At 69.4% G+C, this 43,103-nt stretch carries 37 protein-coding genes and 12 pseudogenes; 29 read left to right on the forward strand and 20 right to left on the reverse strand.

Annotated features, from left to right (window positions below):
- From AB0E67_RS32110 to AB0E67_RS32120, 3 genes and pseudogenes are all read left to right on the forward strand, one after another.
- Positions 1–408: pseudogene (locus AB0E67_RS32110) on the forward strand (dihydrodipicolinate synthase family protein); the annotation flags it as partial.
- Positions 392–1,420, forward strand: coding sequence for a hydroxyacid dehydrogenase (locus tag AB0E67_RS32115; RefSeq protein WP_362033436.1), 1,029 nt, complete (start codon positions 392–394; stop codon positions 1,418–1,420). The pseudogene AB0E67_RS32110 and the gene AB0E67_RS32115, both read left to right, overlap by 17 nt.
- A 313-nt stretch (positions 1,421–1,733) precedes the next feature.
- Positions 1,734–1,832, forward strand: a pseudogene (locus AB0E67_RS32120) (histidinol phosphatase); the annotation flags it as partial.
- Here the strand turns inward: AB0E67_RS32120 and AB0E67_RS32125 are convergent.
- Both AB0E67_RS32125 and AB0E67_RS32130 read right to left on the reverse strand, forming a co-directional pair.
- Positions 1,827–2,215: pseudogene (locus AB0E67_RS32125) on the reverse strand (IS5 family transposase); the annotation flags it as partial. The pseudogenes AB0E67_RS32120 and AB0E67_RS32125 overlap by 6 nt on opposite strands.
- Before the next feature lie 489 nt (positions 2,216–2,704).
- On the reverse strand, positions 2,705–3,352 hold the full coding sequence (locus AB0E67_RS32130) for a TetR/AcrR family transcriptional regulator (protein WP_362033439.1): 648 nt from the start codon (positions 3,350–3,352) through the stop codon (positions 2,705–2,707).
- 285 nt (positions 3,353–3,637) lie between these two features.
- Here AB0E67_RS32130 and AB0E67_RS32135 point away from each other — a divergent pair, with 285 nt between their 5' ends.
- From AB0E67_RS32135 to AB0E67_RS32160, 6 genes and pseudogenes are all read left to right on the forward strand, one after another.
- Positions 3,638–5,035: an MFS transporter gene (locus AB0E67_RS32135; RefSeq protein WP_362033441.1), complete on the forward strand. Its 1,398-nt coding sequence runs from the start codon at positions 3,638–3,640 to the stop codon at positions 5,033–5,035.
- Positions 5,032–6,252 (forward strand): FAD-dependent monooxygenase, encoded by a 1,221-nt coding sequence (locus AB0E67_RS32140; RefSeq protein ID WP_362033444.1) that lies wholly within the window; start codon positions 5,032–5,034, stop codon positions 6,250–6,252. Before AB0E67_RS32135 ends, AB0E67_RS32140 begins: the two co-directional genes overlap by 4 nt.
- A 434-nt stretch (positions 6,253–6,686) precedes the next feature.
- On the forward strand, positions 6,687–7,022 hold the full coding sequence (locus AB0E67_RS32145; protein WP_362033447.1) for a hypothetical protein: 336 nt from the start codon (positions 6,687–6,689) through the stop codon (positions 7,020–7,022).
- Between the two features lie 236 nt (positions 7,023–7,258).
- On the forward strand, positions 7,259–8,575 hold the full coding sequence (locus AB0E67_RS32150) for an amidohydrolase (protein WP_362033450.1): 1,317 nt from the start codon (positions 7,259–7,261) through the stop codon (positions 8,573–8,575).
- 312 nt (positions 8,576–8,887) lie between these two features.
- Positions 8,888–9,385: a hypothetical protein gene (locus tag AB0E67_RS32155; protein WP_362033452.1), complete on the forward strand. Its 498-nt coding sequence runs from the start codon at positions 8,888–8,890 to the stop codon at positions 9,383–9,385.
- Between the two features lie 351 nt (positions 9,386–9,736).
- Positions 9,737–9,877 (forward strand): annotated as a pseudogene (locus AB0E67_RS32160) (DUF1524 domain-containing protein); the annotation flags it as partial.
- A 54-nt stretch (positions 9,878–9,931) separates the two neighbouring features.
- On the opposite strand, the gene AB0E67_RS32165 reads toward AB0E67_RS32160, so the two are convergent.
- The 11 genes and pseudogenes from AB0E67_RS32165 to AB0E67_RS32215 form a co-directional block, all read right to left on the reverse strand.
- A complete protein-coding gene (locus AB0E67_RS32165; RefSeq protein WP_362033454.1) occupies positions 9,932–10,738 on the reverse strand; it encodes a hypothetical protein in 807 nt (268 codons plus the stop codon).
- A 95-nt stretch (positions 10,739–10,833) separates the two neighbouring features.
- Positions 10,834–11,202: a hypothetical protein gene (locus AB0E67_RS32170; protein ID WP_362033457.1), complete on the reverse strand. Its 369-nt coding sequence runs from the start codon at positions 11,200–11,202 to the stop codon at positions 10,834–10,836.
- Positions 11,199–11,618: a hypothetical protein gene (locus AB0E67_RS32175; RefSeq protein ID WP_362033460.1), complete on the reverse strand. Its 420-nt coding sequence runs from the start codon at positions 11,616–11,618 to the stop codon at positions 11,199–11,201. The genes AB0E67_RS32170 and AB0E67_RS32175 overlap by 4 nt, the downstream gene beginning before the upstream one ends.
- Before the next feature lie 41 nt (positions 11,619–11,659).
- Positions 11,660–12,520: a DUF3592 domain-containing protein gene (locus AB0E67_RS32180; protein ID WP_362033463.1), complete on the reverse strand. Its 861-nt coding sequence runs from the start codon at positions 12,518–12,520 to the stop codon at positions 11,660–11,662.
- A gap of 44 nt (positions 12,521–12,564) precedes the next feature.
- Entirely contained in the window at positions 12,565–13,662 is a 1,098-nt protein-coding gene (locus AB0E67_RS32185) for a hypothetical protein (protein WP_362033466.1), read from the reverse strand.
- A 205-nt stretch (positions 13,663–13,867) separates the two neighbouring features.
- Positions 13,868–14,412: pseudogene (locus AB0E67_RS32190) on the reverse strand (carbohydrate ABC transporter permease); the annotation flags it as partial.
- A gap of 224 nt (positions 14,413–14,636) precedes the next feature.
- A complete protein-coding gene (locus tag AB0E67_RS32195; protein WP_362033533.1) occupies positions 14,637–14,969 on the reverse strand; it encodes a hypothetical protein in 333 nt (110 codons plus the stop codon).
- Positions 14,970–15,044: 75 nt separating this feature from the next.
- Positions 15,045–15,131: pseudogene (locus AB0E67_RS32200) on the reverse strand (IS5/IS1182 family transposase); the annotation flags it as partial.
- Between the two features lie 89 nt (positions 15,132–15,220).
- Positions 15,221–15,487, reverse strand: a complete 267-nt coding sequence (locus tag AB0E67_RS32205; RefSeq protein ID WP_362033469.1) for a hypothetical protein — start codon at positions 15,485–15,487, stop codon at positions 15,221–15,223.
- The gene (locus AB0E67_RS32210) at positions 15,484–15,939 is read right to left on the reverse strand and encodes a hypothetical protein (RefSeq protein ID WP_362033471.1); all 456 of its coding nucleotides are present in this window, start codon (positions 15,937–15,939) and stop codon (positions 15,484–15,486) included. The genes AB0E67_RS32205 and AB0E67_RS32210 overlap by 4 nt, the downstream gene beginning before the upstream one ends.
- A gap of 38 nt (positions 15,940–15,977) precedes the next feature.
- Positions 15,978–16,379, reverse strand: a complete 402-nt coding sequence (locus tag AB0E67_RS32215) for a MarR family transcriptional regulator (RefSeq protein WP_362033474.1) — start codon at positions 16,377–16,379, stop codon at positions 15,978–15,980.
- Positions 16,380–16,487: 108 nt separating this feature from the next.
- Here AB0E67_RS32215 and AB0E67_RS32220 point away from each other — a divergent pair.
- A pseudogene (locus tag AB0E67_RS32220) lies at positions 16,488–16,934 on the forward strand (Tn3 family transposase); the annotation flags it as partial.
- A gap of 48 nt (positions 16,935–16,982) precedes the next feature.
- Here the strand turns inward: AB0E67_RS32220 and AB0E67_RS32225 are convergent.
- Positions 16,983–17,195 (reverse strand): annotated as a pseudogene (locus AB0E67_RS32225) (IS630 family transposase); the annotation flags it as partial.
- A 268-nt stretch (positions 17,196–17,463) separates the two neighbouring features.
- On the opposite strand from AB0E67_RS32225, the gene AB0E67_RS32230 reads away from it, so the two are divergent.
- On the forward strand, positions 17,464–17,688 hold the full coding sequence (locus AB0E67_RS32230) for a hypothetical protein (RefSeq protein ID WP_362033536.1): 225 nt from the start codon (positions 17,464–17,466) through the stop codon (positions 17,686–17,688).
- Here the strand turns inward: AB0E67_RS32230 and AB0E67_RS32235 are convergent.
- Positions 17,612–17,995, reverse strand: a pseudogene (locus tag AB0E67_RS32235) (AAC(3) family N-acetyltransferase); the annotation flags it as partial. The gene AB0E67_RS32230 and the pseudogene AB0E67_RS32235 overlap by 77 nt on opposite strands.
- Positions 17,996–18,166: 171 nt before the next feature.
- Here AB0E67_RS32235 and AB0E67_RS32240 point away from each other — a divergent pair.
- On the forward strand, positions 18,167–18,913 hold the full coding sequence (locus AB0E67_RS32240) for an IclR family transcriptional regulator C-terminal domain-containing protein (RefSeq protein WP_362033477.1): 747 nt from the start codon (positions 18,167–18,169) through the stop codon (positions 18,911–18,913).
- On the opposite strand, the gene AB0E67_RS32245 is transcribed toward AB0E67_RS32240, so the two are convergent.
- A complete protein-coding gene (locus AB0E67_RS32245; protein WP_362033480.1) occupies positions 18,864–19,649 on the reverse strand; it encodes an IclR family transcriptional regulator C-terminal domain-containing protein in 786 nt (261 codons plus the stop codon). The genes AB0E67_RS32240 and AB0E67_RS32245 overlap by 50 nt on opposite strands.
- A 176-nt stretch (positions 19,650–19,825) precedes the next feature.
- Between AB0E67_RS32245 and AB0E67_RS32250 the strand changes: the two genes are divergently transcribed.
- The 5 genes and pseudogenes from AB0E67_RS32250 to AB0E67_RS32270 all read left to right on the forward strand — a co-directional run.
- Positions 19,826–21,382, forward strand: coding sequence for an APC family permease (locus AB0E67_RS32250; protein ID WP_362033483.1), 1,557 nt, complete (start codon positions 19,826–19,828; stop codon positions 21,380–21,382).
- On the forward strand, positions 21,369–22,883 hold the full coding sequence (locus tag AB0E67_RS32255) for a GMC family oxidoreductase N-terminal domain-containing protein (protein WP_362033486.1): 1,515 nt from the start codon (positions 21,369–21,371) through the stop codon (positions 22,881–22,883). The genes AB0E67_RS32250 and AB0E67_RS32255 overlap by 14 nt, the downstream gene beginning before the upstream one ends.
- Complete coding sequence (locus AB0E67_RS32260) at positions 22,880–24,238, forward strand: aldehyde dehydrogenase family protein (protein ID WP_362033488.1); 1,359 nt, start codon at positions 22,880–22,882, stop codon at positions 24,236–24,238. The genes AB0E67_RS32255 and AB0E67_RS32260 overlap by 4 nt, the downstream gene beginning before the upstream one ends.
- A 46-nt stretch (positions 24,239–24,284) precedes the next feature.
- Positions 24,285–24,352 (forward strand): annotated as a pseudogene (locus AB0E67_RS32265) (site-specific integrase); the annotation flags it as partial.
- Positions 24,353–24,355: 3 nt separating this feature from the next.
- Positions 24,356–24,599, forward strand: a pseudogene (locus AB0E67_RS32270) (hypothetical protein); the annotation flags it as partial.
- A gap of 291 nt (positions 24,600–24,890) precedes the next feature.
- On the opposite strand, the gene AB0E67_RS32275 reads toward AB0E67_RS32270, so the two are convergent.
- Both AB0E67_RS32275 and AB0E67_RS32280 read right to left on the reverse strand, forming a co-directional pair.
- Positions 24,891–26,075: a Cmx/CmrA family chloramphenicol efflux MFS transporter gene (locus tag AB0E67_RS32275; protein ID WP_362033528.1), complete on the reverse strand. Its 1,185-nt coding sequence runs from the start codon at positions 26,073–26,075 to the stop codon at positions 24,891–24,893.
- A gap of 1,289 nt (positions 26,076–27,364) precedes the next feature.
- Positions 27,365–27,955, reverse strand: a complete 591-nt coding sequence (locus AB0E67_RS32280) for a TetR family transcriptional regulator (protein ID WP_362033491.1) — start codon at positions 27,953–27,955, stop codon at positions 27,365–27,367.
- A 495-nt stretch (positions 27,956–28,450) separates the two neighbouring features.
- Here AB0E67_RS32280 and AB0E67_RS32285 point away from each other — a divergent pair, with 495 nt between their 5' ends.
- The 11 genes and pseudogenes from AB0E67_RS32285 (at position 28,451) to AB0E67_RS32335 (ending at position 39,604) form a co-directional block, all read left to right on the forward strand.
- Positions 28,451–29,050 carry a hypothetical protein gene (locus AB0E67_RS32285; RefSeq protein WP_362033494.1) on the forward strand — a complete coding sequence of 200 codons (600 nt, stop codon included), beginning with the start codon at positions 28,451–28,453 and terminating at the stop codon, positions 29,048–29,050.
- Entirely contained in the window at positions 29,043–30,422 is a 1,380-nt protein-coding gene (locus tag AB0E67_RS32290) for a glutamine synthetase family protein (protein ID WP_362033497.1), read from the forward strand. Before AB0E67_RS32285 ends, AB0E67_RS32290 begins: the two co-directional genes overlap by 8 nt.
- A gap of 35 nt (positions 30,423–30,457) precedes the next feature.
- A complete protein-coding gene (locus AB0E67_RS32295) occupies positions 30,458–31,531 on the forward strand; it encodes a Zn-dependent alcohol dehydrogenase (protein ID WP_362033500.1) in 1,074 nt (357 codons plus the stop codon).
- A complete protein-coding gene (locus tag AB0E67_RS32300) occupies positions 31,509–32,270 on the forward strand; it encodes a gamma-glutamyl-gamma-aminobutyrate hydrolase family protein (RefSeq protein ID WP_362033503.1) in 762 nt (253 codons plus the stop codon). The genes AB0E67_RS32295 and AB0E67_RS32300 overlap by 23 nt, the downstream gene beginning before the upstream one ends.
- A complete protein-coding gene (locus AB0E67_RS32305; RefSeq protein WP_362033505.1) occupies positions 32,257–33,744 on the forward strand; it encodes an amidase family protein in 1,488 nt (495 codons plus the stop codon). The genes AB0E67_RS32300 and AB0E67_RS32305 overlap by 14 nt, the downstream gene beginning before the upstream one ends.
- The gene (locus AB0E67_RS32310; RefSeq protein ID WP_362033507.1) at positions 33,741–35,225 is read left to right on the forward strand and encodes an aldehyde dehydrogenase family protein; all 1,485 of its coding nucleotides are present in this window, start codon (positions 33,741–33,743) and stop codon (positions 35,223–35,225) included. Before AB0E67_RS32305 ends, AB0E67_RS32310 begins: the two co-directional genes overlap by 4 nt.
- A 13-nt stretch (positions 35,226–35,238) precedes the next feature.
- A complete protein-coding gene (locus AB0E67_RS32315; RefSeq protein ID WP_362033510.1) occupies positions 35,239–36,720 on the forward strand; it encodes an NAD(P)/FAD-dependent oxidoreductase in 1,482 nt (493 codons plus the stop codon).
- A 5-nt stretch (positions 36,721–36,725) separates the two neighbouring features.
- Positions 36,726–37,595, forward strand: a complete 870-nt coding sequence (locus AB0E67_RS32320) for an NAD(P)-binding domain-containing protein (protein WP_362033513.1) — start codon at positions 36,726–36,728, stop codon at positions 37,593–37,595.
- Positions 37,596–37,607: 12 nt separating this feature from the next.
- Complete coding sequence (locus tag AB0E67_RS32325) at positions 37,608–38,498, forward strand: phytanoyl-CoA dioxygenase family protein (RefSeq protein WP_362033516.1); 891 nt, start codon at positions 37,608–37,610, stop codon at positions 38,496–38,498.
- 338 nt (positions 38,499–38,836) lie between these two features.
- Positions 38,837–38,989, forward strand: a pseudogene (locus tag AB0E67_RS32330) (IS701 family transposase); the annotation flags it as partial.
- 135 nt (positions 38,990–39,124) lie between these two features.
- On the forward strand, positions 39,125–39,604 hold the full coding sequence (locus AB0E67_RS32335) for an LPXTG cell wall anchor domain-containing protein (protein ID WP_362033531.1): 480 nt from the start codon (positions 39,125–39,127) through the stop codon (positions 39,602–39,604).
- A 722-nt stretch (positions 39,605–40,326) separates the two neighbouring features.
- Here the strand turns inward: AB0E67_RS32335 and AB0E67_RS32340 are convergent.
- Positions 40,327–40,803, reverse strand: a complete 477-nt coding sequence (locus tag AB0E67_RS32340) for a GNAT family N-acetyltransferase (protein ID WP_362033519.1) — start codon at positions 40,801–40,803, stop codon at positions 40,327–40,329.
- Between the two features lie 90 nt (positions 40,804–40,893).
- Between AB0E67_RS32340 and AB0E67_RS32345 the strand changes: the two genes are divergently transcribed.
- Positions 40,894–41,496 carry a hypothetical protein gene (locus tag AB0E67_RS32345; protein WP_362033522.1) on the forward strand — a complete coding sequence of 201 codons (603 nt, stop codon included), beginning with the start codon at positions 40,894–40,896 and terminating at the stop codon, positions 41,494–41,496.
- Between the two features lie 605 nt (positions 41,497–42,101).
- Here the strand turns inward: AB0E67_RS32345 and AB0E67_RS32350 are convergent.
- Positions 42,102–42,641 (reverse strand): hypothetical protein, encoded by a 540-nt coding sequence (locus AB0E67_RS32350; RefSeq protein WP_362033525.1) that lies wholly within the window; start codon positions 42,639–42,641, stop codon positions 42,102–42,104.
- Between the last annotated feature and the right edge of the window lie 462 nt (positions 42,642–43,103).

The following is a 43,103-nucleotide window of genomic DNA, read 5'->3' on the forward strand; positions in this document are numbered from 1 at the left end:
GACCTGCTCACCCCGTACGAGACGGCCGGCGGCACCCGGCGCTGGTTCGCCGGCGGGCTGCTCGGCCAGTGGGCCGTTTGGACCGGCTCCGCCGTCACCCTTCTCGATCAGGTCCGGCGGGCACGCGCCGGTGACCACGACGCCATGGTCGGCTGCCTCGCCCGCCGTCCGGAGCTCACCGACGCCAACAGCGCTGTGTTCGACGTGCGCGGCGGATTCCGCGGCTGTATCGCGGGTGTCCATGAAGTGCTGCGCCGCCAGGGTCTGTTGGAGGGCATCTGGTGTCTCGATCCGAAGGAGGTCTTGTCTCCCGGCCAGGCCGAGGAGATCAGCCGGGTGGCCACGGCCTACCCCTGGCTCACCGACGACGACTTCGTCGCGGAGCACGTCGATGACTGGCTCTCCTGACCCGGGGGCGGCCCGCCTGCCGCGGGTCGTCGTCGCCGTACCCCCGCACCTTCGTGCGCAGTTCTTCGCCCCCGCGGTGTGGCAGAGCCTCTGCGCCGCGGCGCAGCCGGTCGTCCTCGACGAGCACACCGACCGGGACGCACTCGGTGCGGCGCTGCCCGGTGCTCGTGCCCTGATCACCGCTTGGGGAACGCCACGCCTCAGCGAGGAACTCCTCGACGTCGCCGACCGACTGGCGATCGTCGCCCACACCGGATCGGCGGTCGCCCCGTACGTCACCGAGGAAGTCTTCCGGCGTGGGATCCTCGTCACCCAGGCCGGTGACGCTATGGCACGCCCGGTCGCCGAGGTGGCCCTGGCGTTCACCCTCGCCCTGCTGCACCGCATCCACCGCTTCGACCACGCGCTGCGCGGCGGAGCCGACTGGGACGAGGCCGGCCAGGCCCCGCCGCGGCATGAGATCCAGGGCTGTGCGATCGGCGTCATCGGAGCGTCCCGCACCGGCCGTGCGTACATCGAGCTGGTGAGGGCACTGGGGGCACAGGTCGCGGTCACCGACCCGTATCTGACAGCCGAGGACGCACAGCGGCTCGCGGTACGGGTGGTGCCGCTGGACGAACTGCTCCGTGGCAGCCGGATCGTCGCCGTGCACGCCCCTGCCACCGCCGAGACCCGGCGCATGCTGGGTGCGCGCGAACTGGAGCTGATGCCCGACGGCGCCGGACTGGTCAACACCGCCCGTTCCTGGCTCGTCGACGAGGACGCGCTTCTGGTGCAGGTGTCGGCGGGCCGGCTGGACGCTGCGATCGATGTCTTCGACACCGAACCACTGCCGGTCCGCCACCCGTTCCGGAAACTGCCGAACGTTCTGCTGACCCCTCATCAGGCGGCGGGCACCGCCGAGTGCCGTCAGCGGCTCGGCGCAAGTGCCGTGGAGGAGGTGCTGCGGTTCCTGCGCGGCGATCCACCCTTGCACTTCGTGGGGCCGGACGCACTGGCTCGCGTCCTTTGATCACTCGATCGCAACCACACCGGGCCCCAGAGGCCGACCAGTTGTTCCTCGGGGCCGAAGGCATCTCTGTTGCCTTCGGGGTCGAGGAATTCCTGGAGGCCGTAGACGCCGCGTGGCGGGAGCCGGAACAGGCGGGACCGGGTCGCCTCCGCGCGGCTCGGGCGGCCCGGCCTACCAGCCGCCCATGGCCCCCTCGGGCGAGACCTCGATCAGGCGCAGCTCCAGGCCGTCCCCGCTGCCCTCAACCACCTCTGCTGTGATTGCGCGTTGGCGTGACAGGACTTTGGGGGAGAGAGCCTTGTCGAGTTTGAGCTTCCCGCCGGCCCGGGCGGTCGGACGCGGGGCGGCCTGGTACCGCGGGGACTGCCATGTCCACTCCGTCCACTCGGACGGGGAACTCACCCCTGCGCAGACGACGGAGGCAGATGAGGCATGCAGGCCAGTTCGAGCAGGCCCTGGTGGAGGTCGGTGCGTCGTTCGTAGCGGATCCGGAGCCGTTTGAACTGGCGCAGCCAGGCGAAGCCCCGGTCCACTACCCAACGGCCCTTGCCGAGCCCTGAGCCGTGGGCCACGCCGCGTCGGGTGATCACCGGCTTGATGCCGCGCTGCCACAGCAGGCGGCGGTACTTGTCGAAGTCGTAGCCCCGGTCGGCGCACAGGTGCCGCGGCTTGCGGAGAGGTCGTCCTCCGCAGCCCCCGGATCGGCGGGACCGCGTCGAGCAGCGGCAGCGGCTGGGTGACGTCGTGGCGGTTGCCACCGGTGAGCGTGACGGCGAGCGGGGTTCCGTGCCGGTCGAACTCCTGGACGGGACCGGTACAACGCGACCGCGTCAGCCTTGAACTCGGCGGGGTAGTGCTTCATCCCCACAGGGACTCCGTTCTCCTGGGTCATCAAGATCCAAGTCTCTCCGGCGTCCAAAATCCGGGGTCAAGGCCGTAGTCGCACGGCACCCGTAGCTGATCCGCCCTGGTCTCCTTCACGTATCGCACGCATGCCTGGATACCGCGCGGCCAGAACGTGTTCTCCGGCTCGATGATCCGCAGCTTCACCAACCGTGCCGACAACGCCGGGTCCCGGGGCGTGCTGAACTTCAGCAACTCCCGTGCGGGCGCACTCGGCCCGCGTCCACCCACCGGCTCCACCCGCGCGCCTTCACCCTCACCTTTCGCTTCGCCTTGGCCTTTCTCGCCTTCTTCGGGCGCCCAATGGCCGCTGCGGAAGCGGAGGAGAAGAGGGAGGAAACATGGGCTGACGGCGCACTGTTCTTTCGTGCCGCCGCAGCCCTACGTGGTTCGGTATGCCCGGAGAAAGGTCCGCACTCCCTCGACGACGAGTGGCCGGACGCGGGTGTCCTCCGCGGCATTCGCGGAACCGAGCCTGTCCAGCGCGACGCCGAAGGTCAGTGCGATGAACTGGTCGGCCGCGAGTCGGGGGTCGGGGACGTCGAGCAGCCCGGCGGCGGCGAAGGCGGCGAACCGCTCTGCAAGTGCCTCGTCGGGGGTGTCGGCCATGGAGTTGTAGCCCCGGTGCGGCAGATGGCCGGATTCCGCCCGGACCAGTCGTTGCAGCGTTGCGTACTCCGCCGAGTCGAGCATGTCGGTCGAGATGCGCATCGAGAACGTGACCAGGGCGTCCTCGAGGTCGGCGGCCTCGGTGAGCCCGCTGAGGGTGTCGTCGATGGTGTGCCGGATCGTGGTGATCATCGACTGGCCGATGGCGTCGACGACTGCTTGCAGCAGCGTCTGCTTGTCGCCGAAGTAGTCGTAGACCGTCCGCTTGGACACCTCGGCCCGGGTGGCGACCGCGTCGACGCTGGACCGGTCGAAGCCGTCGGTGAGGAACAGTTCCCGGGCCGCAGAGAGGATGGCGGCCCGCTTCCGTGTGGACCCTTCGCGCAGTGTCTTCGTGGTCGGCTTCTTCGTGGTCGGCATGTTCACATGCTAACCGTACTACACTGCACGGTGTAGTGTAATGCTGGCTCGGTGGGTGCCGCACTCTTGCACCCGCTCCGCCCGGGGGAGCCACGCATGCGCCACCTCGGGTACCGCTTCCCCGGGCTCACCCCGCCGGACGACCTCGGATACCTGTCCGCAAAACACCATGCACACTGCGCCCCCGCATGAATCGCCGCCGTGCCCACGCCGGGCCCGGCAAGGCGGCAGCGCTACGGGCACGGCCGACCCCTTCCTTGCCCGCCAATGACGGAAAGGACATCCATGACCGCAACTCTGGTTTCCCCCGCCCGCATCGGAAAGGCCGCTGTCGGGGCCCTCGGCATGCTGGCAGTCGCCACCGGTGCCTTGGAGTCGGTGGTGACACCGACGCTCCCGCTCCTGCAACGCGAGCTGGACATGAGTCCCGCCGAAGGGGCGTTACTCAGCATCATGCTCCTCATCACCGGCGCGCTCGTCACACCGGTCGCGGGCAAGTTGGGCGACCGCTACGGCGGAAAACGGGTCCTGATCCGGCTGATGGCGGTGGTCTGTGCCGGTGGTCTGGTGTCGGCCCTTGCGCCGAACCTGCCGGTGCTGCTGCTCGGCCAGGTACTGCAGGGTGCGATGGTGGGCGCGCTGCCCCTGTCGTTCATCCTGGTGCGCGAACATCTCCCCGCAGGAGAGTCGAAGGTGGCCATCGGGGTGGTCAGCGGAATGTTCGTGGGGGGCGGGATGGCCGGAACGCTGTCGGCCGGGCCCGTGGCCGAAGGGCTTTCCCAACACTGGATGTTCGCGCTGCCGACGATCGCGGTCATGGGGGCCACCATCCTGGTGAACAGGCTGATGCCGCATGATCCGCCGAGCCGGTCGGACGGCGCCGGGGTCGACTGGCCCGGCCTGGTTCTCCTGAGCGGGACGCTTGTCACGCTCGTGCTCGTGCTCGCGCTTGCGCCCGACATCGGCTCGCAGCCACTCGTGCTCGGCGCCCTCATCGTGATTCTGGCCGCCTTTATGATCGGATGGACAGCCGTTGAGCGTCGTGCGACCTCGCCGATGGTCGATCTGCGCATGCTTGCACAGCCTGCGGTGTGGAAATCGTGCGTGCTGACATTCGTGATCTGCGTCGGTACCTCGGTGGCGGTCTATCTCGTCCCGCAACTGTTCGCGGTACCCGCCGCCGAGTACGGATTCGGGGCCAGCGCCACCGAGATCGGCTTCTTCCTGCTGCCCGGCGCCGTGGCCGCGTCGCTGGCCGGGCCGATCGGTGGGATCGGGGCGCGGCGTTTCGGCTCGCACGCCGTGGTCACCGCCGGGAGCGTCATCATGGCCGCCACCCTGATCGCCCTGGCAGTCGTGCACACCGAGGTCTGGCATCTCATCATCGGCAAGATGATGATCGCGCTCGCCAACGGCCTGTGCGTCACGGCGTTGGTGACCGGCACCGCCACATCCGTCCATCAAGGTGACACCGGCATCGCCACCAGCCTGGTCCTGGTGACACGCGTGCTCGGCTACGCCGTGGGTGTGCAGGTCAGTGGCGCGATCCTCACCGCCGGCACCCCCACCGGGTCCGATATCCCGGCCGAATCGGCCTTCGTTACCGGCTTCGTCATAGCCGGCGCCGTCACGGCACTGTCCCTCCTCGTCACCCGTGCCACGAGCAAAGGAGCCAAGGAATGACCCGCATTGATCCGTTGACAGACATCCGCACCACGCCAAGGCGCAAGGTCCTGATATCCGGGGCCAGCATCGCGGGACCCGCCCTCGCGTTCTGGTTGAACCGCTACGGATTCGCGGTCACGGTGGTCGAGAAGGCGGACGTACTCCGTGGCGGTGGATACCCCATCGACATACGCGGCACCGCACTCGAGGTCGTCCGAAGGATGGGAATCCTGCCTCGACTGAAGGACGCGCACATCGACCTGCGGCAGTTGACCTTCCTCGGCGGGGACGGCAGCGAGGTGGCCTCGGTCGCCCCGCACACTGTCACAGGCGGTGTCGCGGGACGGGACATCGAGGTTCGGCGCGGGGACCTGACCGACGCTCTCCACACGGCGGTCCGTGACGACGTGGAGTTCTTGTTCAACGACTCCATCGACACCCTCGACCAGTCCGGCCACGGGGTCGACGTCACCTTCCGCGGGGGCAGCAGGCGTACGTTCGACATGGTGTTCGGTGCGGACGGTCTGCACTCACGTACCCGCGAGTTCCTGTTCGGCCCCGAAGCACAGTTCCACCGATACCTCGGCTACTGCTTCGCCGGGTTCACCATGCGCAACACCTTCGGACTCTCCCGCGAGCTCATGATGTGGAACACCCCGGGCAGAGCCGCGGCACTCTACGCCGTGGAGGACAACGGCGAAGTGCACGCCTTCCTGAACTTCGCCCACCCGAAACCGCCGCTCGACGCATTCCGGAACCCGGAAGCCCAACGGGACCTGGTCGCCACGGCCTTCGCCGACGCGGAATGGGAGGTCCCGGGCATGCTTGCCGCCATGCGCGACGCGGATGACCTGTTCTTCGACGAGGTCAGCCAGATTCGCATGCCCCGCTGGTCCAGCGGCAGGGTCGCGCTGGTGGGCGACGCCGCGTACGCACCCTCGTTCCTCACCGGACAGGGCTCCAGCCTCGCGCTCGTCGGCGCGTACATGCTCGCCGGTTCCCTGGCCGACCGGGACTACACCGCGGGCTTCGCTGCCTACGAACGCGACACCCGTGAGTTCGTAACCCTGAACCAGGAGCAGGTCGGCGAGGGCGACGCCGCACTCTTCCCGACCACCGCCCGGGCCCTGGAGCAGCGCAATGCCATGCTGCGCAATCTCAGCGCCATGCCCTCCACGGAGGGACGACCGGCCCATTCGGCCCTCACCCTGCCCGAATTCATGCCCATGACGTGAGCTTGGGCACGCAGCCGAACCTCCGGCAGCGATTACCGCGTCTCCTTCGACCAGCAACCGGAACCGCTCGACACCCTCCCGCGGCAGCTCACCATCGAGGACTCGCGGCTGCGAAGGAGTCGGGCCGGGCAGAACCCGCTCCGCGGCGTGGACGGTTCGCTCTTGATGACGCGTTGCGGGCCCGGCTTGGGGAACTGGCCGGGAACGTGAAGGCCCTGCACCGATGGATGCGCGAGCACACCGCGCGCGAAGGGCAACTTCCGCGCCTGGGCGAAGATCACCTCGCACGCGTACGCCGCCCTGGACCGCCACCCCGGGCACACGGTCGATGCCGCCCTTTTGACGCGGGCCCGTGCCCGCCTTGGCCCGTGCCCTGACCCACACCCCCGCCCGCCTCTACACGGGGCAGCTCCGCACGCGCGGGAAGGACCACGATGGACACCACGCCGTCCCAACCCATCCCCGACCCGGCGCCCGCACCCGACGAGGCCGAGCCCGCCCCGGACGCGGTGTCGCTGACCGCTCTGCGCGCCCCGCTCGTACGGCATCTGCTCGCGCTGCGTGCCCAGCACCGGCTCACTCGCGCCCACGTGCACACCACCGTGCAGTGCCTCAACGTCTCTGGCCGCACCGTGTGGCGCTGGCTGGCCGAGGCCACTACCACAGCCGCCACCGCCACCGCCACCGCCGCCCGCCGTACCCGACCAGTAGGTGCCCCTGCCCGACGCCCGCCTGGTCACTGCCCGCGCCCTGCTCACCGCCCGCCATAACCTCACCGACACCATCGTTGGAAGTCACCCATTGCACACGATCACGCAGGCGTTCGGCCTCGCGGTCACCGGACCGGCGCTCGAGGGGACAGCAGCGTCGACACGGCAGTGCCTCGTGGTGTGGTTTCCCCCCACTCCCACATGGTGGCTGGCCGGATGGGCGGCGGCATCGGTGTCCGGCGATCATGTGTCCCGGAAAACAACGTGAGCCGAAGGGGGAAACGGTGAGTCGTTCCATGGAACGCGCTCTCGCGCGCCGCACGTTACTGGCCGGCGCAGCGGCGGCCGGTGTGGGAACGGTGTTTGCAGGCGCGGGGAAGGCCGCGGCCGGTGAGTGGGGAGGGCCGGTGAGACAGGCGGCGGTGGCCGCCGAGACGGCGCGTCTGGAGCGCGCGTTGATCGAGTTGCGGCGGGACATCCACCGGCACCCCGAAGCCCCGGGGCGGGAGCAGCGCACGGCCGCTGTGGTGGCCCGGGAGCTGCGGGCGGCGGGGCTGACCGTTACCACCGGGGTGGGCGGCCACGGTGTCGTCGGTGTCCTGCGGGGTACGTGTCCAGGCCGGACCGTTGCCTACCGGGCGGACATGGACGCGGTTCCGCCCACGGACATCGTCGGGACAGGCCCCGCGCCGGCCCACGTCTGCGGCCACGATGTCCACACCGCGGTGGGTGTCGGCGTCGCTCAGGTCCTGGCGCGGCTGCGGCAGCAGTTGAGCGGAACAGCGGTCTTCCTCTTCCAGCCTGCCGAGGAAGCCCTGTCCGGCGCCCGCGCACTGATCGACACGGGCGTGTTGGAGCGTATGGGCATCGAGGAGATCCATGCGCTGCACTGCGGGCCGTTTCCGGTCGGCCAGTTCGCTGTGACTTCGGGCTACGGGTTGCCGGGCCAGGACAAGGCGGAGGTGACCCTCTCCGGGCCGGACGCGCTCGATGCCGCGCGGCGCCTGACCGCCGACATCGGCGCGCTCGCAACGGTGGCGGTGCCGCAGACCCCAGCGGACCTGGAGCGCCTCGTCGCCGACGTCAAGACGCCCAACGGTCCGCTGGCCCGGTTCGTAGCCCTGCGGGCCAGGGCCCAGGAGGCCACGGTGAGTGTGTCCTATCGCTGCTGGCCGCCGGAGCGGTACGTGGAGGTCCGTGACGACATCCGCCGAGCGAGCATGCCATATGCGGGGGCCGCGACACGCTTCGCCGCCGAGCCGTTCCCGGCCATGGTCTGCCCGGAGCGCGACGGCAACCTGCTCGCCCATCACCTACGCCGCACCGTCGGCCGTGACACGGTCACCGGGCTTCGTGCCGCCTTCCCTTTCAACGGCGAGGACTTCGCCCTCTACTTGGACCGGATCCCCGGTACATACACATTCCTCGGCGTCCGTGCTCCTGGAGCGCCCATCACAACGAGCTACCCGCACTATCCCGACTTCTCCCCGGATGAGCGCGCCATCGGCGTCGGCGTACGGGCGATGGCCGGCTGGATCGCCGAGCGCACCCACCGGGCGCGGGGGCTGCAGGGCGGACTCAGGGCCCGGGGCGACCGACTCCCGCTCTCCTGAACATCGCCTATTCGCGCGAGCGTGCGACTCTCCATCTCAAGTCGAACCTCGGCGGTTCTCGACGCCTCCGGCAACGACTTGCTCGTCGCCAAGGAAGCTGGGAACTGGTTCTCGGTCCAGACCGTCGACGAGGTCGAAGTAGGGCAAGCCGTGCGGTCGACGAGCCAACCAGGCAGGGCCACCTTGTCCTGGAAAGGGCCTGAGCGCTGGCCGAAGCTCGTCGGCTCCGGCGTCGGAACCCAACCATGGATGCGAGCTCACCGGCCCGTATGGACAGGACGGTGAGATTCCCTCAGCGAGCGGAGCCGCACTGTGCCCACGTTCCAGACCCGCAGCATTCCGCACGGGTTCACCGCCGATGACACCGGCAAGGTCATCCACTACAAGGACGCCATCGTCGTCCCCGTCCCGCCGCCGAACGGCGGGCTCGGCTGGAAGCGTCTCTGGTTCTCCCTCGGATACGACTTCGGCGACGGCCGCATCCGCGTCGCGGTCTTCATGAACGGCAGTTGGAGCGCGAAGAACTACGACGTGCTGGGGGCAGGGCCCCGGGTCGGCTTCGAAGTGACCGACGGCACCGAGAAGATCAGTCTTGGCCGGGTGATGAGGACCGCCTCGGACAGGGTGGACAACAACCCCGTGGGTTGGCTGCTGGAAGCGCAGTGGTCCTGCGTCCCGCACCGGCCACGTCGGGTTCCCGAACGCCGACGCGATCCGGCACCGGCCGTCATGCCGCGGAACCCGTTTGCGGAGAGGCCGGAAGCGGATCGTCGTTACGGCCCGGACCGCACGCCCCCGGACCGGGCCTGAACCCGGCCGGCCCGGCACGCGGTCCGGACGCCGGCCCGGCAGCGGTAATGGCAGCGCCCCGGGGACCGGAGCGCACTGGTCCCCGGGGCGCGGGAGGCCGGGGGCGAAGAACGATCAGCGGAGTGAAAGAACCCCAGCCACCAGCACCGTATGTCACCCGTGGCCAGGGTCCCCATGCTGGGGGAGGGGGTGGTTCCTCGCCCCGCCAGCGACGCGGGGGCAGGGAGACTCCACCCGGCCTCCGCCTCCACCCCGGCGGCCGCCCGGGGCGGCCTGCCCTCCCCGTCTTCGGAGAGCTGCGGCTGACTCCGGCTGGGGGACGACGGGCGGGCCATCGCCTCGACCTCCGGCATCGACCACTTCGTCCCGCTCAAGGAAGCCTGGCGGTCCGAGGCGTCCGAGTGGTCGACGGATGATCGGCGGGCCTTCGCGAACGACCTGATCCATTCACAGCTGATCGCGGTGTCGACCGGGAACAACCGGCCGAAAGGCGGCAAATCCTGTTCGCGATGAGATCAAGGTGCACGGATCAGGTGTGGGCCTCCGTCACCATGACTCCTGCGCGTGAACGACGTCCGGATGCGGGGGCAGAGCGCCGGAGCCGTTCGGGAGGCCGAAGGCCGGATTGACGCCCAGGGCCAGTTCTCGGCCACCCCGGAGCAGCACATGAGAGGGACCCCCTATGTACTCGTTCTCGACGTAGTAGCGGGTTCGGGTATAGGCAGCCTCGATCGCGTCGTGGAGCGTCACCAGGTCCAACGTCTCCGGGCCTTCTTGAACGCCACCGGTCAGCCCGTCCACGAGGGTCTCGGTGAAGGGATCCGCCATCGGCCAGAAACTCGACGTCTCGGCGGCCATCAGGGAGGGAGCGGGGGCTGTGCCGGTGAACCGGGTCGTGGCTGTGGCAGCGTGGTCGCAGTCGAGGACGACAACGCGGCGGGCCGCCCGACCGGTGCTCATGATCTCGGCAACGGCGTCCAGGTCGACACCGGTGTCGGCCGCGTGCTGCGGATCGGATTCCGTCACGCCGAAGGCGAGTCCCCCTTCGCGAGGGAAGCCGCGCCCTGCGTACCAGAACAGCAGCACGTCCGATGCCGTCTCGGCGGCGTGCCGCAGAGCGTCGAGTACGTCGGCCGGGCGTTCCGGGCCCAAGAGCAGCGCGGTGTTCTTCCGATGGAACGCTCCGCCGGGACCAGGGGAGGTGAGCGCCTGTGCCAGGCGGGCGGTCAGCTCTGCCGGCTGCCTGAGGGAAGGCCATTGGCGCAGGCCGGCGTTGGAGGCGACGAGCACCGCGCGGGACCGTTCACGGTCGGGCAGGAGGGCGTGACGCGGCGGTACCGGAGGCACTGTCATAGGGGTTCCTCACTCGGGGACTCAGCGGCGGACGGTCCGAAGCCTCCGAGGCTTCTTCCTCAGCCCTGCGCAGGGACGGGTGGGGTAGGCGTTGGTCAGACGACCTCGCCGGCGCAGGATTTGTGCGCGCCGCAGGCGTAGCAGGCGTATCGCATGCATCCGGTGCACAGCCCGATGTTCTCCAGCCGGTACGTGTCCCGGCAGCTCTCGCATGCGGCCCGTTCGCGCAGCATGGCGTTCCAGCCGTCGCTGCCGCCGATCAGGTCGTACGAGGCGGCGACGAACTCCGACCACGTGATGTCATGGTCGGCCCAGTGCCGGGAGTACCAGGAGTACATCGCGAAGAACGCCTTGCCGGTCACGAGATGGTCGCGGTCACGGCCGTCGCGCATCCACCCCTCGACGAGCTGCCCGATGCGCTCCTCGATGGGCAGACCGCAGCCGAGAACGATGTCGTTCCTCATCGCTGCACCATGCAGGCGGACACGCCGTCGTGGACGGACGCGGACATCAGCTTGCCGAGTCGTCGGACACAGTCCCGGCACCGGCCGGAGAATGACGAACACCGCTCTGCGGGCGCGGCCACTTCGGTGAAGTAGGCGCGGAACAACGGCTCGTCGCCGTTCGGTACCCGGACCGCCTGGGTGTAGCGGTACCTGAAGGCGGACCGGTCGGTGCCGTAGTGGGCGGCCTGCGGATCACGTACGACACCGGAGATCAACTCGCCGGGCTTGTCCGGCTTCTTGTAGTCCACCAGCGCCCCGAGCCAGGGCGGGGGAACCCGGAGTGTGGTCTCGATGCTGTTCAGCGGGAACAGTTCGAACACCCCCCGGTCCACTCGCACATGCGGGTTCTCGTAGTCGAACGCGAGCGGATCCATGCCGGGAAGGCACCCCAGTGCACACCGCACCTCTTCGGGCGTCACAGGAGCACCGCCCCGACGACGACCGCCACGACTCCCAGGAGCAGCGCCACGACGCCGAAGGCGAGGTCGAGTGGGCGGGACCGGTGTTCCGCCGCGATGTCAGGGGTGAAGACGGCGGGGTCGTCGGGTGTGTAGTGGATCGTGACGTTGCGGCCGTAGGAGTTCGCCGGGTCGGGCAGCCTGTCGGTGCAGTAGGCGGTGACGGGGGTGCCCTCGTGGGTGGTGAAGACGATGACCGGCGTGCGGCTGGTGTACGTGCCGCCCTCGCTGTCGGTGCCGGTGTCCGTGAGCACGGCGATGACACGGCCCTGAACAGGGGGTTGAGAGGTCAGCGCGTTGATACGGCGGCTCACCGCGCGTTCGCTCTGGGGCAGGTACCACACGCCGTTGACGGTCCAGGGTCCACCGAAGCCGATCAGGGCCCACGGCCAGCCCCACTCGACCGCGGCGAAGATCACCAGACCCACGTAGATCAGGAAGACCGCGAAGTTCGGCCAGCCGAGCCCGCGCCGGCCCGCCCGGAGGTCGCCGACGAACCGGTAGGCGTGCGGTCTCCCGCGCGGGTAGCGGACACCGATCTGGCGGCCCGTCCAGGCCGCCGTGATCTTCTCGCCGCGTTCACGGTCGTTCGTCACGGTGAACTCCTGCCCGGTGGACGGATCCTGGAAGGAGACGACCACGGGTATCCCGTCCCTGCCGGAGCTTCCGTGCCGGGGCTCGCGCACCTGCTCGATCCGCCCCATGACCCTCACCGCCCGCTGCGCCGGGGTCATCCCGGCCAGCGACCGGGCGTACCCGACCAGCGCGACGGTGCCGAACACGGCGCACCACAGCACCAGATATCCCTGAAGATCCATGTGTCTTCCCCTTTCTTGAGCGAAATGCGGCCGACTCGGTGCCGTCAGCGTGCCGGGGCGCGCCGCACCACCTTGCCGCCCCCGTCCGCCTCCAGCGAGGCCGTCCCCTCGATACCCGTCACACCGACCCTGATGGTCAGAGAGCCGGTGAGGCGTTCCACGGTGACCTGCCAGGTCTGCGGGGAACCGACACCCAGGCTGCTCCGCGCCTCCTTGATCAGTGCGGGGAAGCGGTCGTAGGGCAGGGAATCCGGGTCGAACGTCGGGGCCTTTGAGCCGGTGGGCGCGTACACGACCGACAGCAGGCGTTCCTGTACGACGACGGTGAGCGCCGCGCTTGCGTCCGTGCCTTTGGTGAGCGAGCCGACGGCCTTGCGCAGTTCCCCCTTGTCGAGGAACGACTGGTTCGGGCCGAGGGCGACCGTGCCGGAGGCCGACGACACCACCGTGGTCGATGAAGAGGAGGAGGCCGAAGGCGTGTTGGAGGGGCTCGGCCGCGCGGAGGTTCCCTCGTCGAACAGGTCGGCGCGGAACAGCAGGACCACACCGGCCGCGGCGAGCAGCAGGGCGAGCAGCGTGACGAAGCCGACGGCACAGCCCTCGGGGGTCTCGCTCACCATGGCCGGACCTGGCGCCGAGTCGAGATGGGCCCCGGCTGCCCGCTCCTCCCATTGCGGTGTCGGCCGCTTCACGATCCTCACCCGCCACGGCCTCTCCGGCGGGTACTGGACCACCACGACGACGCCCGGCCGGTAGTCGGGCAGGTCCGCGAGGTTGATGTCCTGTGTGAACGCGACGCGATACGCCGGTACGTCGTCCGGCGCAACCGTGAGGTCGAACCGCACCGCCACGTCACTGGTGGCCTCGCCTCCGACGGCCTCCAGACTCTCGACCATCGCGAGCGCCGTACGCGGTGCGAGGGCCGCCTCCCGGGCACGCCTCGGCACACCGGCGAGGAAGAAGAGCAGGCCGTAGGCAGCGGGCAGGACCAAGCCCGTGACGAACAGCGGCACGCTCTCGATGATGGTGCCGACGACGAGAGCGGCCAGCGACGCCCCGATCACACCACCCGTCAGGAGTCCCCGGACAAGGGCGACGGGGGTGTTGTGCGTGGGCGGAGGCGCGCTCTTGGCGATCGTCATGTGGGTGATTGTGTCGGGCTCGGGCGACGGCCGGTAGATCTCCAAGCATCTGCCTTCAGGGCTGCTGGGAACGACCCCATGCGGGGAACGAGCGGGTCCGCTCCGGGCGTCCGAGCCCGGTGCGCTGGCAGGGGCCGTCCCTCCGGTAGGTTCCGGCCTGGTCGGGGCTGGGACAGAGGCGCATCCAAGACACGTGATTCCGGCCTCATTTGAGGCCCGAGTGGGACCCCTCGACGAACTGGCGCTGGGCGATGACGAAGACGATCAGGACGGGCAGGACGATCACGGTGGCGGCCGCCAGTTGGGTGTTCCACATGTCGCCTCCGTAGGCGCCGGTGAACCGGGTGAGTGCCTGTGGCAGTGTGAACAGATCCGGTGAGGTGAGGTGACGGTGGGTTCCAGATAGAGGTTCCACGAGGTGAGGAAGGTCAGGATCGCGACCGCGGACAGCGCCGGCCTGGCCAGCGGCAGGAAGATCAGACACCAGATCGCGGGGCGGCCGAGGCCGTCCAGGCGACCCGCCTCCTCCAGTTCGGCGGGAAGAGCGATGAAGAACTGTCGCATGATGAAGGTGGCGAGGACGCACGGTCCGGCCAGTGCGGTGACCAGGACCAGCGGCCAGTGCGTGTTGATCATCCCGGCTCGTTTGAACACCTGGAACAGGGGCATGATCGTCACCTCGCCGGGCACCAGGAGGCCGGCCAGCACGACCAGGAAGAGGGCGTTCGAGCCGGGGAAGCGGATCCGGGCGCATCGCGGTGTCGCCGTGCTGGAGCCAGTTCGGTCCGTTGATGCCGACCGTGTCGAGCAGGGCGTTGATGCCGTCGTTGTCCTGGGCAGGAAGCCCCAGACCAGGGTCCACGCCACCACGGAGACGACGACCGGGGAGAAGAGCAGGGTGCGGAAGAACGTCGCTCCGCGAAAGCGCCGGTTGAGGAGTACGGCGAGCAGCAGGCCCAGGCTGATGTTCAGGATCACGACCCCGCCGCAGAAGACGGCGGTCGCCCCCAGCACCGACGGCAGTTGGGGTCGTCGGCCAGGGCGGCGTAGTTGTCGACTCCGACGAAGGTCTGGCCGCCGGTGAAGACGTTCCAGTCGTTCAGGCTGTACCAGATCGCCGGCCCGACCGGGATGAGTACGAACAGCGCGACGCCGACGAGCTGCGGCGCGATGAACAGATAGCCGGCAAGCACATCTCGGCGCCGGGTCGTCCAGAACGGTGGCCCGGAGGTGCCCCGGGCGCCGACAGGGGCGGGGGAGGCGTCCGGTGTCCTCGTGCGGGTCTTCGTGAGGCCGGCCGTGGTCACTTGGCCAGGATCGGTTCGATCGCGGTGCAGACCGACTTCAGCACGGCGGGGATGTCGGCATCGGCCTTCCACATGGCGTCCAGGCAACAGCGGCTCGATCACCGCCCACTGAGCGTCCGTCAGCGACCAGTCGTAAGACGGCTTGCACGAACAGACACACATGACGGTGATCTTCGCGCCCCCCGACCGCGAAGATCACCGCCCGTGCGTCACAACCCGCAGCCGATCAATTACCCAACACTTTCTCAGGCTCATGCGCTCCGCGCCTCTCGTCGCACGTTGACCACCGTGAGGGGGCCGCCCAGTACAGGCACCAGCGCACCGACGCGAGTCCGCCTGGTCAGGTCGCGACCGAGGAGAGCCGTGACGGCGACGGCCAGGTAGAGCGCGCCATGGGCCGGACCGAGAACGCTCGCGACGATGTCGTTGTGTACGGTGGCGAGGTTCACCAGCAGCGCGAGGACGCTGACGAGTTCGAGCGCCGAGAGTACGGCCAGCGTCCGCAGCAACCCGGTCATGCGTTGCTCGATCCGGGGCGCACGATCATGAGCACGACGACGACCGCCCACAGCAGGTTGAAGACACGGGCCACCATGCCGAGGCTTCGCAGCTGGGCGCCCCCGTCGGGGGCGGCGAGCGCTTCCCGTTGGCGCGGTGTGATTTGCAGGACAAGTAGGCCACCCGCGATGGCGGTGAGCACCATCGCGATGACGACCCACGCATCGGTTGTGCGGCCTTGCACGAAGGCGAGCGTGAGGCCGATGACCGGGACCGTGATCGCCAGGACTCCGTAGGCGCGGGTGATGCGGTGCAGTAGGCGGGCCATATCGAGGCTCCGCTCGACCCGTTCCCCGGCCGAGGGCGTGACGGTCACTGGCGCGTACCGGGGAAACAGGCTGGTGGTCACGGCGACGGGGCCGACGAAGAGGATGCCCGCCACGACATGGAGGGACAGCAACAGGGGTTCCATAGGCTTCAGTCTAACTGAAGGTTGGTCCACTGCCTACATCACCCGCGCCACATGTCACGCAGCGCCTCGGTCAACTCGGGATGCTGCGCGGCGAACTCCCCGTCCAGGCGGGCCACGACCTCGCCGGCCCGGGCAAGCAGCGATTCACCCTCGGCCGTGACCCGCAGGCTCGACGCGGACCCGGCGCGCGAGGTCCCGTCGTCGACGAGCCCGGCCTCGACGAACGCCGCTACCGCGGCGTGCGCGCTCTGCACGGTGATGCGTGAGCGTCGAGCGAGCTCACTGAACGAGATGCCCGGAGTTCCGCGAACGTGCCCCAGTAGCCCGTACTTGCGGGTGGTCAGCCCTAGCGGCTTCAGGGCCTCGGCGAACGCGGCCTCCCACCTCCGCCCAATCGTGAGCAGCATGATGGTAGGGCTGAAAGGAGGCAGCTCAGACATGGGGGCAGGCTACCCGCCGAAGGCCTGCGGTTTGCAGCGGCCCCGCGCTGCCGAGATGCGGCCACCAGAGGCTTCCTCGCCTGATCGATGTCTGGCCGGGCTTGGACTGTGCGCCCGGCGGAGGGCTCCGCGACCGGCAACGCCTCGTACTTGGACATGGCCCGCGGCCCCTACGAGATGCTCGGCTTCCGCTTCGCCCCGCGCTTCCGTGATCTGGCCGAGCAGCGGTTCTGGCGCGCGGACCCGCCGGCGGGCGATGGCGAGGAGCCGGCCGGGGACTACGGGCCGCTGGAAGCCATCGCCCGCAACAAGGCGAACCTGGGGCGGATCGAGACGCACTGGCCGGACATGCTCAGGGTGGTCGGGGTCGCTGATCACCAACCAGGTGCGCGCCTACGACCTGCTGTGGACGTTCGGCCGCGAAGGCCACCCCATGCCGCCCGGAGCGGCGTTCGCCGAGTACGGCCGCATCGACACGGTGATGATCTGCTCGCTCTGGTCGACCCGGTGGACGACTCCTGCCGACGCCTGATGAACCGGCAGCTCCCCGTCCAGGCCGGTTTCGGCAGGCAGTTGGCAGGCCAGAGCTTTGGTCTCGGCGACCTGCGGCGCGGTGAACACCGGCGGGCGGCCGGTGCGTTCGCGGTCAGACAGCTCGGACAGGCCGTGCTCGGCGAACCGGCCCCGCCAGGTCGGACCGTGTCGAGATGCGGCCGCGTCTCGCGGGCGAGGCGCGCGTTGGATCGTCCACGCGCCGCATGCGGCACCACCTGCGCGCATCCGCAGCCGGTACTCGGTTTTGTGGCCGTAGACCATCTGCTTCAGCCGTTCGCGATCGGCGGCACGCAGGACTATCGGCGGGCACGGGCAACAGGCAAGGCAGGCAGGCCGATCAGGAGAAGTGGAACAACAGGGTCATAGCCTGCCGCACCCGGCAACCGGCCCCTCGGGCGGGATGGGCGCCATGCCCACGCCCTCGGAACACACCCGCCTCTCCCTGGAAGCGCGCCTCGACGAGCAGGCCCGCACCGCCTGGCCCCAGCTGAAGCAGCTGCACGTCCGCCACTGTGGAGGCTTCGCCTAAATGGAGGCCGAACTGGCCGACAGTGAACGGGCCAAACTGATGAAGCTGTGCTACACCGGAGCCGTCGGCGGATGGTGCTTCGCCCTCTACCTGGCCGACAGCGACCGCTACGAGGACTCCATGCTGCCCACCGGCAGCCCCCGGCCGGATGTCGGCTGCGAACGGCTCCGGGCCAGCGGCGCAGTGCTTCAGGGAGGCGGCCGTTGTTGTGGTCTGCCTCGCTGAGGTCGGGGTCGTAAGCGGGATGTTCCGCGCGCAGGGCTGACTGCCAATCCTGTGGCCACGTGACGAAGTCATGGGGAGCGCGTCATTCCAGCCGCAGGTCGCCATGAGCGTTCCCTGCGGTCCGACCACGTCATGGAGGGTGCCGATGATGGTCTGCGGCCCTCCGGCCACGTAGCCGATGGCGGACATGCGGGTGTGGAACATGACGATGTCGCCCTCTGCGAGACCGAGGGCAAGCCAGGTCACGGCTGATCCGGCTTCGGACTACGGGACCGCCGGAGCGCTTGAGCAAGTTCATTTCGTCCATGATCTCGGAACCTATCCTTGAGTCACGTATCCCAGGCAAACGGACCAGTGGCAACACCGGCACCGCGCTCCGTGCCGACTCAACAGGTACCCCTCGCTCGGTTGGCGCGCGGTACAACACGGGACGCCGCCCGCTTCCACCAGGGCCGAGGTCGGCCACTATCCTCTCCGGGTGAGCGCTGGAACCGTGAAGAGTCTGAGCCGAGGGCTGGATGTGCTTCTCGCGGTCGCCGCCCTTGAGGAGGCGGCGACCGCGACGGAGATCGCCGAGCGGCTCGGACGGAACCGGGTACAGGTGGCCCGGAGCCTGCACAGCCTGGAGGCTGCTGGCCTGCTCGCCCGCGACTCCCGGACCCGCGCCTACGGACTCAGCTGGCGGCTGCGCACCCATGCGGTGCTGGCGGCGCGGTCGCGGCTGATGGTGGAAGGACCGCGGATCCTGCGAGAGGCGGTGGAGGCGACGGGTGTCAGCGCCTTCCTCGCCGAGGTGCGCGGGGACGGAGCGGTGGCCATCCTGGAGGATGTGCCCTCGGGGCTGTCCTGGGTGGGGCGCTCGTATCCGCTGTACTGCGACGACGCGGGCCAGGCGCTGCTCTGGGACTGCACCCGCGAGGAGTTGGAGACGGTGTTCGCGGGCACCGAGTTCATCGCCCACGGCCCGCAGGCACCCGGCGGAGTGGCCGAGTTCGCGGCGCGGCTGCGCGCGGCGCGGTTGCGCGGCTACGCGGTCGTGGACAGCGAGTCGCAGCCCGGGGTCTTCGCGGTGGCCGCCCCGGTGAAGGACTTCTCCGGCCAGATCGTCTGCGCCCTGCACACCCAGGGGCCGTCTGATCGCCTCGCACCGCTGGCCGAGCAACACGGCGAGATCGTCAGAGGGTTGGCCGACCGGCTGTCCGCCCTGCTCGGTTGGAGGCCCTGACCTCCAGGGCCTGAGCGGCACTGCGGACCGAGTCCGCGATCTCCGCCGAGCGTCCGTCCAGCCGGAACCGGGGTACGGCGATGCTGAGCGCCGCGACGATGGCGCCGGAGCCGTCCCGGACGGGGGCCGAGAAGTCGACCACGTCGTGCTCGAACTCCCGGTCGGCGACGACCATTCCGGCGGCCCGGTCGGCGGCGTTGCGGGCCGCGAGCGCCGGTACGTCGCGAATGGCCAGCGGGCCGCCGCCGACGAACTCCACCCCGCCGAGCAGTTCGGCGAGTTCCTGTTCGGAGTGATCGAGCAGAAGCGCCCGCCCGGGCCCGGTGCACCAGACCGGCGTCACCGCGCCCGGTGCTGCGGCCGCCGAGGACGACCAGTGGCTGGGCTGCGCCTCGACGGTGAGTGCCACCTCCCGTGAGCGTACCGAGAGCCAGGCCGGCTCGTGCCAGCGCGACACCAGCCCGCGCAGCAGCGGGCGCGCCGCCCTCAGCAGTCCGGCGTCGCCCGCGGCCGCGGCGAGCGCGAAGTAGCCCGGGCCGACGCGCCAGCCGCGTCCCAGTCCGTCCCGCTCGACCAGGCCGAGCGAGCCGAGGTCCTTGAGCATGCGGGATATCTGCGCCTGGTCGAGGCCGAGCTGTTCGGCGAGCTGGGCGTTGCCGGGGTAGCCGGTCGCGCCCACCTCGGCCGTCAGGACTGCGTCGAGCAGATCCAGACCCCTGTCGAAGGTCGAAGTCATGGCGCACAGCTTAGCGCGATCAATTTGTGCATGAGTTATTGACGATTATGAACGCATCCGCCCATCATGGCGAGCACGCCCCCTGGGCGCCATCCCGACCCGATCGGTCCCACACCACTGTTGGCATCCACGCCCCCTCCTCATGGACACCCTCATCCCCACCCCAAGGAACCGATATGACATCGGTCGACTCCACCGCGCCCGCTCACGGGCTGCGGCGCCTCGATGTGCTGGCCATGCTGCTGTGCGCGATCGTGGGCCTCGACACGCTCGGCTCAGTCGCCGCGAACGGCCCCGAGGGCCTGACCTGGATGGCCGTACTCGGCCTTCTCTTCTTCCTGCCGTACGGCCTGGTGATCGCCGAACTCGGCTCCGCCTTCCCCGCCGAGGGCGGGCCCTACGTATGGACCAAACTGGCCTTCGGCCGCTTCGCCGCCGGCATCAACCAGGTCTTCTACTGGATCAACAACCCGATCTGGCTCGGCGGTTCCCTCTGTGTGGTGGCGATCACGACATTCGAGGCCTTCTTCCACCCCCTGCCCGGCGCCTGGAAGTACCTTGCCGGCGCGGTCTTCATCGGAGCGGCCGGGCTCGCCGTCCACTCCTCGGTGGTGATCGGCCGCTGGGTGCCGATCGTAGGCGCCCTCGCCCGGGTGGCCCTGCTCGGCTTCTTCGTCGTGTCGCTGGTCGTATACGCCCTGCGTAACGGCCTCCAGCCGCTCTCGCTCGGCGACTACGCCCCCACGTACCTCGGACTGGTCGCCCTCACGCCGGTCATCGTCTTCAACTACATGGGCTTCGAGATCCCCAGTACCGCAGCGGGGGAGATGGCCGACCCCCGGCGGGATGTTCCCGCCGCGCTGCTCCGCGGCGGCCTGGGCTCCGCGGTGCTGTACGGGGTGCCGATCCTCGGCACCCTGCTCGTCCTGCCGCGCGACCAACTCGGTTCGCTGACCGGTTTCATCGACGCCTGCCGTGCGGTCTTCACCGTCTATGGCGGGCACATCGCCGAGGACGGCACGATCGTGCTGACCGGCGCCGGCGCCTTGCTCGCCAAGGTCGCGGCAGCGGGCCTGATCGTCGGCCTGCTCACCAGCGGGACGGCCTGGGCGATGGGTCTCAGCCGGGCGCAGGCGGTGGCCTGCGCCGACGGTGCCGGGCCGCGCTGGCTGGGTGTGATCGACGCCCGGCGCGGCACTCCGACCCGGGTCAACCTGGTCTCCACCGCCATCGCCGCCCTGGTGATGGTCGTCTCGCTCAGCCTCAGCGCCGGCGACGTCCAGGCGTACTTCACCGCCGGGATCAGCCTGGCGATCTCCGCTACCGCCATCTCCTACCTGCTCACCTTCTCCTCCTTCATCGCGCTGCGCCGCAAGTTCCCTCACGTCGAGCGGCCCTACCGGGTGCCGTTCGGCGGCCTCGGCGCATGGACGGCGACAGTTCTGACCGTCGGCACCATGGGCTTCACCGTGCTCGCGCTGATCTGGCCCGGCCTGGGCGTCGGTTGGTTCGGGACAGCGGGCGACCCTGCCGCCTATCTGCCCGCCGGCTTCGAGGGGCGGCGCGCCGCCTACACAGCCACCCAACTCGTCCCGGTCGCCCTGATCCTCACCCTCGGCTGCGTCTTCTACGCCCTCGGCACCCGCCACCGCCGCGAACTCCCAGCCTCTTCCATCACTGCCCCCGCCCCCGCACCCTCCGACCGAGGAGTCACCGCCGATGCCCCGTCCTGAACCCGCCCGGACCACGGCCGCCCGCACCGCCGGGCTGCCGGACCATGCCGAGATCGTCGTGCTGGGAGGCGGCACGGCCGGCTGCGTCGTCGCCGGACGCCTCGCCGAGCGCCACCAGGTCCTGCTCCTGGAAGCCGGACCCGACTACGGGCCCGACTACGCGGCCTGGCCTGCCGACCTGCTGGACGCCACCACCCTCCCCGCCTCCCACGACTGGGGCTACCAGGGCGCCGGCCTCACCTTCGAGCGCTGCCGGGTGATCGGCGGCTGCTCCACCCACAACGGCTGTACACAGAGCGCCGGCTGGGCAGGCGACTACGACGCCTGGGCCGCTGCAGGCCTGACCGGATGGGACTCCGCCTCCCTCTCCCCGCTGTTCGACCAGGCGGCCAAGAAGCTCCGCTTCCGGACCTACCGCGAGGACGAGGTCCAGCCGTTCCAACGGGCGTTCATCGCCGCCGGCGCCGCGCTCGGCCTCCCCGTACGCCACGACTTCGACCAACTCGACGGCGGACTCGGCATCGGCTGCGCCCCGGTGAACATCACCCCCGGCGGCGTCCGCTTCAACACCGCCTTCGGTTACCTCGACCCGGTCCGCGACAACGGCAACCTCACCGTCATCGGCGGCGTCAAGGCCGACCGAGTCATCCTCGACCACGGCCGGGCCGTCGGGGTGGAGGTCCGCACCGAGGACGGCGCACGGCACCGGATCGACGCCGGCCTGGTGGTGGTGAGCGCCGGTGCGTACGGAAGTCCCGAGGTGATGCTGCGCTCCGGGATCGGTCCGGCCGAGCACCTGGCCGAGGTCGGCGTGCCACTGAGTCACCACCTGCCCGGTGTCGGCGAGAACCTGCACGACCACCCGTCGGTCCATTTGGAGTTCGCCGCCACCGAGCAACTCGCCGCCGACCTGAACGAGTTCTCCCGCACCAGGCTGCTGCCGGACGAGCAGGCGATCGCCAAGCTCCGCTCGCCGTACGCCGGCGCCGCCGCACCCTACGACCTGCACGTCTACCCGTGGGTCGAACGCGATGCCACGCTCCCGCACGGCTGGCGCTGCTTCCTCCCGGTCGGCCTGCTGAACCCCCGCTCCCGGGGTACCGTGCGACTACGCTCGGCCGACCCGGACGCGCTCGCCGCCGTCGACCACGCGTACCTGAGCCACCCCGACGACCTTGCGGCGCTCGTCCACGGCGTGACCTGGGTCCGGCAGCTGGAACTCTCCCACTACCTGGGCACGCAGCTGCTCACCCCCGACGAGGACCTGCCCGCCTGGATCAAGGCCCACCATCAGCACTACTGGCACCCTGCCGGCAGCTGCCGGATGGGCCCGGACGGCGACCCGGGCGCGGTCGTCGACCACACCGGCAAGGTGCACGGCCTCGACGGCCTGTACCTCGCGGACGCCTCGATCTTCCCCGATGTCCCCCGTGCGACCCCCGCCCTGCCGACCACCGTCGTCGGCGAGCGAATCGCCGCCTTCCTCCAGGAGACGCTGTGACCCACACCGGCACCACCCGGTCCTTCACCGACATCACCGACCCGCGCACAGGCGAGGTCTACGACCGCGTGCCCGTCGCCACCGCCGAGGATGTGGACGCCGCCGTCCGCACCGCCGCCGAGGCCTTCGACGGCTGGCGGCGCGTCACCGCGGCCCGCCGGCAGGACGTCCTGCTCGCCCTCGCCGACGCGATCGGCGCGCGGGCGGTGGACCTGGCCGAGGCCGAGTGCCGCAACACCGGCAAGGACTTCACCGAGGTGTTCGAGGACGAGATCCCGACCGCGATCGACACCTTCCGGTTCATGGCCGGTGCCGCGCGCGGAGCCCACGGGCCTGTGGCGGGGGAGTACGTCGGCGGGTACGGTTCGTCGGTGCTCCGCGAACCGGTGGGCGTCTGCGCGCTGATCGCACCGTGGAACCACCCGCTGGGCTCGGCGGTGGACAAGCTCGCCCCGGCGCTGGCGACGGGGAACACCGTCGTCCTCAAACCCGCCGAGACGACCCCGATGACGGCCCGTATCCTCGGCGAGATCTGTGCGCAGGTGTTGCCGCCGGGCGTCGTTACCGTAGTGTGCGGAGACCGCGACACCGGCCGGGCGCTGGTCGCCCACCCCGTACCCGCCCTGGTCTCGCTCACCGGCAGCACCAGGGCCGGCCTGGAGGTCACGGCCGCCGCCGGTGTAAAGCGGCTCCACCTGGAACTGGGCGGTGACGCGCCCGCCGTCGTATTCGCCGACGCCGACCTGGCGCGGGCGGCCGACGACATCGCCGAGGCCGCCTTCTACAACGCCGGCCAGGACTGCACCGCGGCCTGCCGGGTACTCGTCGCCGAGGAGGCGTACGACCGGATGGTCCTGCTGCTCGCCGACCGGGCGGCCAAGACCGAGGTCGGCCCGCTCAACAGCCGCGCCCACCTCGGCCGCGTGAACGCCTACCTGACCAGCCTGCCCGCGCACGCCACGGTCGTCGCGGGCGGCGGTCCGGGGGAGGGGCCGGGCTTCTTCTTCCGGCCCACTGTGGTCGCCGGCGTGCGTCAGGACGACGCGATCGTGCAGGAGGAGGTATTCGGCCCGGTGCTCACCGTGCAGTCCTTCACGGACGAGGAGGACGCCGTCCGGCTCGCCAACGACGTCCCCTACGGCCTGGCGGCCTCGGTGTGGACGAGGGACGGGGCTGCCGCCGCACGCCTGGCTGGCCGCATCGACGCGGGTACGGTCTGGCTCAACTGCCACGGCGTGTACGCCACCGAGATGCCGCACGGTGGTTTCAAGCAGTCCGGCTACGGCAAGGACCTGTCGACGTACGCGCTCGACGCCTACACCCGTGTCAAGCACGTGATGGCCAGCACCGGCTGAAGTCGCCTGGCCCCGCTCCACGCGCCCCGGCCGCGTGGAGCGGGGCCGGCTGTCGTACGGCAGGCCCGCTCACTGCTCGACGAACACACAGCCGTGCGCGGGCCCGGGACGGGCTGAGGCTGGCACCTGTACGCCTCCGCGTGCGCGCTCGTGGAAGCCGGTCGTGCCCGGCCGGGCACGATCGGCACACCTGGCCGCGCTGCCGGGCAACACCGTGCTCGACCTGGACCTCCCGGCCGCTTCGGCCGCGGCCCGGCAGGACACCTGGGCGGCGGCACACTGCCAGTACGCAGCCCAGCCGATCCCGGACCGCTCAGATGGGGCGATCATCGCCACCTTCCCCCGACCGGTGGATCGGTGAGCGGTCCGCGTCCTCGACCTAACGCCCTGACACTGACGCCGGATTACCCGTCGGCGCCAAGGTGGGCTCGGCGGGTCTGGACCATGCGATGCCAGCGAGCGCGGACGGCTTCAACCCCGTCGAACCACTGCGCGGAGGAGCGGCCGGGAGGGCCTGCTCGCGGGCCGCCGCGGCCGAGGAGCGCGCACGGGCCCGCACGCGGGGCGGCCAGGGCCTGCCGCTCACGGTCGGCGGCGCGCGTACACACCGCCCGGGTGGGCCGCGGGGCAACGCGGCGCGCGGCCCCAGCGTCTACCCGGGCGGCGTCGCCTCAGCTGCGCGTGCGCAGGGGGTGGCGTTGACGATCACGGTGAGGAGCACGAAGGCCGCGCTGACCGCGATCGGGCCGACGGGGCCGAGCGGCACGTACGCCAGACCCCCGATCGCGGGCCCGGCGATCGCGCCGAGATTCAGTGCCGCGGTCGAGTACGATCCACCCATCGTCGGCGCGTCCTGCGCCGAGGCGAGGACGCGGGCGATCAACGCGCTCCCGACAGCGAACGAGAGTGCGCCCAGCGCCGGAGTGAACAGCCACAGGCCGGCAGCGCTGCCCGAGGCGAAGCCGAAGCCGATCCAGCTCGCGAGGAGCAGGGGCGCGCCGAACCCGATCAGCGGGCGCCAGTGTCGGTCTCCGATGCGCCCGGCGAGCAGCACGCCGACGAAGGCCCCGACCCCGAACAGTGCGAGCACGAGCGGCATGAGGGACGCCTCAAGCCCGGCCCCGTCGATCGCGACCGCCGCGAGATAGGTGAAGGTGCAGAAGGTCGCGGCGTTGGCGAGCGCGGCGAGCGCGATGCTCTGCAGCAGCGGGGCCTGCCCCAGTGCTGCGAGTTCGGCGCGGAGCGTCGGCGCCGGCGCGGAGGCGGGCGCCGCGCCAGGGTCGGCCGGGGCGGCGCTACCCGGCATGGCGAAGAGGATCGCGCAGGCGGCGGGGACACAGAGCGCGGCAACGCCCCACAGCGATGCCCGCCACCCCAGCAGCCCGCCCACCAGTGCCCCGGCAGGCACCCCCGCGATGAGTGCCAGTGTCGTGCCGCCGAGGATCACCGAGAGCGCGCGGGCGCGGCGCTGTGGCGCGACGAGGCGCACGATCGACGACATGGTGACGGCGAGAAAACCGGAGTGCGCAAGCGCAGCCAGCACGCGGGTCAGGAACAGCGTGGAGAAGTCGGAGCTGAGCGCTCCGACTACGTGCGCCGCGATGAAGAGCGTGAGGAACCCGGTGAGCGTCCACCGTGACGGAAGCTTGCGGGCGACGACCGCCATGAGCGGGGCGCCGATCACCATGCCGAGCGCGAAGCCGGAGGTCAGCAGCCCCGCAGTACCGAGCGAGATGCCCAGCTCAGCCGCGATGCCGGAAATCAGGCCGGCGAGCATGAACTCGGAGGTTCCCTGGGCGAAGACTGCGATAGCGAGGTGGTATACCAAAACGGGCATGTTGGAGGTCTTTCCGAAAGATGTCGAACGAGGGTCGTCCGGCACGATCGGCAGCGCGCAGCATGCTCCGCAGCGCGCGACGGTCTACGCGAGGCTGAACGGAGGATTCGGATGCGTTATCGGGCTACCGGCGTGCCGATAGCCCTGACCTGTCCGATTCGGGAAGAACCATGGGAGCGACTCTAACAGTCGGTCGGCACGGCGCACGCGCGGCGTGGGCAGACCCGCCGAAGCCGCTGAGCCCGGCTTCACGGCCGTGCAGTCTCAGTGCGCGGCGAGAGAATCGCTCGCGCGAGCGTTCGACAGCTCGCCTTCGCCTCGACCGTACGCGGCACCTTCTTCCGCGCGGTGGACCCGAGGTTCCGCGAGTCCGCGCTCAGTGGCTCACGCTCGGCCGGGCGCTATTCGCGAGCGGACGAACCGACGCTCTACCTGACCTCGTCGCTCGACGGTGTGGCTGCAAGCGACGAGCGCCCACCGCGAGGCACGAGCTTCGGCGTGAACCCGGCGGACGCGCGTGCGCCGTGGCAGGAGTTCGCAGCGTCCGGTGGTACGCCGTCGTCATGGCTGGTTCGCGACCAACTCGTCGCGGCCGACGCGAACGGCTTGATCGACCCCTCTCGCCAGCGGCCTGGGCTGTGGCACCTGGTGCTGTTCCGCTGGAACACCCCTGGCACGCCGACCGCTCGCGTCTCGGGCGGTCGGCCCGCCGTCGGCGAGCTGGTGGAGGCGTACGCGGGCGAGTTTGACGCCGAGCGAGCGCCGAAGCTGGTAGACCCCAGAATGATCCTGGCCCGCTCCGCAGCTCTCCGGTTCCACGACGCTGCCCGACGCGCCAACTCGGCACGCTCGGTGGGGAGCCAGGCTGTTGTGGTGAGCGCTTCACTGGCGGCGGCTGGAGGGTGGGCGGGCAGCAGCACACGCCGAGCGGCTGGCGGCGTCCGGGGAGCCCGGCGGGAGCGGCGCAGCGCCCGACGACGGCCGGGACGTCGTTCTGCGCAGCCCCGACGCGTCGATCCGCTCCCGGTGCCGCGGCCCCGTCGGGTACGTCGACGCCGGGAACCGGATCTCTGGCAGCTGCAGACGTTCGAAGGCTCGTCGGGGGAGGCGAGCCGGGCGGAGCGGCGGTTGCCCACCACCTTGTCGTGTGCTTGCCCGAGCGTTCTCACGGCCGCGTTCGGCGACCGCCTCCGGGTGCACCGCGTCCCCTTTCCTGAGACGGAGTCGGCTTTCCTGAGACGGAGTCGGCGATTTCGCCGGTCGGCGGTCGCGCGGCCTCCGGGGCCTGATCACGCGGGTTTGACGGCGTCGACGACGCCGACGATCGCGTGGGAGATCGCATCGAGTTCGAGTTCGCTCACCCCCTCCGTCCCCGCGGCGAGATTCTGCATGTAGATGCCGTCGATCGCACCCACCGCATAGCGCGCCATAAGTGTGATGTCCCTGTCTCCGACGTCGACCGCCCCCTCAAGCTTGTCGGCGAACGCGCTGGTGAACGACTGGTAGCTCCTGCTCGCGAGTTGCACCTTGTGCGGGGTGCGCAGCGCCCAGAGCAGCAGTTCATACTGGGCGATCGCGATCTTCCGATTGGTTCGCAGCAGCTCCTGGAAGCGACTGATCAGTGAGCGCACGATCTCCTGGCACGTGCGGGCCTCCGCCAGATCAGAGCTCGAACCGATGATGGAGGCGCGAAGGGCGTCGTCGACGGCCGCGTAGATCTCGTCCTTGCCCTTGAAGCTGTAGTGCAACGCGGCGAGGTTCACTCCGGCCTCGCCGGCGATCCGTCGAGTGGTCGCGGCGGCCAGTCCGTCGCGAGCGATGACGCGGGTCGCCGCCTCGACGATCCGCGAGTGTCGTTCAGCCGCCGTCAGGTATCCCATGTCGCCACCATTCGCCTTCTGTCTCCCTCCCTGACGTGCCGGACAAGCCAGGGCAAGACTGCGCATGCGGGAGCGGGCGTCGGCGCCCGCCCGTGCCTATGCGCCCCGCCCCCGGCCCTGCGGGCTGGACCACGTCGTTTCGGCACGATCGTACGCACCCCATTGACGTAACCCAGGCACCCACTTAATGTCTCGGTCACCCCCAAGTCAGTCAAGCGACTGACTTAGTCATACGACTGCGCTGCCCCTCGATGCCGCCCCTCGGCACATACGCGCCGCACGGATCACGTCGCACTTCATGTGTCCGCGCAGATTTCGGCGACTCCTCCTCGTCCGACTCACCTCCGCCCGCAGAGTCCACCCGCCTCACAGCCGAGGCAGCGGAGCAGCACAGATTGGAGAGAACGCTCCATGTCCGACACCCAAGAAGTGGCGGATCCCCGTCCGCCCGCCCCGGACGCCGCCCACGAACACGAACCGCAATGCCCTGGGCCGGTGGTGACCACCGAGCCCGATCCGACCCCGATCGTACGAGCCGTCGCGACCCGTGTGCGCGTCGCGTTGCGCGACCGCGGCGGCAGGCAGGCGCTCCAGCGTCTGCCGGGACCGGACCCGATCGCTCTGCGCTCGGCCTCCGACGCTCAGCACGTGACGCTGACCCGCACATCCCGCGGCCTGCATGTCGACGCACTCGGTTCCGGTACGCCGGCCGCGACGCTCGACATCGACCCGTTCTCCCTCACGGTCTTGTCCGCCAACAGTGACGCCCTCGCTGTTGAGGCCGTGTCGGCCCTGTTGGATCCCGATCCGCCGACGCTTGCCACCGCAGCCGAGGACTTCTGGGCGCTGTCGTCGCTCATGCCGGGCATGCCGGGTCTGGTCCTGAACGCTCTCGACACCGGTGAGGTGGTACGCGTCGGCCCGCAGGAGGAGCCGTACGAACTGCACGGCAGCGACATGGATCTGCGGCGGCTGGCGGCGGGTTTGGACTGGCTCCTGCCCAGCATCCGGGCCGGCAGGTTCGCCATCAAAGGAACGCACCGGCAACTGTCCGTGGTAATCGGAGCTTCGATGAAGGCGGTCTACGATGTCTGACTCCACCACCGTCACCGAATGGATCGGCGCCGACTCCACACGAGTGGTCCGAGCGCAGACGGTGACATTGGACGGTGTGCTCGTGGGAAAGCACCTGTCGCCGAAGAAGTTCCTGTCCGGGGCGGAATCCGGCTGGGGGTTCGCCGATATCGCCCTCGCCGTCGACCTGGCCAACTCCGCCCAGCTCGGATTCGATTTCGGCGACTGGCGCGGCGAGATGCGTGACGTGATCCTGAGGCCGGACCTCGGCACGATCGCACCCGATGCCTCACTGCCCGGTCTCGCGTCGGTGATGTGCGACCTCGTCGACCGCACGGGTGCTCCGCTTCCTGTCTGCTCGCGATCCACACTCAAGCGCGTGATCGGGCAGCTCGCGGAGATGGGCTACACCGGCAAGGCAGCCGTCGAGATCGAGGCGACGGTGTTCGAGGAGTCGATCGACCAGGCCCGCGCGCAGGGATTCAAGGGCCTTCGCCCCCTCGGCGGCACCCATGGGGGAATCTACTTGCTGAGCCGCTCCAGGGACTTCACCACGCTGCTGGACGCGATGGCTGCGCGGATGGACGAGGCCGGCATCCCGTGGGAGGGCTGGGCCGACGAATCGGCCCACGGTCAGATCGAGATCAATCTCCCCCCGACCGACATCCTCACTGCTGCGGACCTGTACGTGCGGACCAAGCAACTCATGCGCGAGGTCGCCTACGAACACGGACGTACGGTCACGTTCATGGCCCGCTGGTCGCCGGACCAGTACGGTCAGGGGGCCCACATCAACCTCTCGATCCAGCGCGACGGCGACAACGCCTTCTACGACCCGGCGTCGCCGGGGCGGCCGTCCGAGACGATGCGGCACTTCATCGGAGGCGTCCTGCGGACACTGCCCGCAGCGAGTTCCTTTCAGTACCCGACGGTCAACTCCTACCGGCGGATCGTCGAGTTCGACGGACCGCCGACCACCGCGACCTGGGGAGTGGACAACAAGAGCACCGCGGTGCGAGCGGTCTGTGCCTCCCCGAAACTGACCCGTGTCGAATACCGGGTGCCGTCCGCCGACGTCAACATCTACCTTTCTACGGCCGCGTTCCTGGCCGGCGGCATTGTCGGGCTGCGCGAAGGCGTCGATCCCGGCCCCGAGTGCACCGTGATGGCCTGGGCGCTTCCCCCAGGCACTCCACGGCTGCCGGCCACGCTGTCGCAGGCCGTCGCGGAACTGGCCGCGGACTCCGAGCTCACCCAGGTCCTCGGGCCCGAGTTGGTGGACTACTGGATCGGCACCCGCCGCTGGGAGTGGCTCCAGTTCCACACCACCGGGGGAGACCCCGGGACCGGCGTCTCGGACTGGGAGCTCGAGCGCTACTTCGAACACATCTGACCCTGCGGAAGGGAAGCACACCGATGAGAGCCGCCGTGCTCAACACAGCCCCCGGACGGGTCGAGTTCGAAGACATCGACATGGACGAACCCGGCCCTCGGGAAGTCCTGATCCGCACAGCGGCGGTCGGTCTCTGCCACAGCGACCTGCACTACATCGACGCGCACTGGAGGACGGACCTGCCCGAAGTCCTCGGACACGAGGCATCGGGCGTCGTCGAGGCGGTGGGCGCGGAGGTCACCGCCACGGCCCCGGGCGACCACGTGGTCACCTGCATGACGGCCTTCTGCGGGCGGTGCCGATACTGCACCGACGGACGGCTCACGCTGTGCGCCAACCACTCCAGGCTCCGCACTCGTCCGCGCCCGGCGCTGCTGAACCGGCGCGGCGTCGCGGTGGGAAGAATGGGCGGCATCGGGGCCTTCGCCGAGAAGATGCTGGTGCACGAGAACAGCGTGGTGCCCATCGACCAGGCCATCCCGCTGGACCGTGCCAGCCTGCTGGGCTGCGCCGTGATCACGGGAGTCGGCGCCGTCTGGCGCAGCGCTCGCGTCCAGCCCGGGGCGACCGTGGCCGTGATCGGCTGTGGAGGAGTGGGGCTGGCCGCGGTCCAGGGTGCTCGCCTGGCCGGCGCCACCAGGATCATCGCGGTCGACGTCGACGGTCACAGCCTGGCCCAGGCGCACCGGCTCGGTGCGACCGCGACTGTGGACGCGGCGGCCGAGGACGCCGTGGACGCCGTACGGCGCCTGTCATCGGGCGGTGTCGACTACGCGTTCGAGGCAATCGGCCGTCGCGCCACCGTGGAGCAGGCGTTCGCCATGCTCGCGCCGGGCGGTGTCGCGACGGTGCTGGGGATGGTGCCCGACGACCAGCCGCTGCGCATCACCGCCTCGGCGCTGTTCTTTCACGAGAAGAGGCTGCAGGGCTCACTCCTGGGATCCAATCAATTCCCCACCGACATCTCCCGCCTCGCCGAACTGTACGCGCAGGGGCGTCTCGAACTCGACGCCATGATCTCGCGAAGGGTCGGCTTCGACGACCTGGAGTCCGGCCTGGCCTCCCTGCGCGCGGGAGGGGTGAACCGTGTCGTCGTGGAGTTCACCTGAGCGGAAGCGGCGCCCGCTGATCGGGATCACGGGTCGGCGCCTGAGCGCGGAAGGACGGCTCGACACAGAACCCCGGTACCGATCACGCGAGTTCGACATGCACTTCGCGGATTTCGCGACGCGGCTCGCCGAGTGGGGCGCCATCCCGTTGCAGCTGCCCTATGAGGCGATTGGCCAGGACCTCGTTGGCCGGCTCGACGCACTTGTCGTCTCCGGCGGCCAGGACGTCCACCCCGCCACCCTGGGTATCGACGCACCGCCCGCCGATCCTGACAGCGACCCGCGCCGAGACCGCCACGAGATCGAATTGATCACTTGCGCGGTCGAACAGGGAAAGCCGCTGCTCGGTGTGTGCCGAGGACTGCAGATCCTCAACGTCGCGCTCGGGGGAACCCTGCTTCCCGACCTTCCTACCGGTGAGATCGATCACCGGTCGCCCGGAGGAGACGTCGTCGACGAGACCCACGACGTCCGCTTCCTCACCGGATCGACCATGTTCGGGATCTACGGAGATCACACCCGAGTGAATTCGCTGCACCATCAGGCCGTCGACCGGCTCGGCGCGGGGCTGACCGCCACCGGGTGGGCGCCCGACGGTGTCGTGGAGGCCGTCGAACTGAGCGGCGCACCGGTGGTCGGGGTGCAGTGGCATCCGGAATGGCGGAAGCACGACCCGGTCTTCTCCTGGCTCGTCCGCTCGGCATCGACGACCGAGGAGGAGCACGATGGAGTTGCGTGAGTACGCCCGCATGGACGCCACCGGGCTGAAAGACCTCCTCGACCGGCGCGAGGTCACCGGTGATGAGCTGTTCGACCTGGCCCGCGCTGCGATCGCGCGTGTCGATCCAGTACTCGGCGCCGTCGTCGGCGACATGTTCGAGGAGCCTTTGGCCCACGCGGCGTCAGGACCGTTCAGCGGCGTTCCTTTCGCTCTCAAGGACCTGCTGTGCACGGCGGCGGGCGTGAGGAACGAGAACGGCAGCGCGCTGACGGCCGGACACGTCGCCGCGCAGGACTCGGACCTGATGGCGCGTTGGCGGGCAGCCGGGCTCGCCGTGGTCTGCCGTACGAGCACGCCGGAATTCGGCTTCAGCGCGACGACCGAACCGGTGACGAGCGCCCCGACCCGCAACCCCTGGGATCCGGGGCGGGTGGCAGGGGGATCGAGCGGCGGTTCGGCGGCTCTTGTCGCCGCGGGGGCGCTGCCCTGGGCCCACGCGAACGACGCGGGCGGCTCGATCCGCACGCCGTCCGCCCTGTGTGGCGTCCTCGGGCTCAAACCCACGCGCGGTCTCATACCTCCCGGTCCCGATTCGGACGAACCGCTGTTCGGCCTGACGGCCGAGTTCGCCATCACCCGAAGCGTCAGGGACGCCGCGGCACTGCTCGACCTGGTGCACGGTAGTGCGCTCGGCGACCGCTACCACGTCCGGAGACGGGCCGCGGGCGAGTTCGCGGCCGCGCTCGGGCTTCGGCCTCGAGGCCTGCGCGTGGCCGTGTCCACGGGCTCGTCGGCCGAACGTGCCGATGCGCCCGTCGCGTCCGAAGTCATCCGGATCGCAGGCTTGCTGGAGGAGTTCGGCAATCACGTGGAATACGCGGTCCCGGTGGTCGACGACGAACGCCTCCGTGAGCTCAACCTCGCGTTCTGGTCCGCTTCGATCGCCGACACCGTCCGGGCGCTGACCGGCACGGGCGAGGTGGAGGACGCGCTCGAGCTCATGGAGAGCGCGACTGCGGCGATGGTCCGCCACGGACTGTCACTGCGCTGGGAGGACGTGTCCCGGGCGCGTGCCTATCAGAACGAGCTCACACGTTCCATGGCCGGCTTCCTCGACCGGTTCGACCTGGTCCTGACCCCGGTGACGCGGTCCACGGCCTGGCCGATCGGCGAACTCGACGCGAACCGGCCAGGCATCGGCGCCCGGGGCTGGGTGGACACGCTGTCGGGGTACTCGCCGTTCACCGCCGTCTACAACGCGACTGGCCAGCCGGCGATCGCGGTGCCCACGGGAATGTCCGGGGGACTGCCCGTCGGGATCCAGTTGGCTGCGGCACCGGGACGCGAGGATCTGCTGCTGGCCGTGGCCGCGCAGCTCGAAGAGGCCGACCCGTGGACTGGACGCGTCCCACCCGTCCACGCGGACGGTTCCCCCTCCGCGCCGCGGCCGGGCCGCGGCTTCACCGAGATCCGAGAGGCAGAGCGCAGATGAACACCCGAGAAGAGTGGACGCGCTTCGTGTCGGCGCTCACCCTGCCGTCCGCGATGTGGCTGGACGGTGCATGGTACGACGGCGCCGACGGCGCCAGGCAGGACGTCGTGTCACCACACACGGGGAAGGCCGTCGCGAGCGTTCCGATGGCCACACCCGCGGTGGTCGACCGGGCCGTCGTCGGAGCGCGTACGGCCTTCCAGGACGGGCGGTGGTCCCGGACAGGCGCCCGGGACAGGGGGGCGGTGCTGCGGAGCTGGGCGGATTCGATCCGGCAGCACCGTGACGAACTCGCCGCGCTGATCACCCTTGAGATGGGCAAGCCGGTGGCCGAGGCGCGGGACGTCGAACTGCGCGCCACCGAGGCGACGTTCCGCTGGTACGGCGAACTCGCCGACAAGTTGCTCGACGAAGCCCCCCGGGGCCTGGCAGACGCCGTCGCACTGGTCACCCGCGAGCCCGTCGGAGTCGTCGCCGCCATTACGCCATACAACTTTCCCCTGACCTTGAGCAGTTGGAAGATCGCACCAGCCCTGCTCGCCGGGAACAGCGTCGTGGTCAAGCCGGCGACCCAGTCGCCGCTGTCCCTCCTGCGACTGGCCGAGCTGGGTTCCAAAGCGGGCCTTCCCGACGGCGTACTCCAAATCGTGACCGGTACCGGTGGCAGCACCGGATCGGCCCTCGCGCGACATATGGACGTCGACTGCCTCACGTTCACCGGATCACCGGAGGTCGGCAAGCGGCTGCTCACCTACTCCGGGGAGTCGAACGCCAAGGCAGTCCACCTGGAACTCGGCGGCAAGAGCCCGCAACTGGTGTTCGCCGACGCGCCGGATCTCGCCGAAGCTGCACGGACCGTCGCTTGGGCGATCACCTTCAACGCCGGCCAGATGTGCACCGCAGGCTCCCGGCTCCTGGTCGAGGACAGCATCGCCGATCGGTTCGTCGCGGATGTGATCGCCGAGATCGAGGCCGCCCCGGTCGGTGACCCGTTCGAGCCCTCGACCCGGGTCGGTCCGGTCGCGAGCACGCGGCACCGCGCCGACATCCTGGCGCACGCCAGATCCGCGGTGGCCCAGGGAGCGACGCCGGCCCTGGGCTCCCTGAAGGCGCGCGCCGGTGACGGCGCGTACATGGACCCGATCGTGTGCACGAACGTGCGTCGCGAGCAAGACCTGTTCCAGCAGGAGGTATTCGGACCGGTCCTGGCGGTCACGAGCTTCACCGACGTCGATGGAGCGGTCCGGCTGGCGAACGACTCCTCGTTCGGGCTCGGCGCCGGCCTGTGGACCTCGAACCTCTCCCGCGCACACCGCCTCTCCCGGCAGATCGATGCAGGGCTGGTCTGGGTGAACTGCTACGAAGAAGGGGACCTCTCGGTGCCTTTCGGCGGTCGCAAGCTGTCCGGCCACAGCGTGGACAAGAGCATCCACGCACTCGACAAGTTCACGTCGACCAAGACGACGTGGATCCGTCTCTGACCGAAGGCACACCATGGCAACCAGTGACAAGAACGGCCACATCGCGATCATCGGGACGGGCTTCTCCGGTCTGTGCATGGCGATCGCGCTGAAGAAGAAGGGAATCCACGACTTCACGCTGTTCGAGCGAGCGGACGACGTCGGCGGCACCTGGCGCGACAACACCTATCCCGGCGCCGCCTGCGACGTCCCCAGCGTTCTGTACTCGTTCTCGTTCGCACAGAATCCGCACTGGACCCGCGTCTTCCCGCCGTGGTCCGAGCTGCACACCTACCTGCGCTCGGTCGCCGAACGGTTCGACATCATGCGGCACATCAGGTTCGGCGCCGAGGTGTCCGAGATGCGCTTCGACGAGCGAACCCTGAGGTGGGCGCTGCAGCTCACCTCCGGCGAGTCCGTCGATGTCTCGGTGGTCGTCAACGGCTCGGGCGGACTCAGCCGGCCCTTCGTTCCCCGGCTGGCCGGCCTGGAGTCCTTCGAGGGCACGGCCTTTCATTCGGCTCAGTGGAGGCACGACCACGACCTCGAAGGCAGACGCGTCGCCGTGATCGGCTCCGGTGCCAGCGCCATCCAGTTCGTCCCCGAGATCGCTTCCCGCACGGACACGCTGTACGTCTTCCAGCGCACACCTCACTGGATCATGCCGCGAGGCGACGCCCCGCTGCCCCGGCCGACGCGGGCGGCGTTCGCCAGAAACCCCCTGCGGCAACGCATCCAGCGGTGGAAGACCTACTGGCAGTTCGAATCCCTCGCTTGGGCCTTCCTCGGGAACCGCCGGATGATCGAGCGGTACCGTGCTTCCGCGCTCGAATACCTGAGCGAGCAGGTGCCGGATCCCAAGCTGCGGGCGGAGGTCACCCCCGACTACGCCCCCGGCTGCAAACGGCGGCTCGTGTCCGATGAGTGGTACCCGACACTCCAGCGGGACAACGTGCACCTCGTCACACAGGGGATCACGGAGATCCGGCCACGCTCGGTGGTGACGTCCGACGGCACCGAGCACGAGGTCGACACCATCGTCTTCGCGACCGGCTTCACCGCGACCAGCTTCCTCGCGCCGATGAAGGTGTTCGGCCGCGGCGGTACCGAACTGCTGGACGCCTGGAAGCACGGCGCAGAGACCAAGCTGGGCATCGCCACTTCGGGATTCCCGAACTTCTACTTCCTCAATGGGCCGAACACGGGGCTCGGACACAACTCCATCGTCTTCATGATCGAGGCGCAGGCCAGGTACATCGCCTCGGCGATAAGCCGCATACGCGAGGCCGGCGTCGAAGCTGCCGACCTCGACCGCCGAATACAGGCGCGCAACTACGCGTCCACGCAGAAGCGCATGCGGCGAACGGTCTGGGCGTCCGGCGGCTGCACCAGCTGGTACCAGTCCGCCGACGGCCGCATTGACACCCTCTGGCCCGCGACCACCGTCGAGTACTGGCTGCGCACGAAGTTCTTCCGGATGTCCGACTACAACCGACTGACCACGCAGAAAGGGTGACTGACATGGACGTATCGCTTTTGGGCACGGGACTCATGGGATCCGCACTCGCGCACGCGTTGATCCGCGACGGCGTCCGACTGACCGTGTGGAACCGCACCTCCGCCAAATGCTCAGCCGCCATGGCCGCAGGTGCGACCGTGGCCGAGTCCGCGCGGTCCGCAGTGCAGGCCAACCCGGTCACCATCGTCAGCCTTCTGGACTACGACGTCGCCAGATCGGTGCTCGCGGAATGCGGCCCGCTGACAGGGAAGACCATTGTCAACACGGCCACGGGCTCTCCCGACGAGGCGATCTCCTTCGCCGGGTGGATCGAGGGCAGAGGCGCGCAATATCTCGACGGCGCCATCGCGGCCTACCCAGAGGACATCGGGACCGAGACGGCCGCCATCAACTACTCCGGGTCCGAGCAGGCGTGGGAAGCTCTTCGCGACCTTCTCCTTCCCGTCGCCGTGCACTCGCGATTCGTCGGAACCCGTCCCGGAGCCGCAAACGTCATCGACGCCGCGATGGCGGGAGCCTTCTTCAACGTCGCGCTCGGCGCCTTCCACGAGGCGGCCTCCTACGTGAGGGCCGAGGGCGTCGCGGTCTCCGAGACGCGTCACATCCTGCACCTGTGGACTGGAAAGCTGCTCGAACTGCTCCATGAGGCTGTCGACCGGTTCGAGTCCGGCGACTATGCGACCGACCAGGCCACGCTCGACGTCTACGCCGCCGCCGCCAGGTCGTGGCACCAGGCCATGCGGCGAGCGGGCCAGCGCGCCTCCCTGATGGCGGCGAACCTCGAGAACCTCGAACACGCCTGCGCGGCCGGATACGGCGGCATGGGCATCTCCGCCCAGATCGAGATCCTCTCCGACCCCACCCACCACTGAAAGGCACACCTTATGACCACCGCGACGAGCCTGACCACGCTGCCCGGCGCCACCACCACCGTCGACGAGGTCGTCGACGTCATCCGCCGCGACGGGGGCGTCATCATCGATGGCTTTCTCGACCCGTCCGCTCTCGCCGAGCTGCGCCGGCAGCTGGAGCCGGTCCTCGACCAGACCCGGTGCGGCGACGACACGTACTTCGCCGGGACGAAGACCCGGCGCGCCGGCGGGCTGTTCGGCCGACTGGACATAATGCCGGAGATCGCGCTGCACCCCTTGTACTACGGAGCCGCCAAGAAGATCCTCCAGAAGCCCGTGCCGATCTGGGCCGGCGAGGACCGCATCGAGGTCGTCCCGGACATCCAGGTCGGTGTCACCCAGGCCATCCAGATCCAGCCCGGGCAGGGTGCCCAGCTACTGCACCGCGATGACTCGAGCTTCCTGTGGCGTCACCCGGACTACGGCCGCGAAGGCCGGGTCCAGATCATGGTCGCCGTCAGCGATTTCACCGCGGAGAACGGAGGAACACTGGTCATCCCCGGCAGCCACCGCTGGGACGACGAGCGTCCGCCCAGGCGCGAGGAAGCCGTCTCCACGTGCATGCGCGCGGGGTCGGCGCTGCTCTGGATCGGATCGACTTACCACGGGGGCGGTGAGAACTCGTCCCATGCTCCGCGGACCGGTCTGACCATGGGATTCGACCTCGCCTGTCTGCGCCAGGAGGAGAACCAGTACCTGTCGATTCCCCGAGACAAGCTGCTGGGCCTTTCCGAGGAGGTCCAGCGGCTGCTGGGGTGGGGGGGCGGAGAGAACCTGATGGGCTACGTCGAACGCGACGGCCAGATGGTCGACCCCCGTTTCCTGCTGGAAGACGGCACGGTCGACCTGCCGACCGTGCGCTGACCGGGAGCGTCCCCACGTTCGCGGCGGTGCCGCACGGCGTCCCGCGCGCCGACGGCACCGCCACCACGATCAACGTTCTGTACGCCATCGACGACACCCCCGACCAGTTGCGTGACGCGTCGGCGAAATCCCTCGTCACCGTCGAGGCTCTCCTACCGCAGGCACGCTCGGCTGCCGGACCCGGTCGGCATGCCCCAGGGACGAGCGGGCGTGCTAGTACTCCAGGCGCAGTTTGCTATTCCTGCTGGTCAGGAGCATGTATCTGAGTGTACTCGCCTGACGTGCTGTCAGGTTGGGTGAGTTCGTGACCTCGCGCGCGATCGTCCGTTGTGCTTGTCATGCAGGACGATGTGCAGCCTGGTGTGTGGTCGGCTGAGCTGGAAGAGTTGTTGGTGCGGGTCGGTCACCGGTTCGGCCGGGTGGACCTGCGGCGGCGAATGCGGGCCTACGTGCACGGCCTGCTCGCGCCTGTGGGTCGGAAGAACAGCTGGCGGGCCTTGGGTCAAGGCCCCAAGACCGTCGACCCCCGCAGCGGGACAACCGTCAGGGCCGGTGACAAGCTCACCTACAACCTGTCGTTCAAGAACACCGGACAGGGCGTGGCGAGTGTCGACTACACCGACCACATGGCCGACGTCCTCGACGACGCGACCCTCATCGGTGACATCAAGGCCAGCGACGGGCTGACCGCTACCGGACCGGACGGGAAGAAACTCCACATCACCGGAGCGGTCCAGCCCGGCAAGGCCGGGACGGTCACCTACACAGTGAAGGTCAACGCCTACAACCAGCAGGGAGACCACCACCTCGGGAACTTCCTCACCCTCACCGGCGAAGAACCCCCGGGCAAGTGTGCTGCCCAGAACCCACTGTGCACACAGAACCCGACCGACCCGCCGAAGCCGGCCGACCCGCACCACCCGTCTGAGCCCGGTCTCCTGGGGAGCCTCCCTCGTACCGGCACCACGACCCCGCTGGTCACCGCCCTGGCAGCACTCCTCGCCCTGGGCCTCGGCGGAGGGCTCCTTCTGGCCAGCCGCCGCCGCAAGACGGCAACGGCCAGCGAAGGAACAGCACCGGACACTGGAAACGGTGATCTCTCCTAGCCCGCCCGTCCCGGGCTCCGTCATACCCGACGGGGCCCGGGACCCCCACCCTCCTGAGACGTGACCGAACCCATGCCGCACGCCGGCCAGCGTCACAGGAGTTTCCTTTAGCGGACCCGACGCCTCATGCGACAAGGCCGACGCGTAGCAAGACGTAGGGCCAGGCTCCCCAGACGGGAGCCTGGCCCTACGCGTGCACGGGCCCGGTCGGCGCAGGCGTCCGAGGTGGACGACGCTGACGCGGATTTGCTGGTTGCTGATCTCGTACATCACCGTTGTCCGCGCACTCGTCTGAGCGCACCGTCAAGTACGGAGCTATGGGTTCTGTCGCTGATCCTGTGACGTGGCCTGTTCAAGTGCGCTGGAGAATTCGGGTGCGGAGAGGTCGAGTTTGGCTCGACCGTACCCCGCGCTTGAGCAGCTTCACCCGTGTGCTCTGGCCCCCCACCTGGCCAGAGCCCCAGGAGGAGGAGAGTCCGGCGGTGACCGCATCAAGGTCGAGCAGGCGGTGATGACGCCGTAGGCGGCCAGGTGCCACCAGGGTGTGGTGGCCGCCCTTTCAGGTCCACCCGCGTCCGCCGCGCGCGCTCCTGTCCGTTCGGGTTCGTCCGCGCTCCGTTCGGGGAACGACGTGGAAGGGTAACCATCGGCTGGGTGGTGCGTCGGCCTGCTGCACGTGCGCCCCGGCCCTCGGGGGCGTGGTTTCTTCTGCGACGCGCGATTTACTTCAGGCGCCGCTGATAGTGGGCGAGTTCAATGTGTTCGCCGGAGGGTGTGCGGTCGACGTTGGTCCCTGTCTGGTTGAAGCCGCTGCGCTCCAGGCATCGCTGGGACGAGAGATTGCTGGTCGCGGTGCGTGCCGTCAGTTCGCTCAGGCCACTGCGGACTGCCAGGGCCGCCGCGAGTTCCAGTGCCGCGGCCGAGTGGCCCAGGCCTCTCGAGTCAGGGTGGAGCCAGAACCCGACTTCGGCGGTCCTGTCCGTGACGTCGAAGAGCACCAGGCTGCCGAGGAATGTGTCCGCTTCGTCGACGACGCTGAGCACCGCGAGGTCTCCGGTCTGGAGACCTTGAGGAACGACGTCGTCAGCGAGGCGGGCTACGGTCTCGGGCGTGTACTCCGGTTCAGGCAGGTGCCCGTACTTCTGCACGAGTGGATCCTGGGTTCCATGGGCGTACCGCTCGGCGTCGCGGGAGGACAAGGGCCGGAGCGTTCGAAGGCTGTCACTGACGGGGAGCAAGGTTGCGTCAATCATGCCCCTAAACTAACAGCAATCGTTTAAGGAGGGGTAATGAGTTACTGGGAGCACGTCAAGCCTGTGCGGCGCGTCCGGGCTCTGGATCCGGAGGCCATCGCGCGCGCAGCAGTACGCATCCTGGACGCTTCGGGGATCGAGGGCCTTTCGCTTCGCGCGCTGGCAAACGCGCTGGAAGCGGCACCCGCAAGCCTCTACTCGCGCATCAATGGAATCTCGGACGCGCTCGATCTCGCGCTCGACCATGCCCTGGGACATGACGGAGCGGTTCAGCACGCTCTCCGTGAAGAGGAGGCGTCGGAGATCCTGCTGTCGCTGTATCGCCATCTTCTCGAGCACCCGTGGGCTGTCCAGGTCATCGCCATGCGTCCACCAAGAGGGCCGGCCTACCTCGCGTTCTCGGAAGGACTCTCCGAGCGGCTTGGCAAGTCGGGTGCAGCCGCGCCGCTGTGGGTCGCGTACTCGGCGAGCAACCTCGTCATAGGAAGCGCCATGACCTACCGAGCCGCTCAGCTGGAACCTCGAACTCCGGCCGACGAGAGCGTGGCGCCGGTGTACGAAGAACTGAGACGCGATGCCTCACACGACCCGGAGGAAGTCCTTCGACGGGCACTTCGCGTACTTCTCGTGAACGCATGACCGCTGTCAACAACCGCCTGTCCTGAACGACTGGTCGTTCCGCCCCGGGGGGTTGCGAACGGGTGACGAACAGCGGACGCAGGCCGTCCAGTCCTCAGGCGCGGACTGCCGCGCGGTGTCGTGGAGCGGGCGGCTCGGTGAACGTGTCTGCGGAAGCAGTGCACCAAGCGGTCATCTCCGCCAGGGCGCCCGGGCCTTGGCGGAGAGCGATCGCCCTGAAGAGGGGCGAACAGGGCGATCTGTCAGTCGGTGGGTGTGAGGTTCTTCGGGATCGTGGCGTCTTTTCGGTTCAGGGGCGGGGGTCCAGGACGCGGGCGAGCGAGTCGAGGGATGCGAGGGGGTCGGGGCCGGTGGGGGGCGATTACGGACAGCGGGACCGACAGCATAAGAGCGTGGTTGCGGGCCATGAGGCGGGTCGTAGGCCGATGACGGCGGGGCCGGCGAGCATGCCGGGGCAACCGAGTTCGGCGGCGAGGAAGACGTTGGTGCCTGCCGCGAGGGCTTGGCGTGCCCGGCTGCACTGAGCAGCTGAATGCGGCCCACCGCGTCCGCCCCGCCCGACCCGGAGGCTTCGCCATTGAATCGAGGCAGGTATGAAGGGCGAGTCACAGCCAGTCGGCCTTCCTGGTCACCTCGGCGGCGACCTCACCGACCGGGCGCGTGGTGGCGTCGACGGTGAAGTCGTCGACGGCTGCTTGTTCGAGGATCCCGGCCAGTTCGCCGGCCCTGGCCAGGTGCCATCGCAATACCTCGGGCTCTCCATCGTGGCGCCGCGTAAGGCGCTGGTGGATGACGGGCAGTTCGGCCTGGAGGCGGCACACCGAAAGCTCGATACCGATCGCATCGCCGCACAGCTTCCGGTCCTCCGGGTCCTCGATCACACCGGCGAGGACCAGCCGATCTGCTCCTGCAGCGAGGTAGTTACCCGCGACGCCGCGTAGGTTTCGCAGCATCATGCCGGAGTTGAAGCGGTCTTCCGGCGGCGTTGGCCAGGACTGCCTCAGCCAGTCGAGGTCGATGACGGCGTTGGGTATGCCCGCGTGGGTGAGTAGGTCGCCCACGCTTTCGGCCACCGATGTCTTGCCGACGCCGACTGTGCCGTTGATCAGGAGGGCACGGGGTTCACGAGAACGTTCTGGGTGCATGCGTGAGACTCTACGATCCACCAGCCACGAAACTCTCTTCCATTTCGCCTTCGTCCCGGTGAGCGCGGGCAGGGTTCACACACGACCGGGCCATGTGCCGGTCTGGGCGAGCGTGGCGGTGACGGGGGACTGCTCGTCCGGCAACGCGCCCCAACAAGTCGGCTGTCCCGGCCCCCACCAAACCGGCTGTCCCAGAAATGGCAACAAAAGCTGCTCAGGGTGTGGCGCTGGAGCACCTTGGGGGCCGGACGTGATCGCAGTGATCAAGACCCGGCATCCTCTGGCGCCCCGACGCCTACCTCACCGCCACCACCGTCCACACCGCCCGCTCCCGCGCCACCTAGAAGATCACTGAACACCGTTCAGGTCAACGCCGTTGCGTTTGAGTCTTGAGTCGCAGGTCAAGTCCTGGTGGATGACGCAACGGGACGTCCTGATAGATCAACTTGTGTCGAGCAAGAA

The sequence above is a fragment of the Streptomyces sp. NPDC032161 genome, assembly GCF_040636995.1.
Lineage (GTDB): Bacteria > Actinomycetota > Actinomycetes > Streptomycetales > Streptomycetaceae > Streptomyces.

Bases quoted from the DNA above. Each gene is read 5' to 3' on its own strand.
- AB0E67_RS32115 (WP_362033436.1), top strand. From the start codon at position 392: ATGACTGGCTCTCCTGACCCGGGGGCGGCCCGCCTGCCGCGGGTCGTC.
- AB0E67_RS32130 (WP_362033439.1), bottom strand. From the start codon at position 3,352: ATGCCGACCACGAAGAAGCCGACCACGAAGACACTGCGCGAAGGGTCC.
- AB0E67_RS32135 (WP_362033441.1), top strand. From the start codon at position 3,638: ATGACCGCAACTCTGGTTTCCCCCGCCCGCATCGGAAAGGCCGCTGTC.
- AB0E67_RS32140 (WP_362033444.1), top strand. From the start codon at position 5,032: ATGACCCGCATTGATCCGTTGACAGACATCCGCACCACGCCAAGGCGC.
- AB0E67_RS32145 (WP_362033447.1), top strand. From the start codon at position 6,687: ATGGACACCACGCCGTCCCAACCCATCCCCGACCCGGCGCCCGCACCC.
- AB0E67_RS32150 (WP_362033450.1), top strand. From the start codon at position 7,259: ATGGAACGCGCTCTCGCGCGCCGCACGTTACTGGCCGGCGCAGCGGCG.
- AB0E67_RS32165 (WP_362033454.1), bottom strand. From the start codon at position 10,738: ATGACAGTGCCTCCGGTACCGCCGCGTCACGCCCTCCTGCCCGACCGT.
- AB0E67_RS32170 (WP_362033457.1), bottom strand. From the start codon at position 11,202: ATGAGGAACGACATCGTTCTCGGCTGCGGTCTGCCCATCGAGGAGCGC.
- AB0E67_RS32175 (WP_362033460.1), bottom strand. From the start codon at position 11,618: ATGGATCCGCTCGCGTTCGACTACGAGAACCCGCATGTGCGAGTGGAC.
- AB0E67_RS32180 (WP_362033463.1), bottom strand. From the start codon at position 12,520: ATGGATCTTCAGGGATATCTGGTGCTGTGGTGCGCCGTGTTCGGCACC.
- AB0E67_RS32185 (WP_362033466.1), bottom strand. From the start codon at position 13,662: ATGACGATCGCCAAGAGCGCGCCTCCGCCCACGCACAACACCCCCGTC.
- AB0E67_RS32205 (WP_362033469.1), bottom strand. From the start codon at position 15,487: ATGACCGGGTTGCTGCGGACGCTGGCCGTACTCTCGGCGCTCGAACTC.
- AB0E67_RS32210 (WP_362033471.1), bottom strand. From the start codon at position 15,939: ATGGAACCCCTGTTGCTGTCCCTCCATGTCGTGGCGGGCATCCTCTTC.
- AB0E67_RS32215 (WP_362033474.1), bottom strand. From the start codon at position 16,379: ATGTCTGAGCTGCCTCCTTTCAGCCCTACCATCATGCTGCTCACGATT.
- AB0E67_RS32230 (WP_362033536.1), top strand. From the start codon at position 17,464: ATGGAGGCCGAACTGGCCGACAGTGAACGGGCCAAACTGATGAAGCTG.
- AB0E67_RS32245 (WP_362033480.1), bottom strand. From the start codon at position 19,649: ATGACTTCGACCTTCGACAGGGGTCTGGATCTGCTCGACGCAGTCCTG.
- AB0E67_RS32250 (WP_362033483.1), top strand. From the start codon at position 19,826: ATGACATCGGTCGACTCCACCGCGCCCGCTCACGGGCTGCGGCGCCTC.
- AB0E67_RS32255 (WP_362033486.1), top strand. From the start codon at position 21,369: ATGCCCCGTCCTGAACCCGCCCGGACCACGGCCGCCCGCACCGCCGGG.
- AB0E67_RS32275 (WP_362033528.1), bottom strand. From the start codon at position 26,075: ATGCCCGTTTTGGTATACCACCTCGCTATCGCAGTCTTCGCCCAGGGA.
- AB0E67_RS32280 (WP_362033491.1), bottom strand. From the start codon at position 27,955: ATGGGATACCTGACGGCGGCTGAACGACACTCGCGGATCGTCGAGGCG.
- AB0E67_RS32290 (WP_362033497.1), top strand. From the start codon at position 29,043: ATGTCTGACTCCACCACCGTCACCGAATGGATCGGCGCCGACTCCACA.
- AB0E67_RS32305 (WP_362033505.1), top strand. From the start codon at position 32,257: ATGGAGTTGCGTGAGTACGCCCGCATGGACGCCACCGGGCTGAAAGAC.
- AB0E67_RS32310 (WP_362033507.1), top strand. From the start codon at position 33,741: ATGAACACCCGAGAAGAGTGGACGCGCTTCGTGTCGGCGCTCACCCTG.
- AB0E67_RS32315 (WP_362033510.1), top strand. From the start codon at position 35,239: ATGGCAACCAGTGACAAGAACGGCCACATCGCGATCATCGGGACGGGC.
- AB0E67_RS32320 (WP_362033513.1), top strand. From the start codon at position 36,726: ATGGACGTATCGCTTTTGGGCACGGGACTCATGGGATCCGCACTCGCG.
- AB0E67_RS32325 (WP_362033516.1), top strand. From the start codon at position 37,608: ATGACCACCGCGACGAGCCTGACCACGCTGCCCGGCGCCACCACCACC.
- AB0E67_RS32335 (WP_362033531.1), top strand. From the start codon at position 39,125: ATGGCCGACGTCCTCGACGACGCGACCCTCATCGGTGACATCAAGGCC.
- AB0E67_RS32345 (WP_362033522.1), top strand. From the start codon at position 40,894: ATGAGTTACTGGGAGCACGTCAAGCCTGTGCGGCGCGTCCGGGCTCTG.
- AB0E67_RS32350 (WP_362033525.1), bottom strand. From the start codon at position 42,641: ATGCACCCAGAACGTTCTCGTGAACCCCGTGCCCTCCTGATCAACGGC.